The organism is Catenuloplanes japonicus, assembly GCF_000717135.1.
In the GTDB taxonomy this organism is placed as follows: domain Bacteria; phylum Actinomycetota; class Actinomycetes; order Mycobacteriales; family Micromonosporaceae; genus Catenuloplanes; species Catenuloplanes japonicus.
Genome location: NZ_JNXY01000037.1, coordinates 56956 through 113220, shown reverse-complemented (window position 1 = coordinate 113220; position 56265 = coordinate 56956). Strand labels below are relative to the sequence as shown.

At 71.2% G+C, this 56265-nt stretch carries 54 protein-coding genes and 3 pseudogenes (1 of these 57 only partly in view); 23 read left to right on the top strand and 34 right to left on the bottom strand.

The genetic code is table 11. From position 1 onward, the window contains the following. Positions 1–99 precede the first annotated feature (99 nt). On the top strand, positions 100–2847 hold the full coding sequence (locus OP04_RS40915) for a replicative DNA helicase (protein ID WP_085067169.1): 2748 nt from the start codon (positions 100–102) through the stop codon (positions 2845–2847). Between the two features lie 88 nt (positions 2848–2935). Here the strand turns inward: OP04_RS40915 and OP04_RS40910 are convergent, their stop codons facing one another. Genes OP04_RS40910 through OP04_RS40895 form a run of 4 tightly spaced genes read right to left on the bottom strand, consistent with a single transcriptional unit; the run spans position 2936 to position 6606 of the window. Continuing rightward, positions 2936–3349: a TFIIB-type zinc ribbon-containing protein gene (locus tag OP04_RS40910; protein WP_033345372.1), complete on the bottom strand. Its 414-nt coding sequence runs from the start codon at positions 3347–3349 to the stop codon at positions 2936–2938. A 37-nt stretch (positions 3350–3386) separates the two neighbouring features. Further along, complete coding sequence (locus OP04_RS40905) at positions 3387–3725, bottom strand: fluoride efflux transporter FluC (protein WP_332309708.1); 339 nt, start codon at positions 3723–3725, stop codon at positions 3387–3389. Beyond that, positions 3722–4084, bottom strand: coding sequence for a fluoride efflux transporter FluC (locus OP04_RS40900; protein WP_063746854.1), 363 nt, complete (start codon positions 4082–4084; stop codon positions 3722–3724). Before OP04_RS40900 ends, OP04_RS40905 begins: the two co-directional genes overlap by 4 nt. Further along, the gene (locus OP04_RS40895) at positions 4081–6606 is read right to left on the bottom strand and encodes a putative bifunctional diguanylate cyclase/phosphodiesterase (protein ID WP_033345370.1); all 2526 of its coding nucleotides are present in this window, start codon (positions 6604–6606) and stop codon (positions 4081–4083) included. The genes OP04_RS40900 and OP04_RS40895 overlap by 4 nt, the downstream gene beginning before the upstream one ends. Positions 6607–7101: 495 nt before the next feature. Here OP04_RS40895 and moaC point away from each other — a divergent pair, with 495 nt between their 5' ends. The 4 genes from moaC (at position 7102) to OP04_RS40875 (ending at position 10346) form a co-directional block, all read left to right on the top strand. Then, positions 7102–7593 carry a cyclic pyranopterin monophosphate synthase MoaC gene (gene moaC / locus OP04_RS40890; protein WP_063746851.1) on the top strand — a complete coding sequence of 164 codons (492 nt, stop codon included), beginning with the start codon at positions 7102–7104 and terminating at the stop codon, positions 7591–7593. Further along, a complete protein-coding gene (locus OP04_RS40885; RefSeq protein WP_033345368.1) occupies positions 7590–8060 on the top strand; it encodes a MogA/MoaB family molybdenum cofactor biosynthesis protein in 471 nt (156 codons plus the stop codon). Before moaC ends, OP04_RS40885 begins: the two co-directional genes overlap by 4 nt. A gap of 490 nt (positions 8061–8550) precedes the next feature. Next, the gene (locus OP04_RS48785) at positions 8551–9942 is read left to right on the top strand and encodes a molybdopterin molybdotransferase MoeA (RefSeq protein ID WP_035087123.1); all 1392 of its coding nucleotides are present in this window, start codon (positions 8551–8553) and stop codon (positions 9940–9942) included. Next, entirely contained in the window at positions 9939–10346 is a 408-nt protein-coding gene (locus tag OP04_RS40875) for a molybdenum cofactor biosynthesis protein MoaE (RefSeq protein WP_033345367.1), read from the top strand. Before OP04_RS48785 ends, OP04_RS40875 begins: the two co-directional genes overlap by 4 nt. Before the next feature lie 393 nt (positions 10347–10739). Here the strand turns inward: OP04_RS40875 and OP04_RS40870 are convergent, their stop codons facing one another. The 3 genes from OP04_RS40870 to OP04_RS40860 all read right to left on the bottom strand — a co-directional run bounded on the left by OP04_RS40870 (position 10740) and on the right by OP04_RS40860 (position 13873). Continuing rightward, complete coding sequence (locus OP04_RS40870) at positions 10740–11942, bottom strand: ATP-binding protein (RefSeq protein WP_033345366.1); 1203 nt, start codon at positions 11940–11942, stop codon at positions 10740–10742. Between the two features lie 109 nt (positions 11943–12051). After that, positions 12052–13047: an LppU/SCO3897 family protein gene (locus tag OP04_RS50665; RefSeq protein WP_051799845.1), complete on the bottom strand. Its 996-nt coding sequence runs from the start codon at positions 13045–13047 to the stop codon at positions 12052–12054. Between the two features lie 70 nt (positions 13048–13117). Next, complete coding sequence (locus tag OP04_RS40860) at positions 13118–13873, bottom strand: LppU/SCO3897 family protein (protein ID WP_157241031.1); 756 nt, start codon at positions 13871–13873, stop codon at positions 13118–13120. Positions 13874–14023: 150 nt separating this feature from the next. Between OP04_RS40860 and OP04_RS40855 the strand changes: the two genes are divergently transcribed. From OP04_RS40855 to OP04_RS40815, 9 genes are all read left to right on the top strand, one after another. Next, positions 14024–14764 (top strand): prepilin peptidase, encoded by a 741-nt coding sequence (locus OP04_RS40855; protein WP_232323926.1) that lies wholly within the window; start codon positions 14024–14026, stop codon positions 14762–14764. A gap of 365 nt (positions 14765–15129) precedes the next feature. Next, a complete protein-coding gene (locus tag OP04_RS40850; protein WP_051799842.1) occupies positions 15130–15372 on the top strand; it encodes a Flp family type IVb pilin in 243 nt (80 codons plus the stop codon). Positions 15373–15401: 29 nt separating this feature from the next. After that, complete coding sequence (locus tag OP04_RS40845) at positions 15402–15824, top strand: TadE family protein (protein WP_033345364.1); 423 nt, start codon at positions 15402–15404, stop codon at positions 15822–15824. Then, positions 15812–17002 (top strand): pilus assembly protein TadG-related protein, encoded by a 1191-nt coding sequence (locus OP04_RS55045; RefSeq protein ID WP_033345363.1) that lies wholly within the window; start codon positions 15812–15814, stop codon positions 17000–17002. The genes OP04_RS40845 and OP04_RS55045 overlap by 13 nt, the downstream gene beginning before the upstream one ends. Positions 17003–17025: 23 nt before the next feature. Then, positions 17026–17784, top strand: a complete 759-nt coding sequence (gene cpaB, locus OP04_RS40835; RefSeq protein ID WP_033345362.1) for a Flp pilus assembly protein CpaB — start codon at positions 17026–17028, stop codon at positions 17782–17784. A gap of 7 nt (positions 17785–17791) precedes the next feature. After that, positions 17792–18970, top strand: coding sequence for an AAA family ATPase (locus OP04_RS40830; RefSeq protein WP_033345361.1), 1179 nt, complete (start codon positions 17792–17794; stop codon positions 18968–18970). A gap of 83 nt (positions 18971–19053) precedes the next feature. Then, positions 19054–20553 (top strand): CpaF family protein, encoded by a 1500-nt coding sequence (locus tag OP04_RS40825; RefSeq protein ID WP_063746849.1) that lies wholly within the window; start codon positions 19054–19056, stop codon positions 20551–20553. Then, positions 20550–21536 (top strand): type II secretion system F family protein, encoded by a 987-nt coding sequence (locus OP04_RS40820; RefSeq protein WP_157241029.1) that lies wholly within the window; start codon positions 20550–20552, stop codon positions 21534–21536. Before OP04_RS40825 ends, OP04_RS40820 begins: the two co-directional genes overlap by 4 nt. A 1-nt stretch (position 21537) precedes the next feature. Next, on the top strand, positions 21538–22485 hold the full coding sequence (locus tag OP04_RS40815) for a type II secretion system F family protein (protein ID WP_033345360.1): 948 nt from the start codon (positions 21538–21540) through the stop codon (positions 22483–22485). Positions 22486–22606: 121 nt separating this feature from the next. Here the strand turns inward: OP04_RS40815 and OP04_RS40810 are convergent, their stop codons facing one another. From OP04_RS40810 to OP04_RS40790, 6 genes and pseudogenes are all read right to left on the bottom strand, one after another. Beyond that, the gene (locus OP04_RS40810) at positions 22607–23233 is read right to left on the bottom strand and encodes a response regulator transcription factor (protein ID WP_051799840.1); all 627 of its coding nucleotides are present in this window, start codon (positions 23231–23233) and stop codon (positions 22607–22609) included. Positions 23234–23319: 86 nt separating this feature from the next. Continuing rightward, positions 23320–25101: pseudogene (locus OP04_RS56895) on the bottom strand (ATP-dependent helicase); the annotation flags it as partial. 105 nt (positions 25102–25206) lie between these two features. Next, positions 25207–26622: pseudogene (locus OP04_RS56890) on the bottom strand (endonuclease Q family protein); the annotation flags it as partial. Positions 26623–26875: 253 nt separating this feature from the next. Continuing rightward, positions 26876–27124 (bottom strand): MoaD/ThiS family protein, encoded by a 249-nt coding sequence (locus OP04_RS40800; protein WP_033345358.1) that lies wholly within the window; start codon positions 27122–27124, stop codon positions 26876–26878. Between the two features lie 2 nt (positions 27125–27126). Next, positions 27127–28164, bottom strand: coding sequence for a GTP 3',8-cyclase MoaA (gene moaA / locus OP04_RS40795; protein WP_033345357.1), 1038 nt, complete (start codon positions 28162–28164; stop codon positions 27127–27129). 25 nt (positions 28165–28189) lie between these two features. Next, complete coding sequence (locus tag OP04_RS40790; protein ID WP_033345356.1) at positions 28190–29089, bottom strand: fructosamine kinase family protein; 900 nt, start codon at positions 29087–29089, stop codon at positions 28190–28192. Between the two features lie 45 nt (positions 29090–29134). Between OP04_RS40790 and OP04_RS40785 the strand changes: the two genes are divergently transcribed. Both OP04_RS40785 and OP04_RS40780 read left to right on the top strand, forming a co-directional pair. Further along, positions 29135–29644 (top strand): GNAT family N-acetyltransferase, encoded by a 510-nt coding sequence (locus OP04_RS40785; RefSeq protein ID WP_033345355.1) that lies wholly within the window; start codon positions 29135–29137, stop codon positions 29642–29644. Between the two features lie 99 nt (positions 29645–29743). Beyond that, complete coding sequence (locus OP04_RS40780; protein WP_051799839.1) at positions 29744–30733, top strand: DUF4192 domain-containing protein; 990 nt, start codon at positions 29744–29746, stop codon at positions 30731–30733. A gap of 8 nt (positions 30734–30741) precedes the next feature. On the opposite strand, the gene OP04_RS40775 is transcribed toward OP04_RS40780, so the two are convergent. The 4 genes from OP04_RS40775 to mobA form a co-directional block, all read right to left on the bottom strand. Next, positions 30742–32577, bottom strand: coding sequence for a beta-propeller domain-containing protein (locus OP04_RS40775; RefSeq protein WP_033345354.1), 1836 nt, complete (start codon positions 32575–32577; stop codon positions 30742–30744). A gap of 47 nt (positions 32578–32624) precedes the next feature. Next, positions 32625–33719 carry a T3SS (YopN, CesT) and YbjN peptide-binding chaperone 1 gene (locus OP04_RS40770; protein ID WP_033345353.1) on the bottom strand — a complete coding sequence of 365 codons (1095 nt, stop codon included), beginning with the start codon at positions 33717–33719 and terminating at the stop codon, positions 32625–32627. A gap of 123 nt (positions 33720–33842) precedes the next feature. Next, the gene (locus OP04_RS40765) at positions 33843–34088 is read right to left on the bottom strand and encodes a DUF6457 domain-containing protein (protein WP_332309707.1); all 246 of its coding nucleotides are present in this window, start codon (positions 34086–34088) and stop codon (positions 33843–33845) included. Between the two features lie 15 nt (positions 34089–34103). Next, positions 34104–34730, bottom strand: a complete 627-nt coding sequence (gene mobA, locus OP04_RS40760) for a molybdenum cofactor guanylyltransferase (protein ID WP_408606847.1) — start codon at positions 34728–34730, stop codon at positions 34104–34106. A gap of 124 nt (positions 34731–34854) precedes the next feature. On the opposite strand from mobA, the gene fdhD reads away from it, so the two are divergent. Continuing rightward, on the top strand, positions 34855–35721 hold the full coding sequence (fdhD, locus tag OP04_RS40755) for a formate dehydrogenase accessory sulfurtransferase FdhD (protein ID WP_033345352.1): 867 nt from the start codon (positions 34855–34857) through the stop codon (positions 35719–35721). A 15-nt stretch (positions 35722–35736) separates the two neighbouring features. On the opposite strand, the gene OP04_RS40750 is transcribed toward fdhD, so the two are convergent. Continuing rightward, positions 35737–36174 (bottom strand): Lrp/AsnC family transcriptional regulator, encoded by a 438-nt coding sequence (locus tag OP04_RS40750; RefSeq protein WP_033345351.1) that lies wholly within the window; start codon positions 36172–36174, stop codon positions 35737–35739. A gap of 71 nt (positions 36175–36245) precedes the next feature. Between OP04_RS40750 and ddaH the strand changes: the two genes are divergently transcribed. After that, a complete protein-coding gene (gene ddaH / locus OP04_RS40745) occupies positions 36246–37064 on the top strand; it encodes a dimethylargininase (protein WP_408606849.1) in 819 nt (272 codons plus the stop codon). A gap of 184 nt (positions 37065–37248) precedes the next feature. Here the strand turns inward: ddaH and OP04_RS40740 are convergent, their stop codons facing one another. Beyond that, positions 37249–38397: an ABC transporter substrate-binding protein gene (locus OP04_RS40740; protein WP_198154159.1), complete on the bottom strand. Its 1149-nt coding sequence runs from the start codon at positions 38395–38397 to the stop codon at positions 37249–37251. A 223-nt stretch (positions 38398–38620) separates the two neighbouring features. Here OP04_RS40740 and OP04_RS40735 point away from each other — a divergent pair, with 223 nt between their 5' ends. Further along, positions 38621–39175: a bacterial proteasome activator family protein gene (locus OP04_RS40735; RefSeq protein ID WP_033345348.1), complete on the top strand. Its 555-nt coding sequence runs from the start codon at positions 38621–38623 to the stop codon at positions 39173–39175. Between the two features lie 265 nt (positions 39176–39440). Here OP04_RS40735 and OP04_RS40730 read toward each other — a convergent pair whose 3' ends face one another. From OP04_RS40730 to OP04_RS40715, 4 genes are all read right to left on the bottom strand, one after another. Then, positions 39441–40250, bottom strand: a complete 810-nt coding sequence (locus tag OP04_RS40730) for an HAD family hydrolase (protein ID WP_033345347.1) — start codon at positions 40248–40250, stop codon at positions 39441–39443. Beyond that, entirely contained in the window at positions 40250–41104 is an 855-nt protein-coding gene (locus OP04_RS40725) for an HAD family hydrolase (RefSeq protein WP_051799837.1), read from the bottom strand. Before OP04_RS40725 ends, OP04_RS40730 begins: the two co-directional genes overlap by 1 nt. Positions 41105–41243: 139 nt before the next feature. Further along, entirely contained in the window at positions 41244–42530 is a 1287-nt protein-coding gene (gene serS, locus OP04_RS40720; protein WP_033345345.1) for a serine--tRNA ligase, read from the bottom strand. Positions 42531–42591: 61 nt separating this feature from the next. Then, complete coding sequence (locus tag OP04_RS40715) at positions 42592–43380, bottom strand: hypothetical protein (RefSeq protein ID WP_033345344.1); 789 nt, start codon at positions 43378–43380, stop codon at positions 42592–42594. Positions 43381–43517: 137 nt separating this feature from the next. Here OP04_RS40715 and OP04_RS40710 point away from each other — a divergent pair, with 137 nt between their 5' ends. The 3 genes and pseudogenes from OP04_RS40710 to OP04_RS52505 form a co-directional block, all read left to right on the top strand. Next, a complete protein-coding gene (locus OP04_RS40710; protein WP_033345343.1) occupies positions 43518–43952 on the top strand; it encodes an OsmC family protein in 435 nt (144 codons plus the stop codon). A gap of 68 nt (positions 43953–44020) precedes the next feature. Further along, entirely contained in the window at positions 44021–44368 is a 348-nt protein-coding gene (locus OP04_RS40705) for a metallopeptidase family protein (RefSeq protein ID WP_198154161.1), read from the top strand. A 50-nt stretch (positions 44369–44418) separates the two neighbouring features. Continuing rightward, positions 44419–45084 (top strand): annotated as a pseudogene (locus tag OP04_RS52505) (AIM24 family protein); the annotation flags it as partial. Between the two features lie 257 nt (positions 45085–45341). On the opposite strand, the gene pheA reads toward OP04_RS52505, so the two are convergent. Beyond that, entirely contained in the window at positions 45342–46271 is a 930-nt protein-coding gene (pheA, locus tag OP04_RS40700; RefSeq protein WP_033345342.1) for a prephenate dehydratase, read from the bottom strand. A 131-nt stretch (positions 46272–46402) separates the two neighbouring features. Here pheA and OP04_RS54065 point away from each other — a divergent pair, with 131 nt between their 5' ends. Then, positions 46403–46843: a hypothetical protein gene (locus OP04_RS54065; protein WP_033345341.1), complete on the top strand. Its 441-nt coding sequence runs from the start codon at positions 46403–46405 to the stop codon at positions 46841–46843. Positions 46844–47023: 180 nt separating this feature from the next. Here the strand turns inward: OP04_RS54065 and OP04_RS40690 are convergent, their stop codons facing one another. From OP04_RS40690 to OP04_RS40645, 10 genes are all read right to left on the bottom strand, one after another. Further along, complete coding sequence (locus OP04_RS40690) at positions 47024–47476, bottom strand: transcriptional regulator (protein ID WP_033345413.1); 453 nt, start codon at positions 47474–47476, stop codon at positions 47024–47026. Between the two features lie 263 nt (positions 47477–47739). Beyond that, complete coding sequence (locus tag OP04_RS40685) at positions 47740–48483, bottom strand: NERD domain-containing protein (protein WP_033345340.1); 744 nt, start codon at positions 48481–48483, stop codon at positions 47740–47742. 170 nt (positions 48484–48653) lie between these two features. Further along, on the bottom strand, positions 48654–49538 hold the full coding sequence (locus OP04_RS40680) for a DUF5926 family protein (RefSeq protein WP_033345339.1): 885 nt from the start codon (positions 49536–49538) through the stop codon (positions 48654–48656). A 216-nt stretch (positions 49539–49754) separates the two neighbouring features. After that, positions 49755–50210 carry an ATP-binding protein gene (locus tag OP04_RS40675; RefSeq protein WP_051799836.1) on the bottom strand — a complete coding sequence of 152 codons (456 nt, stop codon included), beginning with the start codon at positions 50208–50210 and terminating at the stop codon, positions 49755–49757. Between the two features lie 52 nt (positions 50211–50262). After that, a complete protein-coding gene (locus OP04_RS40670; RefSeq protein ID WP_033345338.1) occupies positions 50263–51720 on the bottom strand; it encodes a sensor histidine kinase in 1458 nt (485 codons plus the stop codon). 85 nt (positions 51721–51805) lie between these two features. After that, entirely contained in the window at positions 51806–52141 is a 336-nt protein-coding gene (locus OP04_RS40665; protein ID WP_033345337.1) for a rhodanese-like domain-containing protein, read from the bottom strand. Positions 52142–52161: 20 nt separating this feature from the next. Next, entirely contained in the window at positions 52162–53421 is a 1260-nt protein-coding gene (locus tag OP04_RS40660; RefSeq protein WP_085067167.1) for an LCP family protein, read from the bottom strand. Between the two features lie 66 nt (positions 53422–53487). Continuing rightward, on the bottom strand, positions 53488–54555 hold the full coding sequence (locus OP04_RS40655; protein ID WP_198154158.1) for an LCP family protein: 1068 nt from the start codon (positions 54553–54555) through the stop codon (positions 53488–53490). A gap of 187 nt (positions 54556–54742) precedes the next feature. Continuing rightward, entirely contained in the window at positions 54743–55999 is a 1257-nt protein-coding gene (locus OP04_RS40650) for an LCP family protein (protein ID WP_033345336.1), read from the bottom strand. A gap of 57 nt (positions 56000–56056) precedes the next feature. Beyond that, positions 56057–56265, bottom strand: partial view of a UDP-glucuronic acid decarboxylase family protein gene (locus OP04_RS40645; protein WP_033345335.1) — the 3' portion only. Its footprint extends 769 nt past the window's final position; 209 of the gene's 978 nt are visible here — the last part of the coding sequence; its start codon lies beyond the right edge, outside the window; it ends in the stop codon at positions 56057–56059.

The following is a 56265-nucleotide window of genomic DNA, read 5'->3' as shown; positions in this document are numbered from 1 at the left end:
TAGTGTGATCGCTCTACCCGCGGGCGAGTGTGCCGATGTGGTTGTCGGCCGCCTGCCTGATGCGGGATAGTACGTATGTTCGACTGAGAGGGGGGCTCGATGTCGATTACCGACGACGTGCGGCCCGGCTCGTTCTCCCCCGATGAGTCAGGGGACGACCGTCCGCGCCGGAAGAAGGACCGCAAGTTCGACGGCCCGCCGCGCGACGGTGGTGGTGGCGAGGGCGGCGGTGGCGGTGGCGGCTACGACCGCACCCCGCCGCAGGACATGGCCGCTGAGCAGTGCGTTCTCGGTGGCATGCTGCTCTCCAAGGACGCCATCGCGGACGTCGTGGAGATCCTCAAGACCCCCGACTTCTACCGGCCGATCCACGCCACCGTCTTCAACGCCATCACCGACCTCTACGGCCGCGGCGAGCCCGCCGACGCCATCACGGTCGCGGCGCTGCTCAACGACGCCGGTGACCTGGCCCGCATCGGCGGTGCGCCGTACCTGCACACGCTGATCGCCAGCGTCCCCACCGCCGCCAACGCGTCGTACTACGCCCGCATCGTGGCCGAGCGCGCCGTCCTGCGCCGCCTGGTCGAGGCCGGCACCCGCATCGTCCAGCTCGGTTACGGCGCCGCGGCCGGCGGCGGACGTGACGTGGACGACATCGTCGACCTCGCGCAGCAGGCCGTCTACGAGATCACCGAGAAGCGTGTCAACGAGGACTTCGCCAGCCTCGGCGAGATGCTCCAGCCCACGCTGGACGAGATCGAGGCCATCGGCGCCCACGGCGGCCAGATGACCGGCGTCCCCACCGGCTTCGCCGACCTCGACCGCCTCCTCAACGGCCTGCACGCCGGCCAGCTCATCATCGTGGCCGGACGGCCCGGGTTGGGCAAATCGACCGCAAGCATGGACTTCGCCAGAAATGCCGCGATTCGGGCAAACCAGGCGGCGGCGATCTTCTCGCTGGAGATGAGCAAGGTCGAGATCGTCATGCGTGTGCTCTCGGCCGAGGCCCGGGTGCCGCTGCACGTGCTGCGATCCGGCCAGCTCTCCGACGACGACTGGACGAAGCTGGCCCGGTCCATGGGTGAGATCAGCGAGGCGCCGCTCTTCGTCGACGACACGCCGAACATGAACCTGATGGAGATCCGGGCCAAGGCGCGCCGGCTCAAGCAGCGGCACGACCTCAAGCTGATCGTGGTCGACTATCTGCAGCTGATGTCCTCGCCGGCCCGCACCGAGAGCCGTCAGCAGGAGGTCGCGGAACTCTCCCGTGGCCTGAAGCTGCTGGCCAAGGAGGTCGAGGCCCCGGTCATCGCGGTCTCCCAGCTGAACCGTGGTCCCGAGCAGCGCACGGACAAGCGTCCGCAGCTGTCCGACCTGCGAGAGTCCGGCTGCCTGCCTGCCAGTACCAAGCTGATCAGGTCCGATACGAACGAGCAGGTCACCATCGGTGAGCTGATGGCCTCCGGCGCGACCGACGTGCCGGTGTGGGCGCTGAACGACCGCTTGCAGTACGTGTCGGCGACCATGACCCACGCGTTCCCCAGCGGGCACCGCGAGGTTTTCCGGATGCGGCTCGCGTCCGGCCGCCAGGTGGAGGCGACCGCGAACCACCCGTTCCTCACCGTGGACGGCTGGCGGCCGCTTGGCGAGCTGGCGGCGGGTTCACGCATTGCGGTTCCGCGGCACCTACCGCCACCGGCGGAGATCGCGCCATGGCCGGAAGCCGAGGTGGTGATGCTCGCCCACCTGCTGGGAGACGGTTCCTTCGTGCGACGCCAGCCGATTCGGTACGCGAGCATCGACGAGGCCAACCTGAGCGCCGTCACCGAGGCCGCGGCGCATTTCGGCATCACCCCCGTGCGGGATGAGCACCCGGCGGCCCGCGTGGTGTCGCTGCGTCTGCCCGCGCCGTTCCGGCTCGCTCGCGGGCGGCGGAACCCGATCGCGGCCTGGCTGGACAGGCTCGGCCTCTTCGGCCTGCGTTCGCACGAGAAATTCATCCCCGAGGGCGTCGCCTCGCTGCCGAAAACGCAGGTAAAGCTGTTCCTTCGGCACCTCTGGGCGACGGACGGCTCGGTCACGGTGACCAGGCACGGCCGCGGCGGCCGCATCTACTTCGCGTCGACCAGCCGGCGGATGATCGACGAGGTGTCTCTCCTGCTGCTGCGGTTCGGTATTTCCGGGCGGGTCCGTGAGGTGACGTCGGACCGCTACCGGCCGCAATACACGCTGGACATCTCAGGCCGAGACGACCAGCTCAGATTCCTGCGGGAGATCGGCGTGCACGGCCTGCGGGGCGTTGCCTGTGCCGAGCTGCTGACCGTGCTGGAGGGCGGCCGCATCAATCCGAACGTCGACACCGTGCCGGCCGAGGTCTGGACCCGGGTCCGGGCGATCCTCGCCGAGAAGAAGATGTCGCACCGCCAGTTCGCCGCCGCGATGGATACCCAGTTCAGCGGCAGTGGGCTCTGGAAGAAAGCGGTCAGTCGTGAGCGGCTGGCCAGGGTTGCCGAGGTGCTGGAGGACGCGGATCTCGAACTACTGGCGACCAACGACGTCCTGTGGGACAGCGTCGTGTCGATCACCGCGGTCGGGCAGATGGACGTCTTCGACGCCACCGTGCCGGGGCTGCACAACTTCATCGCGGACGGCGTCGCGGTCCATAACTCGATCGAGCAGGATGCTGACGTTGTGATCCTTTTGCACCGAGATGACTACTACGACAAGGAGTCGCCGCGGGCGGGGGAAGCGGACTTCATCGTGGCGAAGCACCGTAACGGGCCGACCGACACGATTACGGTGGCGGCGCAGCTGCACCTGTCGCGCTTCGTCGATATGGCGATGTAAGCAGAGCGTCGACATGGCGATGTAAGCAGGAGGACAGGGCCGCCCACAGCAGCGAGGCGGCCCTATCCCGGGCCCTGAAGGAACGGGCCTAGTCGAACAGCTCGCCGAGGAAACCCCGGTGCTTCTTGTGGCGGTAGTGGCCGTGGTGGCGGTAGTGGCCGTGATATCCGCCGTGACCGTAGGCCGGGGCCGGGTGCCCGTAGGCCGGGGTCGCGGCCGGGTAACCGTGCTGCACCGGCGGCGGGGGCGGCGGGGGCGCGTAGCCACCACCGTGCACCGGGGCAGCCGGCGGGTAACCGGCCGGCGGCGGAGGCGGCGGGGCAGCCGCGGGGCGGGCGCCCTGCGGGTTGCTCCGGTTCCAGTTCTGCTCGGCCTCGAAGAGCTTCTCCAGCTCGCCCCGGTCGAGGAAGATCCCCCGGCACTCGCCGCACTGGTCGATGGTGACGCCGCTGCGTTCGTACTGCCGCATCTGGCCGTGGCACTTTGGACAGGTCATCTGCATGCCCCGACGGTACCCTGGCCGGTCACGCAGTGTGGGTCTACGGGGCCAGCCACCAGCCCAGCCCGGCGGCCGAAAAGCCAAGGACCAGATTCAGGGCCAGATTGAGTACGCCGAGCGCGCGCGGAAGCCGCACGGTGTCCGCCGCCAGCGTCGACCAGGTGGTGAGCCCGCCGCAGAAACCGGTCCCGAGCAGCGCGATCAGCCACGTCGGCGCGGTGCCGTGCAGCAGCCCGAGCAGCAGTGAGCCGAGCACGTTCGCCGCGAGGATGCCCCACGGCAGCCGCTTTCCGAGCCGGGCGGCCACGGCCGTGTCGAGCAGGAACCGCAGCACCGCCCCGGCCGCACCGCCGACGAGCACCAACCCAAGTGTGATCATGACCGCTGCCCGATGATCAGGCCGAGCCACACCGCGCCGAGGGCCCCGGTGACCGTGGCGGCCACGTAGGCCAGCGCGGCCACCCCGCCCAGCTCCAGCGTCTGCACCGCGAACGTGGAGAACGTGGTGAACCCGCCGCACACCCCGGTCGCCAGGAACGGTCGCAGCAGCGGATGGGCGTCGGGCCGCCGGGAGAGCCACCCCAGGATCACGCCGATCAGCAGGCACCCGGCGATGTTGACCGCGACCGTGGCCCACACGTCCGGCCAGGCGGTGACCACGCCGTACCGCGCGCCGGCGCCGAGCGCACCCCCGGCAGCCACCACGCAGATGACGTGCCGTCGAGGCGGATTGATCACGCGGGCAAGTGTGGCAGACGGCTCCCGGCGCGCCCGGTCCCGCGCCGGGTGGCGGACAGCCGCACCACCGCGCCCGTGTCGTGCAGTGACGGCGCGAGGTGGCCGGGCCGTTCGCCGGAGCCGCGTCGCAGCGCCGTGACCAGCGCGTCGACCGGCATGGACCGGGCGAACAGGTGGCCCTGGCCGGCCCCGCAGCCGAGCTCCCAGAGCCGTTTGCGCTGGGCCGCGTTCTCCACGCCCTCGGCCACGACCAGCAGGTCGAGGCTGCGCCCGAGCTCGACGGTGGCGCGGACGACCGCGGCCGCCTCCGGCGACTCCTCCATCTCGGCCACGAACCGGCGATCGATCTTGATCTCCTGCACGGGGATCCGCGGCACCGCGGACAGCGAGCTGTAGCCGGTGCCGAAATCGTCGAGCGCGAGGCGTACCCCCGAATCTCTGAGCTCGTGGAGCACCCGGTCGACGACGGCGAGCTGGCTGAGCGCGAGGGTCTCGGTCAGCTCGAGCACGAGCCGGTCCGCCGGGACGTCGTGGGTGGCGAGGCGCGCCGCGACCAGTGCGGGGAAGCCGGGGTCCAGCAGGCTGCGCGGCGAGACGTTGATCGCGACCGGCAGGTCGAAGCCGGCCCGGCGCAGCGTGGTGACCGCGCCGAGCGACTTCTCCAGGACGGTGTCGGTGAACACGGGCAGCAGCCCGGACCGCTCGACCGTCTCCAGGAAGCGCAGCGGGTCGAGGTGGCCGCGGACCGGGTGGTGCCAGCGGGACAGCGCCTCGGCCGCGACGACCTCGCCGGTGCCGAGGTCGAGGATCGGCTGGAGGTTGACGACGAATTCTTCCTCCTCGACCGCGCGCGTGAGGTCGCCGCCGAGCGCGAGCCGGGCGATGTCCGCGGTGTCGCGGCCCCGGCTGTAGGTCTCGATCCGTTCGCCGCCGCGTTTTGCCTGGTACATGGCGACGTCCGCGCGTCGGAGCAGCTCGGTCATGCCGCCGCGGCCGGGTGCTATCGCGATGCCGCCGCTGGCCTCGACGCGCAGCTGCATGCCCTCGGCCGTGAACGGGTGGTGCAGCGTGTCGAGCAGCGCCTCGGCCCGGTGCCCGGCGACCGCGGGCGCGGAGAGCCCGCACAGCAGCACCGCGAACTCGTCGCCGCCGAGCCGGGCCACGATGTCGCCGGGGTGGGCGGCCGCGTCGAGCCGGCGGGCGACTTCGGTGAGCACCTCGTCGCCGGCGGTGTGCCCGAGCGTGTCGTTGACCTCCTTGAAGTGGTTCAGGTCGACGAGCAGCATGGCGGTCAGCCCGTCGTGCCGGGGCGCCTGGAGGTGGCGGGCGCCGCGGTCGAGCAGCGCGCGCCGGTTGAGCAGGCCGGTGAGCTGGTCGTGGGTGGCCTCCTGGGCGTGCGAGGCGGCGACGCTCATCAGCTCCTGGTACGCCGTGGCGTTCCGCACCGCGGTGGCGAGCGCGGACGCGAACGTGCGCAACGTGTACTGCTCACGCTCGGAGAGCCGCACCTCGGAGTGGAACCGCAGCCTGAGCACGCCGATCTCGCCGCCCGGCCCGGTCCCGCGCAGCGGCACCGCGAACAGTTGCCGCTCCGCGCCGGGCGCGTCGGCCGGGTCGCCGTCGAAGACCACGGTCTCGCCGCGCCCGCGGACCAGCCGCCCGCCGCCGGCGTCCAGCTCGACCTCGATCTCGTCCGCGGAGAACAGCGGCTCGGCGCGCAGCACCGCGGTGTGCAGCACGCGGGTGAGATCGGTCTCGTTGAGCGTCTCGGTGACGGTGGCGAGCCGCTGCCAGGCCCGTCGTTCCTCGCGCGTGCGCATGCGGTTGTGGTAGATCAGCTGGACTATCACCGCGACCGCGCCGACGATGACCGTCCACGGCGGATCGATGCGCCAGGTGACGGCCGCGGCCAGTGCGACGCCGACCTTGACGACCAGCGTGAACAGCCGGATCGGCCAGTCGCCGAAGACCATCTGGCGCAGCGTGCCGCGGGTGGCGAGCGCGAGGACCGGCATCGCCATGAGGTCGTCCGTGACCAGCAGGACCGCGGCCGCGAGGACGAGCGCGCCGAGCTGCCGCCCGATCGTCAGCTGGTCGCCGTGCAGCGGCCCGAACACGATCGTCGTGAGGAGCAGCGCGCTGCCGGCGGTGAGCACCGCCTTCGCGGTGTTGAACGCGAGTTTGTCCGGTCGGATCCGTCGCCGAATCTTGGGTAGCGCGGTGCCGACGGCCAGACAGAGGAGCGCCCATTGTGGCGGCAGGAAAGCGATCGTCAAAAGAATCCCGGTCTCGGACCAGGTGTACGAGATGACGGCGCTGCGGATGCGGATCGTCACACCGACGTCGCTCGTAAAAACGATCATCACAGTGACCAGGATCGGCAGCCACCATTCGGAAAGATCCGATTCCTGGAAGATCGCGAATGCGGCCCAGATCAATATCGCGGCCGCTGCCAGCGCGAAAAGGCTGACCAGCTGCTTGAGCAGCTGGTCAGCCCGGTGTCTGGTAGTCGCCTCGACCATGTGACGCCTCGTTCCGGGGGACCTGACGGTCAGCCTACTGGGAACGTGTCTGCCGGCCTAGTTCCAGTTTGGAATGAGTCTCAGAGCCAATCGGTGCCACGCATTGTGCTCTCCCCCTTTGCGTTGTTGTCTCGTGCTATTTAAAAAGTCTTGGAGGTCTTCGCCGAACCCCGCTTGGTGTGTTGCTGGAACCGACCATATATTCGGCGCGAAAGCAGCGAAAGATTGAAATGTCTCTCGTTTCGGGAAATGCTAAAGCAGGCGCTATTGATTACTTAGAGAAACCGTATGACAACAGAATGCATTGTTTTTGGATCCGTCTGGCCTGAGCCATGATTTCCCTGATCAGGGTAGGTGCGCACACCAATTGACGGCAGATCACGTACGAGTGACAGTGTCGCAAATTCGAGTCGCATGAACGCGTCCGGGCGCGTGAAATGGCGGTCGCCGCGAACATCCCGGCGGCGCTACCAGCCGTACTCATAAACTGCCCTTGTGACCGATCCCCGAAACCTGACGCATGTCGATTCCGCCGGCGCCGCCCGGATGGTCGACGTGTCCGCGAAGTCGGTAACCACACGTACCGCAGTGGCCGCCGGAGTGCTCCGCACGACCCCCGAGGTCGTCACGCTCCTGCGCCGCGACGGGCTGCCGAAGGGCGACGCGCTGGCGACCGCGCGCATCGCCGGCATCATGGGCGCCAAGCGCACCCCCGACCTGATCCCGCTCTGCCACCCGATCGCGCTCACCGGCGTGGTCCTGGACCTCACGCCCGGCGAGTCCACCGTGGAGATCACCGCCACGGTCCGCACGAACGACCGCACCGGCGTCGAGATGGAGGCACTCACCGCGGTCACGGTCGCCGGCCTCACGCTGGTCGACATGGTCAAGGCCGTCGACCCGGCCGCCGTGATCTCCGACGTCCGCGTACTCACCAAGACCGGCGGCAAGACCGGCGACTGGCAGCGCCCCGAGGACCGCCCGTGATCACCGCACGAGTCATCGTCGCCTCCAACCGCGCCGCCGCCGGCGTCTACACCGACACCAGCGGCCCGATCCTGGTCAACGGCCTGCGTGACCTCGGCTGCGACGTCGCCGACCCGATCGTGGTCCCGGACGGCGACCCGGTCGGCGCAGCCCTGCGCGCCGCCGTCGCGGACGGCATCAACCTGGTGCTGACCAGCGGCGGCACCGGCATCACCCCGACCGACCGCACGCCCGACGTGACGCGCGCGCTCCTCGACTACGAGATCCCCGGCATCGCCGAGGCCATCCGCGCCCACAGCCGCGACAAGGTCCCGGCCGCCGCGCTCTCCCGCGCCCTCGCCGGCGTCGCCGGCCGCACGCTGATCGTCAACCTCCCCGGCTCCACCGGCGGCGCCCGCGACGGCCTCGCCGTCCTCGCCCCCCTCCTCCCCCACGCCATCGACCAGCTCAAAGGCGGCGACCACTAACCCAAACCAAAGATCAACTACTCATTTTCCCGCTTCCAGCGTGGTGGCGTCCCGCGTGCTCCCGCGGGCTCACCATCCGTGGCTGGTCACCTCCAAACCCGCACGGGCCGCTGGACCCGCCGCGTCGTTCCGGCGCCCGGTGCGGGCTCGGTCTGCTCCGCGCGGATGGTCCGCTCCGCGCTGCGATCGTTTTCCGCGATGTGGTCTCCGGTGCGTCGAAGGGCTTCGTGCGCCCGAAGACTTATGCCGATATTTCGGGTGCGGAGCGCCCGCGCTGCGGTGTGCTGAGGAACGAACCCATGTGGATCACTCTTCAAGGCGAGCGGGTCATCGGCCTGCGCTGGGCCGGACCTCTTACACCCGAAATTTCGGAATATTGCCGTCTGGCGCCGCCTGGGACCAGTCTCCTCAGGCCCCCCGGTCAACATGTGTAAGCAGAGCAAAGGTGCGCGCGGAAGAGCGAGGGCTCGCCAGCGGCTAGGCTCGGTGCGTGAGTTCTGAGACCACACCCGCGACGCCGGTCGCATGGGCTGACGCGCAGCGGATCGCCTACCTGGCCGGCCGGGACGCGATGCCCGGCGCCGAGCAGGTCGCGCTGGCCGACGCGGACGGCCGCACGCTGGCCGAAGCGCTGGTCACCCTCACCGACCTGCCGCCGTTTCCCACGTCGAGCATCGACGGTTACGCGGTGCGCGGCGCACCGCCATGGCGCCTGCTCGGCCGCGTCCTGGCGGGTTCCGTCGCTCCCCCGATGCCCACCGACCCCGGCACGTCCGATCCCGGTGCGGCCAGCGCCGGCGCGTCTCACACCGGCGCATCCGGTGGCCGCGTCACCGGGGTCCACGGCGAGACGGCGGCCCACGGCGACACGGCGGCCCACGGCGACGCGGCTGGCAACAGCGCGGCGCGGGCGGCCGGGAGCGGGGTCGCGATCGAGGTCGCGACCGGGGCGATGGTGCCGGAGGGGACCGAGGCGATCCTGCGCACCGAGGACTCCCGGACCACGGCGGACGGCCGGATCGAGGGCACGCCGCGCAGCGAGCCGGAGTGGCGGGTGCCCGGTGACGAGGCGGCCCGCGGCGAAGAGCTCTTCCCGGCCGGCACCGCGGTCGACCCCGGCGTGATCGGCCTGGCCGCGCACTGCGGCTACGACGCGCTGCCGGTGCACCGCCGCCCGCGCGCCGCCGTCCTGGTCTTCGGCGACGAGCTGCTGACGGACGGACTGCCGGGCGAAGGGCTGGTCCGCGACGCGCTCGGCCCGGCGCTCCCGTCCTGGCTGCGGCGCCTCGGCGCGACCGTCGGCGCGGGCGTGGTGCACGGGCCGGTGAAGGACACGCTGGACGCGCACGTGGACGCGATCCGCACCGCGCTCGACTCGGCTGACCTGATCTGCACGACCGGCGGCACCATGCGCGGCCCGGTCGACCACCTGCACCCGGCACTGCGCGAGCTCGGCGGGGAGTACCTGATCAACACGGTGGGCGTGCGTCCGGGCTTCCCGATGCTGGTCGCGCGCGTGCCCGGCCCGGACGGCCGGGACCGGTTCCTCGCCGGCCTGCCGGGCAACCCCCAGTCCGCGATCGTGGCGCTGATGTCGCTGGTGGCACCGCTGCTGGCCGGCCTGTCCGGTCGCGCGCAGCCGCAGCTGCCCGAGGTGACGCTGGGCGCGCCGATCCGCGGCCGAGGCACGGACACCCACCTCGCACTGGTACGGGTGGACGCGGCCGGCGTGGCCTGGCCGATGGCGCACGTGGGCTCGTCGATGCTGCGCGGCCTGGCCGGTGCGTCCGGCTTCGCCGTGATCCCACCCGGAACGTCCGGCGAGGAGGGTGCGCGCACCACGCTCGTCCCCCTGCCGCTCCTGAACGGAGAACGACGGTGATCGAGGTTACCGACCAGGTTCTGGACGTCGCCGCGCACGAGGCCGCGGTCTCTGACGTGCGCGCCGGCGCCGTGGTGTCCTTCGCGGGCGTGGTGCGTGACCACGACCACGGCCGCTCCGTGGAGCTGCTGGAGTACGAGGCGCACCCCAGTGCCGAGGCCGTCCTGCGCGAGGTCGCCGCCGAGATCCTGGCCGACCCCGATGTGTACGCGGTCGCGGTCTCCCACCGCTACGGCCCGCTGAAGATCGGCGACGTCGCCCTGGTCGCGGCCGTGAGCACCGCCCACCGCGCCGCCGCCTTCACCGCCTGCGCCCGCCTGGTCGACGAGGTCAAGGCCCGCATCCCGGTCTGGAAGCGCCAGGTCTTCACCGACGGCACCGACGAGTGGGTCAACTGCGCTTGATGGCCGTCTGCGCTCCCGACGCGCTCGGTGCCGGGTAAACAACACGCTATTTCCCGAAATTTCGGGCGCGGAGCGCCCTGCGGCGTTCTCGCGCCCTGCGGCGTTCTCGCGCCCTGCGGCGTTCTCGCGCCCTGCGGCGTTCTCGCGCCCTGCGGCGTTCTCGCGCCTGAGCGCCCGGTAGCCGCCTTCGGTGCGGCTCCATGGTGCCGGAAGCGTTGAGGCGGCGGGTCGCGCCGACCGCCCAGGCGTGGTGGGTGACGGCTTGTGAACCACCGTGCGGGTTCTTCCGGACCACGGCGGGACCGGCAGGGAGGAGCGCCAGCGACGACCGGTGCCCGCGGGAGCATGCGGACCGCAACCACCCGCAGAGTGGGAAAATAAAGATCTTGATCTTTAAATGGGCTGGGTACGCAGGTAGCGGGCGAAGTGGGGCACGGTGAAAGCGACCGTGCCGCGCTCGCCGGAGTAGATCAGGCCCTTCTTGATCAGGGCGTCGCGGGCGGGCGACAGGCTGGCGGGGCGGCGGGCCAGGGACTTCGCGATCTCGGCGGTGGGGACGGCGGTGCCGGGGCCGTCGTCGTCGAGGGAGAGCGCGGCCATCGCGCGCATGTAGTCGCGTTCGGCCGGCGTGGCGCGCTCGAAGCGGGAGCCGAAGAAGCCGACGGCCAGCTCCGCCTCGGCCTCGGGCGCGGCGACCCGCACGTCCGCGACGGTGATCGGCGTCTGTGGCGCGTGGTCCCAGGTGGCCTTGCCGTAGGCCTGGACGAAGTAGGGATAGCCGCCGGACTTCTCGTAGAGCAGGTCGAGCGCCTTCGGCTCGTAGGCGACCTGTTCGCGCAGCGCGGGTGCACCGAGCGCGCGGTCGGCGGCGAGCCGGTCCAGACGGTCGATGCGCTGGTAGCGGAACAGGCGTTCGGAGTACGACTTCGCGGCGGAGAGCACGGCGGGCAGGTGCGGCAGGCCGGCGCCGACCACGATCAGCGGGCCGCCGAGCTGGGAGAGCTCGTGGCAGGCGGCGCAGAGCGCAGAGATGTCCTCGGTGCCGAGGTCCTGCATCTCGTCGATGAAGATCGCGATGCCGGTGCCGACGTCGGTGGCGATCGCGGCCGCGTCCGTGAACAGCTCGACCAGGTCGATCTCGATGTCGCCGGAGTCGGCGCGCCCGCGGACGGCCGGCACGTCGATGCCGGGCTGCCAGCGCTCGCGCAGCTTGGTGGTGCCGTCGTTGGACCGTAGCGCGAACGCCTTGAGCACGCCCAGGAAGTCGTCGATGCGCTCGGGTGCGCGGTGCCGGCCGGCCAGCTCGCGGACCGCCATGTGCAGCGCGGCCGAGACCGGGCGGCGCAGCGACGTGTCCGGCCGGGCCTCGATCTTGCCGGTGCCCCAGAGGCGGCCGATGGCCTGCGAGCGGAGGCTGTTGAGCAGCACGGTCTTGCCGACGCCGCGCAGGCCGGTGAGGACCAGGCTGCGCTCCGGGCGGCCGCGGGCGATGCGTTCCAGGACGACCTCGAACGCCTCCACCTCGCGGTCCCGGCCGGCGAGCTCGGGTGGGCGCTGGCCGGCGCCGGGGGCGTAGGGGTTCCGGATCGGATCCACGCCTTGCACCGTATCGGGCTGTCTAGGGCGGAAGCTAGACCCCGGTAGATGTCTCGATACATGACTAAGGCCGTCTAGCAGTATCGCTAGACGGCCTTAGAAAGAGCTATCAGGAGGTCTTCGGCGCCTCGGTCAGCGTCTTCAGGCAGAGCACGTAGTCACCGACGCCGCCCACGGACGACGACGTATACATGTACCAGGAGTCCGCGCCCTCGACGTCCTTGCATGCCTCTTCGCCGTCATCCGTGAACGGGATGCGGATCAGCACCTCCAGCGTGTCCTTGGCGCAGGGCACCACGCGGATCGACGCGTTCTCGTCCGTGCCGTCGTTGACGATGCAGTCGCCGACCTTGACGCTGTCGGCCGCGTCGTCGTCCTCGCTGCCGCCGGTCGGTGTCGGGAACGGGTCCTCCGTCGGCAGCGTCGGCAGCGTGGGGACCGTGGTCGGGAGGTTGTCGAGCGCGTTGTCCACCGCGTTGCCGGCCTGGTTGATGCCGTACACGACGCCACCGCAGATCAGCAGCGCGAAGACCAGCACCGCGCCGACGATGATGCCGACGACCTTTCCGGCACCGCTGCCACCACCCTGCGGCGGCGGCGCCTGCCAGCCACCGCCCTGCAGCGGCGGGCCGGGCGGGGGCAGCGGCGCGCCGTAACCCTGCACCGGCTGGTTCGGGTCGGCGTAGGGCGCGGCGTACGGAGCACCGCTGTAGGGCGCCTGCGGGTCGGTGCCGTACGGCGGCGGAGGCGGCGGTGCCGCGTCGTAACCGCCGTAACCGGGCTGCCCGGACACCGGTGCGCCGTAGTTCGGCTGCTGTCCGTAGCCGGGCTGCCCCGAGACCGGCGCGCCGTAGTTCGGCTGCCCGGAGATGGGCGCGCCGTAGCTGGGCTGCCCGGAGACGGGTGCGCCGTAGTTCGGCTGACCGTAGTTCGGCTGACCCGAGACCGGCGGCGGGGGCGGTATGTCCCCCTGCGCACCCTGCGGCGGAGTGCCGTACGCCGGCTGACCGTAGGAGGGCGGAGGCGGCGGCGGATAGGTCCCGGCGGGGTTGTTCGGGTCATACTCGGGCTGGCCGGGACCGGGGGGTGGTCCGTAGCTCGACATCGGCACTCCTAGGTTGTGTTTCTCGCGCACCGAGGAAGCCTCACCAAGGTCCCCCCGCTGCTGGGGGACCCTACCGCTGCTTCAGGCAAAGGACGAAGTCAAGGGAATCAAGCTGACTGTTGAAGAAGTAATAGTTTGTGTATCCCTCGACATCCGCGCACTTCTTTTGTGCGTCCTCCTGGCCCGCGGCGGGCGCGTCGAAGCGGTCCAGCACCTCGTACACACCCTTCTCGTCACACTCGGCGACCTTCAGTGAGGGCTTCTCGTCAGATCCCACGTTCTGGACGCACTCGCCCTTCTTCACGTTGCGGGCATCGCTGACCGTGGCCGTCGAGGAGGGGGCCGGAGTGGCGGACGGCGTCGCGGCCGCGCTGCTGGACGGCGGCGGAGTCGGGTCGCCGGTCGCCTCGTTGCCACCGTTGTCGTTGTTCAGCAGGAAGTAGGCGGCGCCACCACCGCCGGCCAGCACCAGCACGACCAGGATCGCGACGAGCGCGATGATGCCGGCACTGCTCTTGCGCGGCGGCGGTGCGACCGGCGCGGGCGCCGGGTTCCAGCCGCCGGGCGCGGCCTCGGCGGGACGCTGCGCGTAGCCGGTGCCGGTGACGTCGTAGTTTCCGGCGCCGTACCCCTGGTTGCCGCCGTAACCCTGCTGGTAGGCGCCACGGTCGTACCCACCCTGGTCGTAGCCCTGTTGTTGCTCGGGCACGGCCTCGTTGGAGTCACGGCCCCAGTCACCCCATGGGTCGGACGGCTCGGTGTAAGGCTCCTCGTGCGGGTCGCGGCCACGTCCGGGCGGCCCCCCGGGCGGTCCGTAATTCGACATGGAACTGCCTCCTACCGAGCTCCTGCGTCAGCTGCCTGCGTGGGCGGGCGGCCTCAGCCACCGTATCCGGGGCACGCCCCTCCCCCACCTCCCGGAAGTGTGCCAGTGTCGGCAACTCGTGTCGTGATCAGGCGGGCTACGATGCGGTCGGTGTCCGTCTCACTCGTTGTGGTCACGACCGTGCTGGGCGCGATCGTGGGTCTCCTGACGCCCCGGGTGACGTGGCGGTTGTCCGTCGAATACGGCGAGCCACCCCGTTCCGCCTGTGAGAACTGCAACCACAAGAGCGATTCATGGGTACGCGTCCGCGTTGCCTGCCCCGGCTGTGGCCGACGACTCGGCCCTCGCCCCTGGCTGACCACGGCGGCCGGCGCGCTGACGCTCGGCGCGCTCGGCTGGGCGTTCGGCCCGGACCCGGTGCTGCCCGGCTACCTGGCGGTCGGCGCGATCGGCGTGCTGCTCGCGTTCGTCGACCTGGCCGTGCTGCGGCTGCCGGACCCGCTGGTCGCGGCCGCGGCCGTGCTCGGCGGCGGCGTGCTGCTGCTCGTCTCGCTGCTCGACTGGTCGTTCGCGCCGCTGCTGCGCGCGCTGCTCGGCGCCGCCGTCCTCTTCGGTGTGTATCTGGTCATCGCGCTGATCCCGGGCGCGAACCTGGGCTTCGGCGACGTGAAGCTCTCCGCCGTGCTCGGCCTGATGCTGGGCTGGCTGGGCTGGCCCGCCTTGGTGTTCGGCCTGCTCGCGCCGCACCTGCTGAACGGTCCCGTGGCGCTGTTCCTGCTGTTCACGGGCAAGGCCGGGCGCGGCACCGACCTTCCACTGGGGCCGGCGCTGCTGGCCGGCGCGCTGGTCGCGGTCGTGGTCGCGCGGCACGGTCTGCCGCTCTTCGGATGATCTTCCGCCCGTAGATCCACTGCTCGGGGCGCGTGTCTGATCGGTGTGCGTCGATCGGCCGAACGGTGGGAAATCGTCGTTCGGCTATCGGTTATCTGACATCACCGGTGTGAGCGACGTGCCGTGTCGCAAAACGGAATTATCTTCCATTTATGAGTGTGGATATGCGGCATTAGCTCGGTTTGGGGTGGGCCGAACGGCCCATCCACTGTCACTCAGGGGTGTCATCCCATCGACATCCACCCCCCGCGCTGTCGATTCCCTCGGCCCGGTCGCCCGACTAGTCATGGTGGCTGTGGCGGGCAGAGTCGGTTCTCGGCCCGTACCGAGGCCGATCCGACCACCAAGGACCAAGGGGAGAAGAGATGCTCAACCTGTTCGTACGGGCGGCCGTGCTCGCCGCGGACCGGGTGGACGCCGCCCGCCGGAGCGACCGTGGCGCGACCGCGGTCGAGTACGCCCTGATCATCGCGGGCGTCGCGGCCGTGCTGGCCGTCGTGGTGTTCGCCCTGGAGGACGTGCTGAGCGGGCTCTTCAAGAAGACCTGTGAAGGCATCGTCGAAGGAACCGCGCCGACGCCCTGCACGACCGCGACCGGTCAGCCGTAAACCCACCGGGACGAGACGGAAAGGCAGTCATGCAGGTCAGGGAGGTGCGCCGGCGCGCCGATCGGGGTGCCGCGGCGGTGGAGACCGCCCTCGTCCTGCCGCTGCTGCTGATGGTGATCTTCGCGATGGTCGACTTCGGCCGGATGCTGAACGCGCAGATCCGGGTCACCGAGGCCGCCCGTGAGGGCGCCCGCGCGTTCACGCTGGTCAGCAAGGAGAAGGCCGCGACGGTCGCGACCGGCGTGCTGGGCGGCCCGCCGTCGGCCGACACGCTGCGGGACGGTCACTGGCAGGGCGTGACCGGCGGCGACTGCCTCGTGGAGCAGAACGACGCGTCGTACGAGGTCGTCTACGGCTTCGAGTTCATCACGCCGCTCGGCGTGTTCGCCGACTTCGTCAACCCCCACGTCATTCAGCTGAAGGCCAAGGCGGTCATGCCGTGCCGCGCCTGACCGAGTGGCGGCCGCGCCGGAGGGACCGCGGCGCGGTCGCCGTCCTCGTCAGCATGATGATCACCAGCGGCATGGTGTTCGGGCTCGGCGCGCTGACCGTGGACGTCGGGCTGATCTACGCGGAGCGGGCCCAGCTGCAGACCGCGGCGGACGCGGCCGCGATCGCGGTGGCCAAGGTGTGCGCGATGCGCCGGCCCGAGTGCAACGAGGACCTGATGCTGCTGGAGGGCGGCCGCTACGCCCGGCAGAACGTCAAGGACGCCGGGGTCGAGGTCAGCGCGGTCTGCGGCGTGGTGCACGTGCCCGCCTCCGAGCACAAGCCGATCCAGCCCTGCCTCCAGCCCGCGTCGAACCTGACCGCCTGTCTCGGCAGCAGATCGGGCGACTACATCGAGGTCCGCGTGCGCACCGCCCGGGACGGCGAGACGTCCGCGCTGCCCCCGGTCTTCGCCGGCGCGGTGACCGGCACGGACGGCGTGACGGTCGCGGCCTGCGCGCGTGCGTCCTGGCGCGCGATCGGCACGGTGAAGGACGCGCTGCCGGTCGTGTTCTCGGAGTGCGTGGTCGCGCACGTGGTCGGTGAACACGGCCTGCAGCCGGAGCCGTCCGGCGCCGGCCACGCGGCCGACCCGAAGGCCGAGGTCACGCTCCCGTTCCGGGAGATCGGCAGGGAGGGTGACGGCTACGGCTACTGCCGGAACCCCGGCTGGACGCGCGCGCCCGGTGAGCGGCCGAGCGACGCGACGGACGGCTTCGGCGGCGAGGTGACCGGCAGCGCCGCGCGGTGCGACGCGTCCTTCGACATCGGCACGATCCGCGAGCTGTCCGGCGCCGCCGGCGGCAACGAGGAGGAGTTCTGGGAGCACTGCTTCGCCACGCTGGTCGGCCTGCACGAGGAGCGGACGCCGGTCCCGGTCGGGGTCTACCGGCCGGCCGACGGTGACCGCGCCTACATCGACAGCGTGCGCAGGTTCGTCGTGACCGGCTGGCGCAGGAGCGGCTGGCCGCCCAAGGAGACCGGCGACGCGCTGCCCGGCGACCGGTGGAGCCAGCCGCCCCCTTCGGACGCGGACGCCGACTGCCCCGTGGGCACCGAGTCCTGCCTGTTCGGCTACTTCACCACGGATCCGGACGGCGGCGGCGCGGCCGGTCCCACCTCGATCCGCATCACCGGCTGACGATCAGAAACGGACTGTTCCCCATGTCACGTCGCATCCTCGCCGTCTTCCTGGCGATCGTCCTGGCCGTGCTCGGCACCTCCGCGGTGCTGTACTACGTGAACCGGGCCGATGACCGCGCGGTCGACGACGTCAGCGCGATCGAGGTTCTGGTCGCCCAGCAGCGGATCTCCACCGGCACCACCGGCGCGGTCATCCGGGACCGGCAGCTCGCCGTCGCCACCCGCATGCCGGCCTCCAGCCTGCCCGACGGCGCGGTCACCGCGATCACGCCCGAGCTGGAGAAACAGCTGGTCACGTCCACACTGCAACCGGGTCAGCTGCTGCTGGGCAGCATGTTCGCGAACGCGACGGAGACGTCCAGCGGCCTGGCCATCCCGAGCGACAAGGTGGCGGTGAGCTTCGAGGCGTCGATGGCGCAGCAGGTCGCGGGCTATGTCCGGCCGGGCGCGCACGTGGCGCTGTTCGCGTCGTACACCGCGACCGCGGGTGGCTCCCGCAAGACGATCGGCGGCGACGGCGTGCGCGGCACCGCGGTGCTGCTGCCCAAGATCGAGGTGATCGCGGTCGGTCAGTACGGCACCGGCGAGACGACGATCACGCCGCAGGACGGCACCGCGGACTCCGAGCCGACCACGCTGGTCACGGTCGCGGCGTCCACGGTCGAGGCCGCGAAGATCATCACCGCGGCGAACGCGGGCGCGATCTACCTCGCGCTGCTCACCGACGAGTCCGACGTGCAGGCCGGCGTCGGCGTCGACAACAACAACGTGTTCGGGTGAGCACGCGATGACCATCCTGTACGAACCGTCCCGCCAGGCCTCCCAGCACTTCGGCATGCTGGTCGGCGGCGACGTGCGTACCGCGACCAGCCTCGACGAGGTGTACGCGCTGCTCAACGAGGACCCGGACGAGCAGCTGGTGCTGATGGGCCCGAACACGCCCGCGGCCGAGGCGGTGAGCCTGGCGGCCCGGCAGCGGCTGGCCCGCCCGTCGCTCGGCGTGGTGCTGCTGCGTCACCAGCTGGAGGTGACCGTGCTGGCCGAGGCGATCCGCTCCGGCGTGCGCGAGGTCGCGGACGTCAACGACCCGACGAACATCCTGGCCGCCTGCGCGCGGTCCCAGGATCTCTCCCGGCGCATGCACGGCGGCCTGCACGCGAAGACCGCGGAGCGCGCGGACGCGGTCGACGGAAAGGTGATCACGGTCTACGCGGCCAAGGGCGGCTGTGGCAAGACGATGCTCGCGGCGAACCTGGCCGTCGCGCTCGCAGCCGGCGGGGACAAGCGCGTCTGCCTGATCGACCTGGACCTGACGCTCGGCGACGTGGCGCTGATGCTGCAGATGTCGCCGGAGCGGACCATCGCGGACGCGGTGCCGGTCGCGGACCGGATCGACGAGACCGGCCTGCGCACCATGGTCATGAACTACTGCCCGGGTGTGGACGTGCTGCTCGCACCGGTGGTCCCGACGATCGCGGAGCAGATCAGCCGCGACCTGGTCACCGAGATCCTGTACCTGACCCGCGGCATGTACGACTACGTCGTGGTGGACAGCCCGCCGGTCTTCAACGACCACGTGCTGGCCGCGCTGGACGCCTCGCACCAATATCTGCTGGTCGCCACGCCCGCGGTGACCGCGATCAAGAACCTGCGGATCCTGCTGGACACGTTCGACGTGCTCGACTATCGCAAGGAGAACCGGCTGGTCATCCTCAACCGGGCCGATGCCCGGCTGGGTGTGACGCCGGCCGACATCGAGCGCGTGCTGCGGATCCCGCTGACCGCGCAGATCCCGGCCAGCCGCGACGTCTCCATCTCGATCAACCGGGGTGTGCCCATCGTGCTCGACTCGCCGGCGCACCCGGTCAGCGAGGCGATCCGCGACCTGGCCGCGCACCGGATCGGCGCGGGCGTGTCCACCTCCAGAGGCCTGAAGTCCATGCTGTCCCGTCGTGGGAGAAGGTGAGTTGCGGTGACCGAGCGAAGCGAGGGCGCCATGAGGCTCAGTGTCCGGTCAGGGCGTCGGGGGAGCGAAGCGGAGGAGACGGCGTGACCGACCAGCAGAAGCGGCGTCGTTCGGACGAGATCCCGCGCACCGGCAGCGGGTTCTCCGCCGCTGAGGTCCTGGCGCTGCACGAGGACTCGCCGTACCCGGCCACCGCGATCCCGGTGACCGCGGTGCCGAGCACGAACTTCCCGCTCAGCGGCGCCACCACGCCCACCTCCGGCGCGACCAACGGCGCGTTCGGCCGGCGCAACGTGCGCCGTGCCTACGACCCGCTGGCCGAGGTCCGCCGCCGGGCCCACGGCGCGCTGCTGGAACAGCTCGGGCCGCAGATGTACGAGGCCGGCGCGGACGAGGAGGAGCTGGAGCGCCGCGTCCGGGAGGCACTGCCCGGCCTGCTCGCCAAGGAGGACCAGCTCACCGCCGGCGACCGTGGTGTGGCGTTCCGGCAGGTCATCGACGAGATCGTCGGCCACGGCCCGATCGAGCCGCTGCTGCGCGACCCGGACATCACGGAGATCATGGTCAACTCCTGGGACCGGATCTACGTGGAGCGCTTCGGGCGGATCCAGTCCGTGGAGACCGCGTTCCTGGACGAATGGCACCTGCGCCGCGTCATCGACAAGATCGTCTCCCGGGTGGGGCGCCGCGTCGACGAGTCCAGCCCGATGGTCGACGCCCGCCTGCCGGACGGCAGCCGCGTCAACGCGGTCATCCCGCCGGTCACGCTGGACGGTGCCGCGATGACGATCCGGAAGTTCGCGGCGAACCCGTACGGCGTCGAGGACCTGATCGCATTCGGCACGCTCAACCACTCGGTCGCCTCGCTGCTGTCCGGCTGCATCCAGGGCCGGCTCGACGTGCTGATCACCGGCGGCACCGGCACCGGCAAGACCACGCTGCTCAACGTGCTCTCCCAGATGCTGCCGCCGCACGAGCGGATCATCACCATCGAGGACGCGGCCGAGCTCAGGCTGGCCCAGGACCACGTGGTGCGCATGGAGTACCGGCCGCCGAACATCGAGGGCCGCGGCGAGGTCACCATCCGCGACCTGGTCCGCAACGCGCTCCGCATGCGCCCGGACCGGATCGTGGTCGGCGAGGTCCGCGACGGCGCCGCGCTGGACATGCTCCAGGCCATGAACACCGGCCACGACGGCTCGCTCACCACCGTGCACGCGAACTCGGCGCGCGACTCGCTCTCCCGCCTGGAGACCATGGTGCTGATGGCCGGCATGGACCTGCCGGTGCGCGCGATCCGGGAGCAGATCGCGTCCGCGGTGGACGTGATCGTGCACCTCAGCCGGCTCCGGGACGGCACGCGGCGGATCACGCACGTGACCGAGGTGGTCGGCCTGGAGGGCGACGTGATCACGACGCAGGACATCTTCACGTTCGACTTCAAGTCCGGCACCGACGCGTACGGCCGCTACCAGGGCGAGCTGCGGCCGACCGGGATCCGGCCGCAGTTCCTGGACAAGCTCGCCGACCAGGGCGTCGACCCGTCCCCGCGCAACCTGGGCCTGGAGGACGTGCTCCAGTGATAGAGACGGGCACACCCGCGTTCCGGGCCGCGATGGCGGTGCTGGTCTTCCTGGCGCTGCTCGCGATCTTCCTGCTGATCTTCTCGCCCATGTTCGGCATGGTGGAGCGCCGCCGCCGGATGGCGCAGGTGGAGGAGTTCGCGTCCGCGGTCCGCGCGGACCGGTCCGCCGTGCCCAAGCCGTCGTCCCCGTTCGCCCGGGTCGCGGTCTCCGCCGCGGAGCAGGTCGTGCGCACCCGCGGCTGGGAGGAGCGGCTGTCCCGCCAGCTCGACCGCGCCGGCCTCAAGCTACGCCCCAGCGAGTGGCTGCTGGTCCGGATCGGCGTCGCGCTCGGCTGCGCGGTCGTGGTCACGCTGCTCATCGGCCCGCTCGGGTTCGTGCTCGGCACGTTCCTCGGCGTGCTGGCCACCGCGCTGTTCCACCGGCGGCTCGCCGCCCGCCGTGAGGAGCGCTTCTCCGCCGCGCTGCCGGACGCGATCCAGATGGTGATCGGCTCGCTGCGCTCCGGTTTCTCACTGCAGCAGGCGCTGGACGCCATGGTCCGCGAGTCCGTCGACCCGCTGGGCGGCGAGTTCAGCCGCGCGCTGGCCGAGGTCCGGCTCGGCATGGAGATCGAGGAGGCGCTCGACCGGGTGGCCGCGCGCATGCACAACAAGGATCTGGCCTGGACCGTGATGGCGATCCGGGTGCAGCGCGAGGTCGGCGGCAACCTCGCCGAGGTGCTCGGCAACACGATCACCACGATCCGCGAGCGCGAGCTGTTGCGCGGCCACGTGCGCGCGCTCTCCGCCGAGGGCCGCCTCTCCGCCTGGGTGCTGCTCGCGCTGCCGGTCGTGCTGGGCCTGTTCATGTTCCTCACCCGGCGGGAGTACGTGGCGCCGCTCGTCACCGACCCGCGCGGCATCGTGATGCTCGCCGGCGGCGTGGTGATGGTCGTGCTCGGCGGCTTCTGGCTGACCCGCGTGGTCCGGGTGGAGGTCTGACGTGGACGTCATCGTGCTCGGCGCCGGCCTCACCGTCATCTTCGCCGCGCTGCTGATCCTGCTGCTGGCGGTCGTGTCCGGCGGCGGGGGCCGCCGCGGCCTGGCCCGCGCGCTCGCGGACATCGACGCGGTCTACGCGCCCGGCGCCGCTCAGGGCCGCCGCACCGCGCTGTCCGGAACGCCGCACAGCCGCGGTCCGCTCGGCCGCGCGGTCACGCTGCTCGCCAGCCGCCTCACGCCGAACTGGGCCGCCGTCTGGCTGCAGCGCACGCTCGACCACGCCGGCAACCCGCCGTCCTGGCCGCCGGCCCGGATCCTCGAAGCGCAGGGGTGGGGACTGCTCCTCGGCGTACCCACCGGTGCTCTTCTGGGTCTTCTGCTCGTCGCGGTCCGCGGTCTGCCGCCGGTCAGCACGCTGATCCTGGGCGCGCTCGCGGGCGGCGTGATCGGGCTGTGGGGCCCCTACCTGCTGGTGCTCAACGCGGCCCAGCGCCGCCAGGAGCAGTTGCTCGACACGCTGCCGGACACGCTGGACATGCTCACGCTCTGCGTGGAGGCCGGGCTGGGCTTCGACGCCGCGTTGCAGCAGGTCGCGGCCGGGATCGACGGCCCGCTAGGCCGGGAGCTGGCGCGGGCGCTGCAGGAGATGCAGATGGGCAAGCGGCGCGGCGAGGCGCTGCGCGCGCTCGCGGACCGCACCACCATCCCGGAGCTGCGCAACGCGATGATGTCGATCGTGCAGGCCACGGAGCTGGGCATCCCCGTGGCGGCCGTGCTGCGCGAACAGTCCCGGGAGATGCGGGTCAAGCGGCGGCAACGCGCGGAGGAGCGGGCCCGCAAGGTGCCGATCAAAATCCTGTTCCCGCTGGTCTTCTGCCTGTTCCCGGCGCTGTTCGTGGTCATCCTGGGCCCGGGGATCCTGCGGATCATCGACGCTTTCTCAAACTAGGAACGGATTTTCCCACTTCGCGGTGGTCCGGCAGCGTCGCTCCCGCGGGCACCGGTCGTCGCCGGCGCTCCTCCCTTCCGCTGCCGTGGGTGGTCGCGCTTCAACCGAAACCCGCCCGCGCCTAACCCTTCTCCGGGATCAGGCCACGATCCGTCGCCGCGATCACGGCCTGCTCCCGCCCGCCCACGCCGAGCTTGTCGTAGATCCGGGCCAGGTACGTCTTCACCGTCGACTCGCTCAACCCGAGCGACGCCGCTATCTGCGGCACGGTCAGCCCGTCCCGCAGCAGGTGCAGCACCTCGCGCTCGCGCGGACTGACCACCGTGGCCGAACTCCGCCGCCGGCTCAGCGCGCCCGCCAGGTCCGGCGCGGTGAACGAGGCCGGCGCCGCGGCCGCGTGCCGGACCGCGGCCAGGATCGCGCCCAGCTCCTCCGTGCGCGGCAGGAACGCGGAGATCCCCGCCTCCAGCGCGCGCAGCAGCAGGTCGTCGTCGCGCGCGGCCAGCAGCACTATCCCGAGCGCCGGATGGCTGCGGCGCAGCTCCGCGCCCCAGGCCAGGCCGTTGCCGTCGGCCAGGTCGAGATCGAGCAGCACCACGTCCGGCAACTGCTTGCCGAGCAGCGACAGAGCCTCGGCCCCGGACGCGGCGGCGCCGACCAGCTGCAGGTCCGGCTCGCCCTCGAGCGCCGCCGCGATCCCTGCCCGGGTCAGCGTGGCGCTGGCCGCGGAGACAACGGTGACGGTCATGGGCGGAGTCTGGTCGCTCCGCCGTGGATTGGCGGTCACCTAGCCGACAGCGATGCCGTTCGGTCAACCAAGATCGGCCATCCGGGCTAGATCAGACGCAGCTGGCGATCCTTGGGTTTGCGCGGCTCAGCGGCGCCGAGACGCTCGAACAACCCGGAGTCGATGTCGTTCAGGAACGGCGTCGGCACACAGTCCCGCTCCGAACCGTAACGGAAGCGTCGCGCCGCGTGGCTGACGTAGAGCCGGTCCTGCGCGCGGGTGAGGCCGACGAAGAACAGCCGCCGCTCCTCGTCGATGTCGTCCTGCGACGGCTTCTCGCCCGGGAACCGCATCGGCAGCAGCCCGTCCTCGCAGCCGACCAGGAACACGACCGGGAACTCCAGTCCCTTCGCCGCGTGCAGCGTGAGCAGCGTGACCGCCTCCGCGCGCGGGTCCAGCGTGTCCACCTCCGCGCCCAGCGCGATCTCGCCCAGGAACTGCTGCAGGTCGTCGCCGCAGCGCAGCGCCAGCGGCTTCAGGACGTCCACCGCGGACCAGACGTCGGCCGGCTCGACCGTGGCCGCCGCGTCCAGTGTCGGCGTCGCGAACCGCTCGGCCAGCACCTGGCCGGTCAGCCGGACCCGGGCCGCGACGGAACCGCCGAGCCCGTCCGCGTGCCGCAGCTCGCGCGCGATCGCGGAGACGCCGGCCCGGTCCCGCAGCCGGTTGTGCGAGCGCTTCTGCACCGGGATGCCGGCCCGGCCCAGCGCGTCCAGGATCGGGCCGGACTGCGCGTCGGTCCGATAGAGCACCGCGATGTCCGAGAACGAGATGTTCGAGGTGCGGCCGTCCGCCCGGCCCGAGTCCATCGACCGGTGCGACACGCCGCCGACCAGCTCGTCCACGGTCCGCGCCACGAACTCCGCCTCGTCGCCCGCGGAACCGGCCGCCAGCCGTCCGACCAGCGGCGCCTCCGGGTCCAGCCGGGCCGGGTCCAGCCGACGGCCGCGCACCAGCGACGCCGGGGCGATCGCCTGCACGGCCGCGGCCAGGATCGGCGCGGACGAGCGGTAGTTGCGGGTCAGTCGTACCGTGCGGGCGTCCGTGAAGTCCTGCGCGAAGCGCAGGAAGTAGCCGACGTCCGCGCCGCGGAACGAGTAGATCGCCTGGTCCGGGTCGCCGATCGCGCACAGGTTGCCGTCCGGCGGGCTGAGCAGGCGCAGCAGGTCGTACTGCACGGAGTCGACGTCCTGGTACTCGTCGACGAAGATCCACCGCCAGCGCGCGCGGTACTCCTCGACCAGCGCCTTCGACTCGGTCAGCAGCGCCACCGGCAGCGTGACCAGCTCGTCCAGGTCGACGAGGCTGTCCGCGCGCAGCAGCTTCACATAGGCGGCGTCGTCCTCGCCGGCCTCGGCCCGCGCGGCCGCACGCTGCACGTCGTCCGCGATCCGGAAGTCGTCCGGCAGCCCGGCCGCGCCCGCGTTCTCCCGCAGGATCGACAGGCCGAGCGAGTGGAACGTGGAGACCGTGATCCCGTCCGCGACCGGGCCGAGCAGCGCATCCAGCCGCTCCCGCATCTCCTCGGACGCGCGCCGGGTGAACGTGATCGCCAGGCACTGCTCCGGCAGCACGTTGAGCTCCGCGCACAGGTACGCGATCCGGTGCGTCAGCGTGCGCGTCTTGCCCGTGCCCGGACCGGCCACGATCAGCAGCGGCCCGGCCGGCGCGGACGCGGCCACCCGCTGCATCGCGTCCAGCCGGTCCAGCAGGCCGGTGCCGACCTCCTCCATGCCGGAGAGCATCGGCTCGAACGGCTCGTGCGGCGACGGCGGCGACAACGCGGGCGGCACCGAGGCCACCCCGCGCGCGGGCCGGGGCCGGGCCGAATCCACCGCGGGCGAGCTCGTCCCGATCAGCAGCGGCGACGTCGCGTCGTCGGAGGAGTTCGAGGACGACGACGCAGAAGCCACAACCGCCGCCTTCTTCTTGACCGGAGTCCTGGCCGGTGCCTTCGCCGGTGCCTTCTTGGCGGGCACCCGCTGCTGCGGCACCGGCAGATCGAACAACGCGTCCGCCTGCGCCGCCCCGCCCGTGGACTTCAGCTCCCCGGGCTCGAACAGCTTGATGATGCCGTACTCCCCGTCGTACCCCGGAGTCCTGTGCACCTGATTGCGGCGCAGCCGCGAGATCGCCTCGCCGATCAGCTCGCCGCCGGCCGCGGTGATGTCCGTCACCGGCACCGTGGTCAGGATGTCCAGCTCCGAGCCGAGCGCCGCGATCAGCGAGTTGAGCTGGCCCTCCACGGTCTTCGAGCGCGCGCCCACCGCGTTGATCTCACCGAGGATCTCGCCCAGCGGCACCAGGTGCGTGACCTTCTTGGCGTTCGGGCGGGTGTCGCCGTCGGCCCGGTCGGCCAGATCCTCGACCCGGCTCAGCACGCCGACGGTCAGGCCCTTACCGCACTCCGGGCATATGCCACCGGCCTCGCGCGTGCGGGCCGGCGCCCAGTTGATGCCGCAGTTGCGGTGCCCGTCCGAGTGGTACTTACCCTCCTCCGGGAAGAACTCGATCGTCCCGTCCAGGCCGTTCCCGGTGCGCAGCGCCTCGCGCACCGAGTAGTAGTCCAGCGCGGACGAGAGCACCGTCGCCTCGCGGGCCAGCGCCGGCGGCGAGTGCGCGTCCGAGTTCGAGACCAGCTGGTACGCGTCCAGGCTGCTCACCCGCCCGTTCATCTCCGGGTCGGAGGAGAGCCCGGTCTCCACCGCGAAGATGTGCGGCGCGAGATCGGCGTAGCAGTCCGCGATCGCGTCGAAACCGGACTTCGAGCCCAGCGCGGAGAACCACGGCGTCCAGATGTGTGCCGGGACCAGGAACCCGTCCGGGCTCGCCTCCAGCACGATCTCCAGCAGGTTCCGCGAGTCCAGCCCCAGGATCGGCCGGCCGTCCGAACCCAGGTTGCCGATCCGTCCGAGCGCGGTGTTGAATCGCGCGGCCGCGTCCAGATCCGGCATGTAGATCAGGTGGTGGACCTTGCGCGTCCGGTCGCCACGCTTGTAGATCGTCGAGATCTCCACCGACAGCATGTAGCGCATCGGGCTCGCCTCGGCGACGCTTCCCAGCCGCGGCGGCAGGCGCTTCGCGATGTCCGCCTCGACGTCCGGCGCGAGCCGGTAGAGGCCGGGCTCCGCGGGCTTCAGCGTCTCGCGGAGGTGGTCGAACCATGCGGGGTGCGTGAAATCACCCGTGCCGAGCAACGCGACGCCCTTGCGCCGGGCCCACCACGCCAGGTTCGGCATGTTGAGATCGCGGCTGCATGCGCGCGAGTACTTGGAGTGAATGTGCAGGTCCGCCACGAACGTGGGCGCGACCGTAGCGCCGTCGAAGGGTGTCGCGCTCAACGGGGGCACGCCGCATCCTGCCACGCCGCGCCGGTCGGCCGCGCGGCGCCACGCCCGCAATGTGACGTCAACTCCACCGGAGTGATCCCCGCTGTCGCCGATCCCGGCGAAGACCGCCACGTTGCCCGTCGAAAGAACCCGAAGATCACAATCATCAGAGGATACGGCCGCGGCTTCGAGACGTGCGCCGCATGCCTTCCTCGTTCGTCGTTCCCGGCCCCGCGCCGAGCCGGACATCAGCCTCCGGCGCTGGGCTGCTTTCTTAGCCTCCGGCGAAGGGCGGCAGCACGTCCACCGTCGGGTCGTCGGGGAGGGGGGCGGTGCGGTCGCGCCAGGCGGCGCCGTCGACCAGGTAGCTCGCGCGCGCGAAGACCGAGGCCAGGCCGTCGCCGTGGCGGGTGGTCAGCTCGGTCAGCAGCGCGTCCAGCGTCGTGGCGGCGGAGTCCAGCGTCTCCTCGGACGTGCCGGCGGCGACACGGGCGGCCGCGAAGTACCGCACGGTGATCTTCACGGTCAGCCGCCGATCGCGGACATCGGGCGTACCGGCTGCAGGAACGACGGATCGTCGATGCCGTGACCGGCCCGCTTGCCCCACATCGCCACGCGCCAGCGCCGGGCCAGTTCCTCGTCGTCCGCACCACCGCGCAGCGCGGCCCGCAGATCCGACTCCTCCGTGGCGAACAGGCACGCTCTGACCTGCCCGTCCGCGGTCAGCCGGGTCCGGTCGCAGTCGCCGCAGAACGGCCGCGTCACGGTGCCGATCACGCCGACCCGCGCGGGCCCGCCGCCGACCGCGGTGTGGCCGTCGACCAGCCAGGTCTCGGCCGGCGCGCCACCGCGCGCGACCGGGTCCGGCAGCAGCGTGAACGCGGCCTGCAGATCGCGCAGGATCTCCTCCGCGGTGACCATGGTCGCCCGGTCCCACCCGTGCTGCGCGTCCAGCGGCATCTGCTCGATGAACCGCAGCTGGTAGCCGTGCTCCAGCGCGAACGCGAGCAGCGCCGGCGCCTCGTCGTCATTGACGCCGCGCATCAGCACCGTATTGATCTTCACGGGCGTCAGCCCCGCGTCGGCCGCGGCGCGCAGCCCGGCCAGCACGTCCGGCAGCCGGCGGCGGCGGGTCAGCGTCGCGAACCGGTCCTCGTCCAGCGTGTCCAGCGAGACGTTGACCCGGTCCAGCCCGGCGTCGCGCAGCGCGGCCGCGGTCTTCTCCAGGCCGATGCCGTTCGTGGTCAGGCTCGTCGTCGGCCGCGGTTCCAGCAGCGCGACCTCGGTGACGATCTTGGTGAGGCCGGGCCTGATCAGCGGCTCGCCGCCGGTGAACCGCACCTCGCGCACGCCCAGCCGCTCGACCGCGATCCGGACCAGCCGGATCACCTCGTCGTCGGTGAGCACGTCCGAGTTCGGCAACCAGGGCAGGCCCTCCGCGGGCATGCAGTAGGTGCAGCGGAGATTGCATCGGTCGGTCAGTGACACCCGGAGATCGATCGCCTGGCGCCCGAAGCGGTCGATGAGACCGGGCTCGGCCGGGCGGGGTGCGTCTACGTCCACTCGTCGAACCTAGCGCGCATGACGATCACAGTCGAAGCATCCTTTCGGCGGCGGCCCGCACCGGTTCCCGGTAGGCGTGGCCGAACAGCGCGGTGTGCACCAGCAGCAGGTGCAGTTGGTGCAGCGGCACCCGTGCCTCCCAGCGCTCGTCCAGCGGCCGGCCGAGGGCGGCCGCGCGCTCGGCGTACCCCCTGATCAGATGCTCTTGATCTGGAATGCCCCCGAACAGCCGGAGCGCGGCCAGGTCGGTCTCGCGGTGGCCGCCGTGCGCGGCCGGGTCGATCAGCCGGGCGCGCCCGTCCGCGCCCCACAACACGTTGCCCGGCCAGAGGTCGCCGTGGATGCGGCTCGGCGGTTCGTCGCCGCCGAAGTCCTCGATCCGGCGCAGCACGGCCTCGACCGACGCGCGCGTGTGGTCGTCGAGCGCGCCGTTGTCGACGGAGAGCCGCAGGTAGGGCCGGAGACGGCGTTCGGCGAACCACGGCCCCCACGGGCCCGGTGCGGGCGAGTTGTCCTGCGGGAGCGATCCGATGAGCGCATCCGTGTGCCCCGGCAGCAGGCCGAAGGCGTCCGCGCCGGCCAGGTGGGTGGTGGCCAGCTCCTCGCCGAGTCGCCGGGCCGCGGCCGGCGTGGGCGTGCCCGGCTCGATCCACTCCAGTGCCAGCAGGTCCGGAAGAACCACGACGATCTCCGGCACGGGTACGCCTCCGGCCTCGCCCAGCCAGCGCAGGCCCGCGGCCTCGACCTCGAAGTTCTCCGGCGTACCGGCGGGCATGCTCTTGGCGAAGATCGACTCGCCGTCGTCCAGCGTCAGCCGGGACGCCTGCGCGATGCTCCCGCCACCCACCGGCGTCTGCCGGATCCGCTGGTGGGTGAGAAATGTCGAAAGGTGCTGCGGGTGCGCACGAAGATAGGCCAGGTCCACGCGCTGATCCCCTCAAACTGGGTGCCGGTCAGTCATTATGTCCGCATGGGTGCCGTAACCGTCCGTCCTTACCGCCCGGCGGACCACAGCGCGGGCCGGCAGCTCTGGGGCGAGCTGATCGAACGGCACCGCGAGCTCTACGACGATCCCGGCTACGGCGGGGCGGACCCTACCGCCGCGTTCGAGGAATATCTGACGCGGCTGGACCTGTCCGGCGTCTGGGTCGCGGAGCATCCGGAGCACGGAGTGATCGGCCTGGTCGGGCTGATCGTCGACGGCCGGCGCGGCGCGGTCGAGCCGGTCGTGGTCGCGGACGGTCACCGGGGCGAGGGCGTGGGCAGGGCGCTGCTCGGCTTCCTGGCGGACGAGGCCCGCCGACGTCACCTGACCGCGCTGACCATCTCGCCGGAGTCGCGCAACATCGAGGCGATCACCTGCCTGCACGCGGCCGGTTACACGGTGCTCTCCTCGGTCGAGCTGACGCTGGATCTCGGCCCCGACCCCGCGTCCCGGAGCGAGCGCCTCCAACTCCACGAGCTCGAATTCCACGTCTGACCTGGGTCTTCATGTAGAAACGGACATTTGGGGCTGTGGATAACCCGGTGTCGTCCACGGAGATCCCCCGCCGCCCGGCCGCCTCGCCACGCTGGCCGCATGAGCCTCTCCGACCTACGGGTCACCTCTCCCGCGCACCTCATCGCCGTCGTGCCGTACCTGCTCGGTTTCCATCCACGCGACAGCCTCGTGGTGGTGGGCAGACACGACAACGCACTGGTGTTCGCCGCACGGCAGGATCTGCCGCCGCCCGACCTGTCGTTCCCCGAGATCGACGAATACGCACGGCAGATCGCGACCGTGGTGGCGCGGCAGACCGTCGACTCGGTGGTCCTGATCGGCTACACCGGGGCCCACCTCAGCGGCGCCGCGCTGGTCGCCGCCGTCAACGACGCGCTGCTCGACCTGCGCATCCCGGTCCGCGAGCAGCTGCGCGTCGCGGACGGCCGCTTCTGGTGCTACCTGTGCACGGACGAGAACTGCTGCCCGTCCGCCGGGCGTGCCTACACGGACGCGGCCGACGAGATCCGCGCCGCCGCCGGCTTCGAGGTGCACACCGACCGCGCCGCGATGGTCGCCTCGCTCGCCCCGGTCACCGGCGCCGCCCGCGACGCGATGCTGGCCGCCACCGTCGAGGCCGACCGCCGGCTGGACGTGTTGTGTGCCGGCCTCGACCCCGGGCCGGGCGTGCTGCTCGGCGCGCTCCGGCGGATCGGCTCCCGCGCGGTCGGCGACGCCATGTCCCGGCACCACGACGGCGGCACGCTGGACGACGACGAGATGGCCTGGCTGACCGTGCTGCTGACCCAGGACCCGGTCAGCGAATACGCGCTGAATCATGCCCAGGGCGCGGGGTGGGAGGTGGCGCTCTGGTCCGATGTGGTCCGTCGCGCCCGGCCGGAGCTGGCCGCCGTCCCCGCGGTGCTGCTCGCGTTCACCGCGTGGCGCCTCGGCCAGGGCGCGCTCGCGTCCGTCGCGGTCGACCGCGCGCTCTCCCTCGACCCGCACCTCGTCATCGCGCGCCTGCTCGACGACGTGCTCGCGGACGGCATCCCGCCGTCCGCGCTGGACGCGCCGAGGGCCGCATGAGGTCCCGGTCAGACCGGCAGCCACGCCTGGTGCTCGAGCGTGGCGAGCGACACCGCCTGCAGCCCGCCGGGCCCGGCCGTCCAGAGTGTGCCGCCGACGACCAGCGCGCGCGTGATCGGGCCGCCGTCCGGGTGGACGATCCGGCCCGCCTCGGCCAGCGTGTCCCCGGCGAGCCGCAGGACCAGGGCGGAGGGCGCCGCGCCGGTGTGATCCGCGACCGGCACCACCAGATGCCCGGTCGCCGGCCAGAACAGGAACGCGTGCGGGTCGAATTCGGCGGCCGAGCTCGTGGCCGGGAGATGGTGCTGCGCCAGTCGCGCGGGCGACTGCGGGTCCGCCACGTCGAAGAGCGAGACCTGCATCCCGGTGACGCGGCCCGCCTCGGTGGCGTCCTGGCCCACACCGATCAGCCGGCCGGGCGCGGCCGGGTGCAGATAGGCGGAGTAACCGGGGATCTTCAGCTCGCCGGTGACCCGCGGCCGGGCCGGGTCGCTCAGATCGACCGCGTAGAGCGGATCCGTCCGGCGGAACGTGACGACATATCCGCGATCCCCCAGGAACCGCACCGAGTGGATGGTCTCACCGCGCCCCAGATCGCCGACCGAGCCGGTGACGGTGAGCGCGGCGCCCTGCCGGGTCAGCGTGGTGACGACGGAGCTCGCGTTCCCGCCGATCGTGGTCGCGGCGCGCAGGACACCGTCCCACTCCGACAGGGCGAACTGGTTGATCAGATACCCCGGGACCACGCCGGAGGCGGCATACCGCGGCGCGGACGCACCCCCGGTGTCGAACCGGTAGATCTCGGTGTTCTCCCTGCCCCGGTCCGCGACGTAGAGGCTCTCCCCCGTGCCGTAAACGGTGTCGCCCTCCGCGACCACGCCCACCGGAGCGCCGTCCGTGAGCGCGGGCGCGGCGAGGTCGAAACTGAGCATGGTCAGCGTGCGCACGCCGTCGTAGGACGCGGGCCGGGTCACCCGGTCGCACGGGACCGTGCCGATGACGACCGTGCCGTCCGGTCCGGTGACCTCGAATCGGGGCAGCCAGACGTCGTCCGTGGCGTCCCGCACGATCCGGCGGTTCCCCTCCAGGTCCGGCCGCTCCAGGGGGAAGTCGATGCGGGGCGACGAGCGCAGCACCACCCGGGCCGTGCCGCCGTTCTGCCGCGCGTCGACCAGCGATCCGTCCGCGGTGTACCGGCCGATCTGACGTGGCGGGCCGGAGAGGTCGATCAGGCGCAGCTCCAGCCGGGATCGCACCGTCGAGGGAAATCCGCGTCCGTCCTCGGCGAACCCGTTCGGCACGAAGCGTGGCGTGGCGCCGTCGGCCAGCACGAGCGCGCGATCGCCGGAGAGCAGCAGGTCGGCCGTGCCGTGGAGGCCGGTGAGCGCCAGCTCGCCGGTCTGGGTGCGGGAGGCCGCGTCGATCACGCGGAGCACCGGGGCGCCGCCGAGCGCGGAGATCGTGACGATGCGCCGGCCGTCCGTCTTGACCTGGTCGGGCTCGTCGACACCGCGCTCGTGCGTGTTGGTCCCGGAGAAGCCCGCGGCACCGGCGTCACCCGGCACGTTCGCGGACATGTCCCGCGCGACCTCGGCACCGCCGCCCAGCGAGGTCAGGATCCGCGGATCGCCCTCCAGGCCGAACTGTCCGACCTTCGCCAGCGCCGCGCGCCGCAACTCGGCGTAGAGACCGGAGCACGAGTCGTATGACACCAGCCGCAGACCACCCATCGGCGTCTCCGGTGGACTCTCGCGGACATCGCGGGCGCCGCCCGAGGACGACGCGCACACCGCCACCACGAGCAGCAGCGCGAGAACGGCCGGGCTCCGCCGGGACACAGTCATGCCCGGTTGGACGGTGGAGCGCGCCCGGCCGTTCCGTGCGACCTACCTCAGAGGTACATGCCCGTGCGGTGGTCCTCCGCGGGCTCCTTCGCGACCGGCTTGTCGCCCTCGCCGAAGAAGCGCTTCCCGCCGAATTCGCCGTGCAGCCGGTCGTCCAGCTCGTCCGCGAGGCCGGTCATCACCTGCACCGCAAGCATCAGGTGGGTCGCCTGAAAGTTCCGGCCGAAGACCGGGATCGACGCCCACACCGTGTCGTTCGCGCAGTAGAGGCGGCCGATCGGCATGCGGTTGGTCAGCTCGGAGAGCTTGCCGTACAGCTGCTCGGTCGGCTCGACCTCGGTCAGGATCGGCGAGAACACGTCCACCAGCGGCGGGTTGTCCCGCACCCGGACGAAGACCATCGCCGAGCCGGCCCGGATGCCGATGTCACCGTCCGCGTCCACCTGCAGCTGCTCGACGCTGATCTTGGTCATCGAGCTGACCACCATCTTGACCTGCTCGTCCAGCTCGAAGCCGGCCAGCGGACCGCCGTCCTTGCCGGAGATCAGCGCCTCCTCCAGCGCCAGCTCGGCCTGCTCGATGTCGCCGATCGACGGCTCGTGCCGGGCCGTGCCCAGCAGCGGCGTCTCGATCGGCTCGTCCTCGCTGTCGTGCACCAGGTAGACCACGAACGCCGGGTGCGGCGCGCCGTAGATGTCGCGCAGCGTGCGCGCCACCGTGCTCGCCAGCCGCGCCGTGCCGCCCGCATTCGTCCGCAGGCCGAACTGGCCGCCGGAGCCCTCCACCACGCCGGGCGGGGACCATCCGAGCGCCACCAGGTCGGCCACCGCGGCCCGGTCCATCCGATATCCCTCGGGCAGCTGCGTGTTGCTGACCGCGTAGGCGAAGATGTGGCCGTCCTCCTTGACCGAGATGGTCACGGAGTAGACCGCGTCACCGATGCCGGAGGCGGTCGGGTCCAGCGTCAACTCGATGTAGGCGCCCTCGGGCAGCGTGGGGAGCACGTCGGCGAGCGCGCGGGCGAACTCGTTCCACGCGTCCGTGACCTTGCTGCGCAGGTCAGCCGTGGAGGGCTCGTCGAGCAGGATGTGCTCGGTCGTCTGGTCGGCCTGCTTGGCCGGTTGATCGTTCGCCGCTGCCATGTTCTCCGCCTCCGTCCTTCGGGTTCACCCTACCGAGGGCGCGTCGCCGTGAGGGACCGCGTGCGCCTTTTGTTACTGCGGTGGATCACGCGCTGCCCGGCCTCGGGACGGGGACGGGCGGGCTCAGGACGGGGCCGGCCAGGTGAGCGCCAGCTCGGACAGGCGGGCGGCCGCGTCGGTCGGGTCCGCGCCACGGCCCACCGCGAGCCCCAGCAGGAACGCGGTCACCGGCGCACCCGGGCGCACCACGTTGTGCGCCACGTCCTTGGCCAGATCGAGCACCAGCGCGGTCGGCACGTCGGCGGGCTCCAGGCCCAGCTCCACGGCCGCGGCCACCACCCACTCGTCCAGCCCGTCCGGTCCCGCCACAGCAACCTCCACAGTTCAGGATTTCCGGGAAACCCAGGTCTCGGCCTGCCGCAGATCCTCCTCCGTGTCGCAGTCGAACCACGGCGGCGCTCCGGACCCGGTCCACGTCCTCTCCAATACCCGCAATCGGGCGAACAACGCGCGCATGGACGCGCCGGCCAGATCACCGCGCTCGGCCGCCAGCCCGGCCAGCGCCCCGGCCAGCGCGGGCACCCGCCAGACGCCGCACAGCATCTGCCGCCGGCCGTCCGCGTCCACGAAGCAGGCGCCGTCCACATCGGACGTGACGTTCGTCGCGGCGAGGAGATCCGCGATCGCGGCCGCGCTGATCAACGGCAGATCGCCGGCCAGCAGCGCCACCAGCTCCACGCCGGGCGCGGTCCGGGTCAGCGTGGCCAGTCCCGCGCCCACGCCCGCGACCGGGCCTCCGCCGGGCGGCGACTCGACGGTCCGCAGCACGCCCTCGGGCAGCGGGATCGCGTCCGGCCCGACGACCACGCGCGGCGACCGCCCGGCGGTCGCGTCCAGCACCCGGTCCAGCATGGTCCGGCCGCCCACCGCGAGCCCGGGTTTCACGACGCCGCCGAGCCTGCTCCCGCGTCCCCCGGCCAGGACCACCACCCCGCACGCTCGTTCATCCACGCCGTCGAACCTAGTCCGGGGCCTCCGGCGGTGTCGTGTGACGCGGGGCGGGGCTCGGGCGGTGTGGCGAGATACGAGCCTCGGGCAGTGCCGCGAGCGGGAGCGCGGGGATACGGTAAGGAGCGTGGGCAGAGCAACGGATCGGCGCACCGTGGTGCGGATCGACGTGGACGGCGACGGATCGGTGCGGCAGCGGCCGGACACGTTGAGTGCGGAGGAGCCGTTCGAGATCCGGGTCGGGCCGCCCGGCCCCGGCAAGCGGGCGCCGCTGGCCGTGACCATGCGCACCCCGGGAGACGACCTGGATCTGGCGCTCGGCTTCCTGTTCACCGAGGGCGTGATCAGGTCGGCGGACGACGTGCTGACCGCGCAGCTCTGCGCGGGAACGGACACGCCGAACACGTACAACGTGGTCGACGTGGTCCTCGGGCCGGACGTGCCGGCGCCCGTCACCGACCCCAGCCGGAACTTCTACACCACGTCCTCGTGCGGCGTCTGCGGCAAGGCCAGCATCGACGCGATCCGCACCCGTTCGATCTTCCCGGTCGCCGACGACCGGACACCCGTCTCGCCGCGCGTGCTGGCCTCGCTGCCGGACCGGCTTCGCGAGCGCCAGCGTGCGTTCGAGCGCACCGGCGGTCTGCACGCGGCCGGCCTCTTCGACGCGAACGGCGAGTTGCTGGTCATCCGCGAGGACGTGGGCCGGCACAACGCGGTCGACAAGGTGATCGGCTGGGCCGTGCGCGCCGGCCGGCTGCCGCTCACCGGCCACGTGCTGATGGTCTCCGGCCGGGCCAGCTTCGAGCTGACCCAGAAGGCGTGGATGGCCGGGATCCCGCTGCTCGCCGCCGTCTCCGCGCCCAGCACGCTCGCGGTCGACCTGGCCGAGGAGGCGGGCATGACGCTGGTCGGCTTCCTGCGCGGCACCAGCATGAACGTCTACGCCGGCGCCGACCGCATCACCCACCCGTCCCCGGTCCCGGCGGCCTGAACCGCACCGGCCCGGTCAGATGCTGGAGACCAGGCGGGACAGCACGATCATGCTGCGGGTCGAGGTGACGAAGGACTCGGCGCGGAGGCGTTCGAGGGCCTGTTCGAGGTGGGCCATGTCGGCGGCCCGGAGGTGCACGATCGCGTCCGCCTCGCCGGAGACGGTGTAGGCGGCCAGCACCTCGGGGTGGCGGCGGGCCGCGACCGTGATCTGCGCGGGCGTGGTGCGGCCGGTGCAGAAGAGCTCGACGAACGCCTCCGTGTGCCAGCCGACCGCGGCCGGGTCGACGACCGTGGTGAATCCCTTGATCACGCCGGCGGCGCGCAGCCGATCGACGCGGCGTTTGACCGCGGGAGCGGAGAGCGAGACCCGGGTGCCGATCTCGGAGTAGGACGAGCGGGCGTCCGCGACCAGTGACGCAATGATCTGTTGATCTACGGCGTCTATCTGCAACGAACCGCTCCTTCCAAGCATGACTTCGGGCTGTCTCCCGCGCCTGAGCGTACCTACTGTCTAGAGGCATGATGGTCGGGGAACGTAAGCCCATTTGCCGGACATATCTCATGTGTCCGCCGCGGTTCTTCCGGGTTGAGTACGTGATCAATCCCTGGATGGACACCACCGTGCCGGTCGACGCGGATCTCGCGGTCAAGCAGTGGGAACGGCTCCGCGAGACTCTGGTCGAGCTCGGCCACACCGTGCACGTCCTCGACCCCGACCCGGCGCTGCCGGACATGGTCTTCGCGGCGAACGGCGCGTTCACGGTCGACGGCGTCGCCTACGGCGCGCGCTTCCGGCACCCGCAGCGGTCCGCCGAGGCCGTGGCGCACCGCGCGTTCTACGCCGGGCACGGCTGGTCGCACACGGAGCCGGTCGAGATCAACGAGGGCGAGGGAGACTTCGCCTACCTGCCCGGCAAGGGCCTGGTCCTGGCCGGTTACGGCTTCCGGACCGCACCGCCGGCCCACGCCGAGGCCGCGGAGACGCTGTCCCGCCCGGTCGTCTCGCTGCGCCTGACCGACCCGCGCTTCTACCACCTGGACACCGCGCTGGCCGCGATCGACGATCACACGATCGCCTACTACCCGGCCGCGTTCTCCGAGCCCTCCCAGCGCGTGCTGCGCCAGCTCTTCCCGGACGCGGTGCTCGCCGACGAGACGGACGCGCTGGACTTCGGCCTGAATCTGGTCAGCGACGGCCGCCACGTGGTCCTCAACAGCGACGCCACCGGCCTGGCCGCCAAGCTGTCCGCCGCCGGCTTCACCCCGGTCCCGGTCGAGCTCTCCGAGCTGAAGAAGGGCGGCGGCAGCGTCAAGTGCTGCGTGGCGGAGCTGAGGAGCTGACCGCGGTCCGGTCGGCCGCCGGCGCCCTTGGACGTTTTTCCGGACCCCCGCCACGTACCTGACCGCGTCGTGAGCGCAGACGACCGAGGAGAGCCGGTGCGAGGCCAGGCGAAGAGCATGCCTGGCCTCGCACCGGATCCCCGCAGGCCGTGGCGGCGAGCCCGGAGGAGCGAAGCGACGACCATCAGCCCAGCGTGGAGAGCTCCGAGATCAGCACGTTGGCCAGGACGGAGCCGTCGCGGCGGACCTCGCGCAGGTACCACTTCTGCTGGGGCGCCCGCGGCTGGTTGAACTGCCACGACCCGCGCGGGCTGTCGATCGCGCCGACCCGCCCGATCGCCAGGTTGATGTCCTGCGCGCTCGGCGCCTCGCCGGTGATGCCCACGGCCCGGTCCAGCACCTGCCCGGCGTCGAACGCGGCCACCGCCGCCGCGGTCGGCACCGCGGAGAACCGCCGCCGGTACGTGTCCGCGAACCGCCGGTTGAACGTGTTGTCCAGGTCCGCCGCGTAGTTGTGCGCCGTGAAGATGCCCTCGGCCAGCGTGTCCATCTGCGCCAGGTTCGTACCCTCGGTGAAGAGGCCCGGCGCGTAGATCGGCTGGTCCAGGCCGGACGCGCGCAGCTGCTTGACGAGCGTGACCGCGGCCGGCCCGATCGCGTGGCAGAACAGCACGTCCGGGTTCAGCTGGTCGATCGCGGTGATTGCTTCGAGCAGGTCGCCGGCCGCGGGGTTGTACGCGTCCGGCATCCAGATCGGCCCGTCGGAGATCTGCGCCGCCGAGTTGCCGAACGCGTTGCGGAAGCCCTCGACCGCGTCCCGCCCGGACGCCGCCGGCGCGATCATCGCGATCTTGCGGGCGCTCACCGTGGCCTTCATATAGATTCCGAGCGCTTCGCCCGGTTCGTCGTCTACGTACGAGGTCGACCACGTATATACGGCGCTGTTAACGCTGGCCGGCCCACCACCGGTCCCGAGCAACGGCACCTTCGCATTTTCGATCTTGGCGCTGACCGCTTTCAGCAGCATGGAATTGCTGACTCCGACGACCGCGGAGACGCCGCTATTGACCAGCTTGTCCGCGGCTTCCTCGGCGGTCTTGGTGCTGTCGCCCTCGTCCGCCGTGACCAGCTCGACCGCATGTCCGCCGAGCAGGGAGGAGTTGAAGTCCAGGTAAAGCTGCAGGCCGTTGATGATCTCGTCGCCGGCCGGTTTGCGGTCCCCGCTCAGCGGCGCCAGCACGCCGATCTTGAGTACCTTGTCGGTGATCTTGCCGGTCGCGTCGGTCTCGGCGTCATTGCCGCAACCGGCGAGCACGCCGGACATTCCTGCCATTCCGATCCCTGCGCCGAGTCCACTGAAAAGGCGCAGTGCCCGTCGACGGTCCATGTGCGACACGCGTTCGCTCCCACCTGAAACAGTTTCCGATCTCCGGGTCCATCGCTGTCTACCTCAGCGAGGGGCCTTCGTCAATGCCCTGATGAAGTGGCATTGCGGCATATCGATATCGCAGAACGGCGCGTGGCAACCGCCCCGCCGGGTGAGCGAAGATGGGGTCATGAGCGAGGCATCCGGTAGCACCGAAGAGAAGGACGGCACCGTGCTCGTGGTCGGCCCGGACGGCCGCCCGCTGGGCACCGTCGCGGCCGGCGACGCCGACGGCGCGGAGGACCCGTCCCGCCTGATCGAGCAGCCGGCGAAGGTCATGCGCATCGGCAGCATGATCAAACAGCTGCTGGAGGAGGTGAGGGCCGCGCCGCTCGACGAGGCGAGCCGCGGGCGGCTGCGCGAGATCCACCAGCGCTCGATCGCGGAGCTCGAGGACGGCCTTGCCCCGGAGCTGCGCGAGGAGCTGGAGCGGCTGTCGCTGCCGTTCGAGGGCGAGACGCCGCCGAGCGAGTCCGAGCTGCGCATCGCCCAGGCCCAGCTGGTCGGCTGGCTGGAGGGGCTGTTCCACGGCATCCAGGCCGCGCTGGTCGCCCAGCAGATGGCGGCCCGTCTGCAGCTGGAGCAGATGCGCGGCGGCCGTCCCGCGCTGACCGCGGGCCCGGGTGGCCTGGTGCCCGGCATGACGCCGAGTGCCGACGCCGGTCAGACCGGACAGTATCTGTAGAGGCGAGCGGGCCTGGAGTTTCGCCGGCGCACCAGGGCGCTGCCGACCGCGGCTACCAGGCCACTATTTCCCGAAATTTCGGGAAATAGTGTGCCCCATCGATCGCGGAAGGGCTGACCTCGACGCCGAACGCCCAGTAAATCCCGAAATTTCGGGTGCGAAGCGCCGGCGCCACAGGAGCGGGGTCAGGTGCCGTGCGACCTCCCACAACAAAAAGGAACCGGGCCGGACGGCCGCCGGTCCAGGCGGCGCCGCGCCGGTTGTGTCAGAAGCCGAAGACCTTCTCGAGGTACGCCGCGACGCCGTCCTCGTCATTGGACAGGGTGGTGTCGGCGGCGATCTCGAGGACGGCCGGATGCGCGTTCGCCATCGCGACCGGCCGGCCCGCCCAGGTGAGCATCGGCAGGTCGTTGGGCATGTCGCCGAACGCGAGCACGTCCGCCGCCACCACGCCGTGCTGCCGGCAGAACCACTCCAGCCCGGCCGCCTTGGTCACGCCGACCGCGGAGATCTCCACCAGCCCGGAGTAGGACGAGTGGGTGGCCTCGGCCAGCCCGCGCAGCGCGCCGTTGACCAGCGCGGCGAACTCGTCCGCGTCCCGGCTGCCGGACCGGGCCAGCATCTTCACCGCGGGCGCGGCCGTGATCTCCTCCGGCGAGCCGACCACGCGGATCGTGGGCATGCCGGTGTCGTACCGCACCGGCCACTCCGCCTCGTGGCGCATGTGCCGGCTGTCCTCGATCTCCACCGCGAGCACCACGCCCGGGATCTCGGCGCGCAGCTTCTCCGCGATCCGGGACAGCACGTCCGGCGCCATCGGCGCGGTGTGCACCGGCGTGTCCGTGTCCGGGTCGTAGATCACCGCGCCGTTCGCGCAGACCGCCGGGATCGGCGCGCTGAGCTGCTCGTACACCTGGTTCAGCCAGCGGATCGGGCGGCCGGTCACCAGCACGACCGGCACCCCGGACCCGGTCACCCGCTCCAGCGTGGCGATCGTCCGGGGGCTGATCGTGCGGTCGCCCCGCACCAGCGTGCCATCGATGTCCGTGGCGACCAGGCGCGGGAGCGTGTTCATCAGTGCGAGAGTAGCCGATCGAGGTAGACCGCCACCCCGTCATCGTCGTTACGCAGCGTGATCTCGTCGGCGGCCGCGCGGACGCTCGGGTGGGCGTTCGTCACCGCGACCCGTCCCCACCCGGCCCAGCGGAACATCGGCAGGTCGTTGGGCATGTCGCCGAAGACCAGCACGTCCGCCGGGTCGACGCCGAGGTGCGCCGCGACCACGGCCAGGCCGCTCGCCTTGTCCACACCGGGCGGCGCGATCTCGACGTACCCGAGGCCGGCCTGGGTGACGGACGCCAGCGACGCCGGGATCACTCGCTGTGCACGGGCCAGCAACTCGTCCACGTCCAGGTGCGGTGCGCGGGCGAACGCCTTGATCACGTCGCGGTCCAGGCACTCGGGGCGGGTGCGCTGCTCTATCCGGTCGTACTTCCAGTGCGGGTCGAGATCGCCCCACAGCGGCGCGTCGTGCGCGTCCGAGGCCTCGACCATCACCAGCAGCGCGCCCTCCGCGGCCTGCTCCAGCAGCGTGAGCGCGGTGGTCAGGTCCGCGGAGGAGAGACGGGCGTCGCGCAGCACCACGGGCTCGCGCACGTCGCGCTGGTCCACCACGCGGCCGCCGCCGGCCATCACCAGGAAGTCGGCGTCGCGGATGTCGTTGCGGGTCAGCTCCGTCAGCCGCGGGCCGCGACCGGTGGCGCCGACGACGGGTATGCCCGCGGCACGCACCCGGTCCAGCACGGAGTGCGTGAAGTCGGAGACGGTTTCGTCGCTGCGGACCAGTGTGCCGTCCAGGTCGGTGGCGATCAGTTTGGGCAGACCCGTCCGGATGCCCACCCTGGAGATGACTGCAGGCTGACCCGCCATGGCTCCTCCTCGACCCTGCCCCGCACCGGGAGCGGCGGATCCGCACCCGGCGGCGGGGGAGAGCAACCATAGCTCACTGATTGCTACGCCACCACGACTTCTCTGTGACGTAGCAATCAACAGCGACGGTACGAGAGGATCACCGCTTGGCGACCGGCTCCAGCACCTCACGGCCGCCGAGGAACGGCTGGAGCATCTTCGGCACGCGCACGGAACCGTCCGCCTGCTGGTGGTTCTCCAGGATGGCGACGATCCAGCGGGTGGTGGCAAGCGTGCCGTTCAGCGTGGCCGCGGGCTGGGTCTTGCCGTCCGCGTCCCGGTACCGCACGTTGAGCCGCCGGGCCTGGAACGTGGTGCAGTTCGACGTCGAGGTCAGCTCGCGGTACGCGTTCTGCGTCGGCACCCACGCCTCGCAGTCGAACTTGCGGGCCGCGCTGGTGCCGAGGTCGCCGGCCGCGGTGTCGATCACCCGGTACGGCAGCTCGCACTTGGCCAGCATCTGCTCCTCCCAGGCCAGCAGGCGCTGGTGCTCGTCGTGCGCCTCCTCCGGCCGGCAGTAGGAGAACATCTCGACCTTGTCGAACTGGTGCACGCGGACGATGCCGCGAGTGTCCTTGCCGTAGGAGCCGGCCTCGCGCCGGAAACACGTCGACCAGCCCGCATAGCGCTTCGGGCCGTCAAGATCCAAGATCTCGTTCATGTGGTACGCCGCGAGCGGCACCTCCGACGTGCCGACCAGATAGAGATCGTCCGCCTCCAGGCGGTAGATCTCGCTGGCGTGCGCGCCGAGGAACCCGGTGCCCTCCATCGACTCCGGCTTGACCAGCACCGGCGTGATCATCGGCGTGAAGCCGTACTCCACCGACTGCGCGATCGCCATCTGCAGCAGCGCGAGCTCCAGCAGCGCGCCGACGCCGGTCATGTAGTAGAACCGGCTGCCCGAGACCTTCGCCCCGCGCTCCATGTCGATCGCGCCGAGCGACTCGCCCAGCTCCAGGTGGTCCTTGAGCGGGAAGCCCGGGTCGCGGTCCACGCCGAGACGCCCGTCCGGCGCCACCTCGCGCAGCACCACGTAGTCGTTCTCGCCGCCGGCGGGCGCGCCGTCCTCGACCAGGTTCGGAATCGCGTACTGCGCGCGCTTCAGCTCGGCCTCGGCCTCGCCGACCGCGGCCTCCGCGGCCTTGACCTCGGCGGACAGCTCCTTGGTGCGGGCCAGCAGCGCGGTCTTCTCGTCGCCGGTCGCCTTCGGGACCTGCTTGCCGAGCGTCTTCTGCTCCGCGCGCAACGCCTCGAAGCGCTGCACCGCTGACCGCCGGGACTCGTCCGCCGAGAGCAGGTCGTCGACGACGGATTCCGACTCACCCCGCAGGCGCTGGCTCGCTCGGAGCGCGTCCGGGTTGTCACGAAGCAGGCGCAGATCAATCACAGCTGTTGAGCCTACCGGCCCGCTCCCGCGCGCTCACTTCGATATAGCCCCGGGCGCCGGGTCAGCGCCAGGGCTCGCGTCGTTCGTCGTTGAAGCGGAACGGCTCGACCGGCTCCACGCTCAGGTCCAGCGGCGCGGCCGGACGCTCGTCCGCGTGCCGGGGGACCACGGGCTGCCGCCACTCGTCCGAGTCCGGATCGACCTCCGGACCGGCCGCGAGCACCGGGGGCAGCTCGCGCGGGTGCGGGACCAGGAAGACCGCGAGCGCGAGCAGCACGGTGCCGCCGACGCCGTACCACGCGCCGGGCTGTGTCGAGATCTCCATCGTGGTGCCGCCGGTGGAGTAGATCAGCCCGCCGACGCGCACGGTCTCCGAGTCGCCGGCCATCAGCACCGCGGCCGCGCAGGCCAGCGCCGCACCGGCCATGCTGAGGCCCAGCACCCGGGCCTGGGACCGGCCGGACGCGCGGCCGAAGAGCGCGAGCGCGGCACACCCGGCCAGCGCGATCACGGCACCGAGGTAGCCGAACGCGATCGCGCCGAACTGGTCGAGCTGCACCAGGATCGGCTCGAAGTCCTCGATGTCGAACTCGGGACTGTCCGCGGGCAGGTCGTAACGCTGCCACTCGGTGATCAGGGAGGCGAAGACGCCGGCCGCGCCGAGCGCCGCGAGCGCGCGCAGGCCGAACGTGTCGAGGCGCAGCCGGGCACGCCAGCGGGAAGCGCGCGCAGACCTCGTACCCCCGGCGGGTTGTGGTGTCGGTGTTGCATCGCCGCCGGAGATCAGCAGGTCGGGGACCGAGTGGCCGTTGATGGGGGCTGTCGGCTCGTGGGGCGTCTGCTCTTGCATGGGTGCGCCTCCCCTCCGAAGGATTCTGTCACGCCGGACTGGGATTTCCGCCTCCCACTGGACATGACGTCACAGTCCCGAGAGCGGTTGCGGGTTCCCCGGGTCTTTCGGCATCGGATTGGTCTAGCGTCGGTGGCATGCCAATTCGCTCCGGCTCTGCCCGCTGGCAGGGAAATCTCGCCGATGGTTCCGGGACGATCCGCACCGGCAAGGGCGGCGTCCAGGGCAACTACTCGTTCAAATCCAGATTCGAAGAGGGAGAGGGTACGAACCCGGAGGAGCTGATCGGCGCCGCGCACGCCGGCTGCTACTCGATGGCTTTCTCCAACGAACTCGCGAAGGCCGGCTTTACGCCGACGTCGGTGGAGACGACCGCCAAGGTCCACATGGGTACCACGGACGCGGGCCCGACGGTCACGAAGATCGACCTGGAGACCGTCGGCGACGTGCCCGGCATCGACGAGTCCCTGTTCCAGAAGATCGCCGAGGACGCGAAGGCGAACTGCCCGATCTCCCGCCTGCTCGCGCCCGGCGTCGACGAGATCACGCTCACCGCGACGCTGCACGCCTGATTCACGCGGCACCCGCCACCGGACCGACGGAAACGTCGGCCCGGTGGTGTCATGATTGCCGCGTGCCCGTGGAGATGGACCGCGACCGGTTCGAGGAGCTCGTCGGCGAGGCGCTCGACGAGGTGCCGGAGGAGCTGCTCCGGCTGATGGACAACGTCGTCATCCTGGTGGAGGACGACTCCCCGCCCGGCGAGCCGGAGCTGCTCGGCCTCTACGAGGGGCACGCGCTGACCGAGCGCGGCTGGGACTACGCGGGCGTGCTGCCCGATCGGATCACCATCTACCGCCACCCCATCCTGCGCATCTGCGACAGCGAGGACGATGTGGTGGACGAGGTCGCGGTGACCGTGGTCCACGAGATCGCCCACCACTTCGGCATCGACGACGCGCGTCTGCACGCGCTCGGCTGGGGTTGAAGACGCGTCCTAGGCTCAATATCGACATAGTCGTCCCGCTGGAGGAACCAATGCGCAGTGCCCTCTTCTCGGCTGAGAACCTGGAGAACAACGAGTCTCAGCAGCCCGGCATGCGTCTGCAGAACTCGAAAATGCTGAAGTACCAGCTCAACGGCGAGATGATGGCCCGGACCGGCACGATGGTGGCGTACCAGGGCCAGATGCAGTTCCAGGCGCTCGGTTCCGGCGGCCTCGGCAAGTTCATCAAGAAGCAGCTCACCGGCGAGGGTGTGCCGTTGATGAAGGTCTCCGGTCACGGCGACCTGTTCCTCGCGGACCGCGCGTCGGACATCCACCTGATCGACCTGGAGCCCGGCGACGCGCTGTCGATCAACGGCGCGAACGTGCTCGCCTTCGACCCGACGCTGAACTACGACATCAAGATGGTCCAGGGCATGGGCATGCTCTCCTCCGCGGGCCTCTTCAACTGCGTCTTCACCGGGTACGGCCGGCTCGCCATCACGTCGAACGGCTCCCCGGTCGTGCTCAGCATCGACGCGCCCACGTTCGTCGACCCGCAGTCCGCCATCTGCTGGTCGGCGAACCTGCAGACCGGTTACCACCGTGCCGACCAGCTCGGCATCGGCACGCTGCTCGGCCGCTCCACCGGCGAGGCGTTCACCATGAGCTTCGCCGGCCAGGGCTTCGTCGTGGTCCAGCCATCCGAGGAGCCGCCGGGCGGCGTGGTCGTCACGACTGGGTTTCTGGTCGTCGCTCCGCTCCTCCGAGCCCGCCACCTCTGGTCGCCTGCGTCTCACGACGTGGCCGGGTCAGCGGCGGCTCGGGGGAAACTGCAGACGAAAAGCGTGGTCGTCACGACTGGGTTTCTGGTCGTCGCTCCGCTCCTCCGAGCCCGCCACCTCTGGTCGCCTGCGTCTCACGACGTGGTCGAGTCAGCGGCGGCTCGGGGGAACCGCGGACGAAAGCGTGGTCGTCACGCGCCGCGGCGGAGGCCCTCTACCCAGGTGGCCGCGGCCGCGAAGTCGTCGTCGGACAGGCCCGCGGGTGCGGGAACCGGGTGGTCCAGCTCCGGGGTCCAGCGGTGGCGGGGGTAGGAGCCGAGGAAGCGCACGTCCGCGCAGACCCGGCGCAGGCCCTGCAACGCCTCACCGAACCGGACCTCGGCGACGTGGCCGGCGCAGTCGAGGAAGAAGACGTACCGCCCGAGCTGCTCACCGGTCGGCCGAGACTCGATGCGGGTCAGGTTGATGCCGCGCACGGACAGCTCGGTCAGCACGGTCAGCAGCGCGCCCACCTGGTCGTGCCGGATGATCAGCGCAAGCGACGTGAGATCGTCCCCGGTCGGCGCCGCCGGTGCGGCCGGGCGCGTGACCAGCGCGAACCGGGTCACGGCATGCGAGTGGTCGGCGATCTTGTCGGCCAGCACGGCCAGCTCGTAGCGGGTGGCGCCCAGCGGCGCGCAGATCGCGGCGTCGAACTCGCCCTCCGCGGCCGCGATCGCCGCCGCCGAGTTGGACAGCACGTCCGTGACCTCGGCCTGCGGCAGGTGCGCGCGCAGCCAGTTGCGGCACTGGGTGGACGCCTGCGGGTGCGCCGCCACGGTACGGATGTCGGCCAGCCTCGTCCCGGCGCGCGCGCCCAGTACGAACTCGACCGGGATCACCACCTCGCGCGTGATCATCAGGGGCGCGCCCGCGATCAGCTCGTCCAGCGTGATCGGGACCGCGCCGCCGATCGAATTCTCCAGCGGGACCAGCGCGGCGTCCGCGTCACCGGCGCGGACCGCGTCCAGCGCCTCCGGCACGCTGCGCGCGGGCACCCGGTCACCCGCGACCGCCTCCTCCACCGTGAGCAGCGCCTGCTCGGTGAACGTGGCCTCGGGACCCAGATAGACGAAGCGCATGCGCAAACTCTAGTAGCCCGCCCTCTGGTGATCGGGGCGTCCCTCATGTCGTTAGAGCAACATGGGGGACGCCCCGATCATGGTCCGGGGGCGGTCAGATCTCCAGGCGGTCGGACGGGGTGGGGGACGGGGTGCGCGGCAGCGTGGGTGCCGGGCTGGGCAGCGCCGCCTCGTCGCAGGCCACCGCGCGCACCGCGGCCGGCGCGGCACCGCGGACCCTGGGACTGCACACGTTCGTCCCCGCGGTCACCAGCTTCAGGCTCTCCGGCGCGCCGCTGGTCACCACGAACAACGGTTCCGCCTCCGGTATCGCGACCTGGCTGATCTGCCACGTACCCGCACAGAACGGACCGCTGGTCACCCGCGCGGTCCCGGTAGCCGGCACCAGCCCGCCGGTGTTCCGCATCAGCGCGATCACGCTCGCCGCGGACGGCTTCCCACCGCACGCCACCAGCACGCTCTCGGCGAACCCGGTCGTCGGCACCGCGGTCGGCGTCGGCCAGGGCGCGGGCACGGTCGGCAAACCATCCGCCGGAACCGACGCGGCCGCGGACGGCACCGCGTGGGATTGACGCTGTTCCTCCAGCTCAGGCGGCACCCCACAGGCACCGAGCACCACACAGACCCCCAGAGCCACGAGGGTACGCCGTACGCGCAGGACAACCACGAGGCTAGATATTAGGCCCGTCGCGGGTCTGAGCCGAGCATCTGGCTTTCGCCCTCGGAAGTTTTCCCCCGGCCAGGAAGGAGGCTCAGGTGATCTGCGCGAAGAACGTCAGGGAGCCGCTCACGGCGGTGTCGTGGAAGAGCGGCGTCGCGATGCCGTCGACGGTCTCGTCGGTGCCGGGCTCGGCCGCGCCGTCGACGCGCATCAGCCCTCGGGCCAGCCGCCCGGACGTGACCGCGAGCAGCGGCGGGATCTTGTCGATGTCCGAATCGGTGAGCAGGTTCCGATTCGCGGTGAAGTCGATCAGGCGCAGCACCTTGAGCAGCGGCCGGCCCACGATCTCGTTCGGGTCGCCCATGCCGAGCAGTGTGCAGCACGACGGCGAGGCCGCCACGATCGTGAGGTTCGTGTCGATCACCAGGCATTGCTCCGCCGCGGACTCCGCGACCGCCGCCCACCCGGCCATGCCGGTGAGCTGCGCCGACACCGGTGGCGCGAACTGGTGACCGGAGAGCGACAGCTCGATCTGGTGTGCCAACACACGCCTCCCAACCCTGTGTCGACGGACCATGGCGGGCCGGACCTCGACAACTTTAGCCCCGAAAGATCGCTTCAGCCCTGCCGGGATACCGACAGCAGCCACCAGCGACGCAACCCATCATCGCGCAGGTGACCGCAGAAGTCGGGACCCGGACGGGCCGCTCGGCTTTTGGTCTTATTGGTCTGAGACGCGCGCGCGAACGCCGGTGTTCTCAGCCGGACGAGAGGTCCGGATGAGAACACCGCCGTCAGCGGGCCGGTTCAGCGCGGGCGCTTGTCGGCTGCGGTACGACCGTCGGAGTACCACCGGTAGTTCTCGGCGGCACGATACGGCGCGTTCAGCCAGGTGGAGGGGTGTTCGGCGACCGCCGTGAGCTTGCTGGCGGTCTCCGCGCTGATCCGGGCGCCGCCCGCGACCAGCAGACGGTCCAGCTCGCGCTCGGTGGCGACGAGACAGTCCTTCGGCAGGCCGTAGACGCTGATCACACCGGTTCCCACGAACGTGAGCACGGGCGTGACCGGGATCGCGTGACCGACCGCGGCGGTGAGCGCCTTGGCCGCGCGCTTGGCGTCGCGCCTGGCCTCGGACACGTAGTTGGGGCGCTTCCCGTTGATCTGCACGACGTCGCCCGCGATGAGCACGCGGGCCCGGCCGTGATCGGCGACCGCGACCGCGAAGATGCCACCCGGGCCGATCGCCAGGAACCCGGCGCGCTCGTCCTGCGCGTCGAGGTCCAGCAACTGGCTGGGAGACATGTCGGCACGGGGCCAGTCGACGATGTGCCACGCCGGGCCGAGACGGTCCAGCCGCGACAGTGCACGGTGGCCGGCGGCCTCGATGCGGCGCGCGTCACGCTCGGCGCGGCGGCGACGGGCCCATTCGACGGGACCCGGTCGGACGCCGTCCAGCGGCACCGGGAGTCCGTCGTCCTGGCGGGGACGGATCTCGCCGGCGGTGAGCGCACGTTGAGTGGGGACGGTTGTACGAGCGGAAAAGACAGACATCGGTACCTCCGGCAAAAGGTCCCATTGGTTGTCGTGACACTACGGTACGTGGTTGACCCGGCACGGAAGAAGCCCCACGCCCCGGAATTCTGCGGAGTGAGACATGAATCCGTGCTATTCACCTTTTTCCCACATGGCGCACACCGCCGCGAGCCGACGGGCCGGGAAGATCAGCGAAGAGTGAGCTGACGCCCGAGAAGACCCTGCTTGGCGCGCCGGGCGGCACTGTCCAGAGTGTCCTCACTCAGCGCGTCGGCGTACCGCTTCGCGAAGTCGGCCAGTGGCGACTCCCACTCCGCGGCCTCCTGGTCGACCGGGAGGTCCCAGACCGGCACCAGCAGCCCGTGCGCCCGGAACATGCCGGCGAACTTCGTGTCCTCGCCGAGCTTCAGCTCTCCGGCGGCGCTGAGCCGGGCCAGCGCGTTCAGCGCGGCGTCCTCGTGGTCCGGCAGCACCCACCGCACGTGGGATTTCTCCGGTACGCGACACCAGTACGCCGACGGCGCCGCCGCCAGTCGCACGGTCGGGTAGACGGACGCGTTCGCCCGCTCCAGCGACGCCGCCACGTTCGGGTCGTCGGCAGCGCCCTCGTCCAGCCAGAACTCGAACCCGTCGTGCATGGTGACGTCCAGCGGGCCGTCCGCGAGCACGTCCTGCAGCCGCGGGCCGGGGCCGGGCAGCGCGGGCACGGAGACGGTGCCGCCCGGCGTGGTCTCCAATGCGGACAGCAACGCGGCGGCCAGGTCGCGGGAGACGTCCCCGGACTGGATGTGCCGCTGCAGGCCGATGAAGACGCGCCCGTCCGGGCGGGTCATCGCGGGCCAGGCCATCGGCAGCACGGTCGCGAGCGTGACGCTGCGCTCGCCGTACTTCTCCACCAGCTCCGGGGCCAGACGCAGCGGCGCGGACGCGGCCGGGACCAGCTCGCGCAGCGCGACCCACTCCGGCTCGTCGGCGAGACCCTCGAACGGCCGGTGGACGAAGATGTCCCGGACCTTCTGGCGTTTGGGTGCCGCGTCGGCGGCGGACTGAGTGTTCCTACGGCGCTTGCTCACGGCGACCCAGCCTAGGCGGTCGCCCCCGTGGCCGTCTCGTCCGGCACGGGTCCCGTCCGCGGGATTTTCGCGGAGCGCGTGCCCGGACGTGTCTCGAACCGGGTCTCGGGCCGGACCTCAGGCGGGTCTCGGGCGGGTCCCAAGCGGGCCTTGGGCGGGCCTCGACCGGGCCTCGACCGGGCCTCAAGCGGGCCTCGGGCGGGTCTCCGGCGGGCCTCAGGCCGGGTTGAACTCGGCCCAGACCGAGTGGCCGGATGCGTCCCGGTCCGTGCCCCAGCACCGTGCCAGAGCTGCCACGATGCCCAGTCCGCGGCCGTCGATCGCGCGCGGTCCGGCCTCGCGCACGCGCGGTCCGGTCGCGGCGCCGCCGTCGGTCACCCGGACCTCGAGCACGCGCGCGTTCCCGGCGGCCCGGCGCAGCCGCCAGCTCAGCCGGATCACGCCGCCCGGCAGCGGTCGCGCGTGCCGGATCGCGTTGCTGAGCAGTTCGGCGACGACCGTGACCACGTCGCACAGCAGGCCCGCGGTGATCGCGCCGGTCAGCTCCTGGGTCATCCGCCGCCGTGCGGCCCGGACGCCCTGCGCGTGGTGCGGCACCACGAGGTTCCAGGACCGGTTCTCGCCGGGCGACGTCGCGCCGCCGCTCCCGGTCTCCTGTTGCACGGCCGTCATGCGCCGCCCCCTCGCAGGTCTCAGCAAGGGCCCTCCCCCGCGGCGTGACCTGTCAGCCGCGGGGGAGGCGCACCTCTACGATCGCCCCTCCGCCCGGCCGTGGCCGGATGGAGGCCCATCCGTTCTGCCGCTCCACGATCCGGCGGACCAGGAACAGCCCGAGGCCAGCACCGGGATAGCGGCGGTGGTCGCCCGTCTCGCCCTGCCAGAAGCGGTCGAACGCGCGTTCCACGTGCTCAGGACGTACCCCGATGCCCCGGTCGCTAATCCGGAACGCCACGGTCTGCTCGTCGGCCTCGGCGATCAGCTCGATGGGGGAGTCGCCCTCCGCGTACTTCCCCGCGTTCGTCGCCAGCTCGGTGAGCACGGTGGCGACCGCGGCCCGGTCGCCGAGCGCCTTCGGCAGATCCTCCGGCAGTGCGAGCGTGATCCGGCGGCGCAGGTCGGTCGGCAGCCCGGTCACGGCCGCGCGCAGCGCCTCCACCAGGTCGAAGGGGGCCGGGGTGGCGCCGCCGACCGGGCCGAGGCCGCCGGTCGTGGCCAGCAGCCGGTCCACCAGCCGGGCCAGGTCGGTGGAGCGCTGGCCGATCGCGCGGGCGGCCTCGCGGCGGTCCGGCTCCCCCAGCTGGTCCCAGTGGCCGGTGAGCGTGTCCGCGTACCCCTTGATGACGGTCACCGGGGTGCGCAGCTCGTGGCTGGTGACGGCGAGGAACAGGTCCCAGTCGTGGTTGAGCTGGTGCTGGTCGCTGACGTCGCGGAAGGTCACCACGCGCGAGTACGACCGGCCGGGCAGGTCGCCGGCCGCGATCTTCATCCAGCGGCCGTCCGGGAGACGGTGGTCGATCACGCGGCCGGTCGGCGGCGACGGGAACGGCAGCGGGCGGTTGAGCGCCTGCGCGGCGGTCCTGCCGGTCACCCGCTCCGCGGCCGGGTTCCACAACCGGACGTAGCCCTGGGAGTCGACGATCGCCAGGCCGTCCGCGAGCGCGGCCACCACCGGGCCGTCGCCGTGCACGGGCAGGCCGGACTGGTCGCCGTAGAGGTGCGCGACCGTGACCGCGACGTAGCCGAGCAGCGCGTGCTCCTCGGTGCCGCCGGCCTCGTCGTCCGCGAAGAACGCGTGCAGCGAGCCGAGCGCGAGCCCGCCGGCCTCGACGCGCGCGCCGAGCATGCGCCGGATGCCGCGCGAGGCGAACTGCTGCGCCAGCTCGGCCGGCAGCGCGCTGACCGGCACGTCGTTCGTGGCCGGGCCGGAGAGCAGCTTGGCCACGGACGGGTCCGCATGATCGACCGCGCGGCCGAGCGCCCAGCTGGAGGCGCCGCAGGCCGCGATCACGCGGCCGCGACTCGGCCCGAATTCGGCGAAGGAGACGCCGAGCGCACCGAGCGCGTTCTGCACGACCTCCAGCAGCCGGTTCAGCGCGGTCACGCCGGACGCGCCGGAGTTGATCATGTTGACCACGGCGGTGTGCCCGGCGATGAACGCGGCATAGTCGGGACGGTCCGGCATGGGTATGAGTCTGCCTCGCCATCGTGGGTTTCGGCAGTGGCCGGTCGCACGAGGGCGCCGAGCGTCACACTTGACGCGCCGGACGTCAGATGATGCGCGCGGGAGTCCCGTCGTCGGTGACGACCTCGCGGGACGCGGCCGACCAGGACTTCATGCCGCCCTCAAGGTTGCGCACGTTGTCCCACCCGTTGTTGATCAGGTAGTTCACGACCTGGCCGCTGCGGCCGCCCATCCGGCAGATGACGACCACGTCGCCGTCGGAGGGGATCTCGTCCAATCGGGCCGGGACCTCCTGCATCGGCAGGTGGTGGGCGCCGGGCGCGTGGCCGGCATCCCACTCGTCCTGTTCCCGGACGTCGAGCAGGTAGGCGCCGTCCGGGACGTTGCCGGCGGTCACGCCGGGGAGCTGTGATCCAAACACGTCCCCCAGCGTACGACCCGTCAGCTCCGCGAAACGACCTCGGGGTTCTCGATCACGAAATCGATCAGCCGGTCCTCCCGTACCGCGGAGAACATCCGCACGCTGAGCTCGGAAAGCTGCTCGTACTCCGTACCGTCGATGGTCACGGGGTTGAATCTGCCGCCGTTGGTGTTGAGCGTCAGCAGATCGCCGGCGGCCACCCCCTTGAGCGCGAAGATGAAATCCGCGATCGGGATGCCGCCGGTGTCCAGGGTGAACGCCGCCCCGGCCGCGTGGATCAGGCTGTTGACCTGCAGCGGGTTGGTGGCGATGCCGCCGTCCGTGGCCTTCCGCACGATTGCCTTGATCATCTGCTGCTGGTGGCGCTGCCGGCCGTAGTCGCCGTCGCTGAGGCTGTAGCGCTGCCGGGAGAAGTCGAGCGCCTGGGTGCCGTTCATCTCCTGGCAGCCGGGCTCGTAGACGACCGGCTCGGCGGCCCAGCGCCGTCCGGACCGGCGCGCGTCCGTCTTGAACATCTGCTCGCCGTCGATCATGACCATGTGGTGCGAGACGGTCTCCTCGTCCACGCACATCCGCACGCCGCCGAGCGCGTCGATGACGTTCTTGAACCCGCCGAAGTCGATGATCGCGGCGCCGTCGAAGCCGATGCCGGTCGCCTCCTTCAGCGTCTCGGCCATCAGCTGCGCGCCGCCGGCCCAGTCGCCGCCGTTCTGCGCGCCGTAGTAGAACGCGTCGTTGACCTTCGCGGTGGCGCCGGGGAAGCCGTTCTTCTCGAACGCCGGGATCTCGGCCAGCATGTCCCGCGGCACGGAGATCAGGAACGCCTGATCATGGGTGGCCGGCACGTGCAGGATGACGATCGTGTCGGCGCGGGTGTTGTTCTCCTCCCAGCTCTGCCGCACGTCCACGCCGAGCAGCAGCATGTCGATCGCGCCCTCCACGCTGTCGCCGCCCTCGGCCGCGCTCTTGCTGCCGTCGCCGAGCAGGTTGTCCTGGGTGATGTTCTTCGTCGCCTCGCCGATCAGCACGTGTGCCCCGGCCAGCGCGCCGACGCTGAGCATCAGCACCACCGTGCCGAACGTCACGGCCAGGCGGGCCCAGAGCGGGCTGCGGCGACGGCGGTGACGATCACGGCGCCGCCGCCCGGTGACCGGTGCCGGCTCCGGAGCGGGCACCGGCGGCAGCGCGGCCTCGACGATCGGCCGGACGATGGTCTGCACGCGGGTCGGCGCGTTCCACCGGGGCTGGGCCGGGGCGTCAGGGCGGTACCGGACGTGCATGCCGAACTCTCCCAGGTGGTGACGATACGGACATCACCTGGTGTAACGAGCCTGCGGAAGATCGGGTCAGCCGGACTTCGCGATGAACTGCGGGTGCTCGATCAGGAACGTGCCGAGCGTGCCGGTCTTCGCCGCGGCCAGCATGTCGAGCGACTCGTCGTCGAGCGTCTCGTAGGAGACGCCGTCGATCAGCTCGGAGCGCAGATTGCCGGAGTTGGTCTTGATGAGCATCAGGTCGTTCGCCGCGACGCCCTTGAGCGTGAAGACGTAGTCCGCGACCGCGATGCCCTGCGTGTCCAGGATGAACGCGTCGCCGGCGGCCTTGGTCAGGTTGTTGAGTTTGCCGAGGTCGGTCAGCACGCCGCTGGACGTGGCCTTCTTGGCGATCGCCTTGATCAGCTGCTGCTGGTGCCGCTGACGGCCGTAGTCACCGTCGCTGAGGCTCTTGCGGATGCGGGCGTAGTCGAGCGCCTCGGTCGCGTTCATCGTGCGGCAGCCGGTCTTGTGGACCAGCGGCTTCACCCCGTCCGGCAGCTGGATGCCGTTGGTCTCCGAATACCACCCCTGGACGAGCTTGCCGTCGGCGTCCACGCCGAGGTGGGCCGACTCGGCCTCCTCGTCGACGCACATGTCCACGCCGCCGAGCGCGTGGATCACGCTGGCGAAGCCGTTGAAGTCGATCAGCGCGGCGCCGTTGAACGTGATGCCGGTGATCTTGTTAAGCGTCTTGGCCAGCAGCTCCATGCCGCGGCTGCGCTTCTCGATCTCCGTGCCGTCGCCCTGGTAGCCGTACGAGAAAGCGGCGTTGATCTTCTCGGTCGAGCCCTCGAAGCCGGTCTTGGTGAACGCGGGGATCTCCACGCGCCAATCGCGGGGTATCGAGATGAGGTACGCCTGGTCGTGCGTCTCCGGGATGTGCAGGATGATGATCGTGTCGGAGAGCACGGACGTGACGGAGGAGCCCTCCTCGCGGGCGTCGATGCCGACCAGCAACAGGTTCACCGCGCCGTCGATGTTGTTGCCGCCCTCCTGGGCGGCCGCGCCGGCGTCGTCCTGCAACAAATTGGTCTGGGTGATCGCGCTGGTCGCCTGATTGATCAGCGTTTGCGCGGCGACCAGAGTGCCTCCACTCACGACGATCAGAACAGCGCCGAAAATGAGGATGAGTCGCGCCCACAGCGGGTCCTTACGACGCTTGGCCGCCACTCGTGAAATCCCCTCGCCTCTTGACCGTATGGCCGCCAAGTTAGGTTCGGATGTCAAACTTCCGGCGTCCCAGAGGTTGCCGTACGGTTAACAACCCCTGGGAAACCGCTTGGTGTCACGGGGTGGTCTTGGCCGGTGGCTCTGCGTTCGCCTTCGTCCAGTCGCCCATCCGGTCATTCGCGATCGCGTCGAAGAGCGCGAGTGCGGGCTCCCGATCGGAAAGCACCACGGATTGACCGTCCCGCACATCACTGCCCTTGTTCGGACTGGTGATGAACGTCAAATCGTCACTGCGCAGACTGCGGAATTCCAGCGCCATGTCGACGAGCGAGAACTGCTCGTCCACGGTCACCGCGTTCGTGGTCGCCTTGAGGAACGCGTCCATCCGGCCCGCGTCGGTCAGCGTGCCGGAGCTCGCGGCCTTGTCCAGCAACGCCTTCAGGAACTCCTGCTGGTGGCGCATGCGCGCGAAGTCGCCCTCCGGGAACTGCTTGCGCTGCCGGATCCAGTCCAGCGCCTCCTCGCCGTTCATGTGGTTCACACCCTGCTCGAAGGTGCGGAACGGCTTGTGGATCGACGTGGTCTTCTGCTCGACGGTCAGGTCCACGCCGTCCAGCGCGTCGGTGACCTGCACGAAGCCGGCGAAGTCGATCGCGGCCACGTTGTCGATCCGCACGTCCGTGAAGCACTCCACGGTCTTCACCGCCAGCGGCAGGCCGCCGAACGCGAACGCGGCATTGATCTTGTTCGGCGCGCTGTCGGAGCAGTCGGCGCCGGCGCTGGTCGGGATCTGCACGTACAGGTCTCGCGGTATCGAGACGAGGTAGGCCTTCTGGTGGTCGGCCGGGATGTGCATCAGGATGATCGTGTCGCTGCGCCACTCACTGGCCTGGCCGCTCTGCGCGTCCGGGTCACGGGAGTCGCTGCCGACCAGCAGTATGTTCATCGTGCCCTCGACCGGCTTCTCCGGCCGGCCGTCGCGCAGGTCCGCGAACGCGTCGGTGCGCTTCAGATCGCCGTTCAGATTCGCCGCGTACGCCCAGAGGCCGCCGCCGAGCGCGAGCAGCAGGACCAGCACCGCGATGCCGCCGACCAGCGCGATCCGACCCCACTTCGGGCGCAGGGGAGGCCGGCCGCCGCTGTAGGTGCCCCGCCCGCGCGGCGGCTCACCACCGCGGCCGCCGCCACCGGACCTGACCGGCGCGCGCGTGGCCGCGGGCCGGGCGGTGCCCCGCCCCGGGCGCACCGAGGCGCCGCCGCGCACCGTGGTGCCGCTGCTGCCGCCCGGCGCGGACGCCCGGCTCCGGGGACCCGCCGCATCACGCCGGTACTCTCCGGCGCCGAATGATCCAGGTTGTGCCGTGGGTGACATGTATCCCAGAGTACGTAGCTATCGCACATTCGCTCGGCGACGCACAGTAAATACAGGTCAGCTCACTCTGGACCGGAAGTACTCGATCGTCCGGCTCAGGCCCTCGTCGGGGCCGACGGACGGCTCGTAGCCGAGCAGCGTGCGGGCCAGCGTCAGGTCGGGGCGGCGCTTCTCCGGATCGTCGGACGTGCGCTCGATGAACGCGACCTCGGACGCGCTGCCGGCCAGCTCGGTGATCTTCTCGGCCAGCTGGCGCATCGTGAACT

Bases quoted from the DNA above. Each gene is read 5' to 3' on its own strand.
- OP04_RS40915 (WP_085067169.1), top strand. From the start codon at position 100: ATGTCGATTACCGACGACGTGCGGCCCGGCTCGTTCTCCCCCGATGAG.
- OP04_RS40910 (WP_033345372.1), bottom strand. From the start codon at position 3,349: ATGCAGATGACCTGTCCAAAGTGCCACGGCCAGATGCGGCAGTACGAA.
- OP04_RS40905 (WP_332309708.1), bottom strand. From the start codon at position 3,725: ATGATCACACTTGGGTTGGTGCTCGTCGGCGGTGCGGCCGGGGCGGTG.
- OP04_RS40895 (WP_033345370.1), bottom strand. From the start codon at position 6,606: ATGGTCGAGGCGACTACCAGACACCGGGCTGACCAGCTGCTCAAGCAG.
- OP04_RS50665 (WP_051799845.1), bottom strand. From the start codon at position 13,047: ATGTCGAGCTACGGACCACCCCCCGGTCCCGGCCAGCCCGAGTATGAC.
- OP04_RS40860 (WP_157241031.1), bottom strand. From the start codon at position 13,873: ATGTCGAATTACGGACCGCCCGGGGGGCCGCCCGGACGTGGCCGCGAC.
- OP04_RS40850 (WP_051799842.1), top strand. From the start codon at position 15,130: ATGCTCAACCTGTTCGTACGGGCGGCCGTGCTCGCCGCGGACCGGGTG.
- OP04_RS40845 (WP_033345364.1), top strand. From the start codon at position 15,402: ATGCAGGTCAGGGAGGTGCGCCGGCGCGCCGATCGGGGTGCCGCGGCG.
- cpaB (WP_033345362.1), top strand. From the start codon at position 17,026: ATGTCACGTCGCATCCTCGCCGTCTTCCTGGCGATCGTCCTGGCCGTG.
- OP04_RS40830 (WP_033345361.1), top strand. From the start codon at position 17,792: ATGACCATCCTGTACGAACCGTCCCGCCAGGCCTCCCAGCACTTCGGC.
- OP04_RS40810 (WP_051799840.1), bottom strand. From the start codon at position 23,233: ATGACCGTCACCGTTGTCTCCGCGGCCAGCGCCACGCTGACCCGGGCA.
- OP04_RS40785 (WP_033345355.1), top strand. From the start codon at position 29,135: ATGGGTGCCGTAACCGTCCGTCCTTACCGCCCGGCGGACCACAGCGCG.
- OP04_RS40780 (WP_051799839.1), top strand. From the start codon at position 29,744: ATGAGCCTCTCCGACCTACGGGTCACCTCTCCCGCGCACCTCATCGCC.
- OP04_RS40775 (WP_033345354.1), bottom strand. From the start codon at position 32,577: ATGACTGTGTCCCGGCGGAGCCCGGCCGTTCTCGCGCTGCTGCTCGTG.
- OP04_RS40770 (WP_033345353.1), bottom strand. From the start codon at position 33,719: ATGGCAGCGGCGAACGATCAACCGGCCAAGCAGGCCGACCAGACGACC.
- ddaH (WP_408606849.1), top strand. From the start codon at position 36,246: ATGGTCGGGGAACGTAAGCCCATTTGCCGGACATATCTCATGTGTCCG.
- OP04_RS40740 (WP_198154159.1), bottom strand. From the start codon at position 38,397: ATGGCAGGAATGTCCGGCGTGCTCGCCGGTTGCGGCAATGACGCCGAG.
- OP04_RS40735 (WP_033345348.1), top strand. From the start codon at position 38,621: ATGAGCGAGGCATCCGGTAGCACCGAAGAGAAGGACGGCACCGTGCTC.
- OP04_RS40730 (WP_033345347.1), bottom strand. From the start codon at position 40,250: ATGAACACGCTCCCGCGCCTGGTCGCCACGGACATCGATGGCACGCTG.
- OP04_RS40725 (WP_051799837.1), bottom strand. From the start codon at position 41,104: ATGGCGGGTCAGCCTGCAGTCATCTCCAGGGTGGGCATCCGGACGGGT.
- OP04_RS40715 (WP_033345344.1), bottom strand. From the start codon at position 43,380: ATGCAAGAGCAGACGCCCCACGAGCCGACAGCCCCCATCAACGGCCAC.
- OP04_RS40710 (WP_033345343.1), top strand. From the start codon at position 43,518: ATGCCAATTCGCTCCGGCTCTGCCCGCTGGCAGGGAAATCTCGCCGAT.
- pheA (WP_033345342.1), bottom strand. From the start codon at position 46,271: ATGCGCTTCGTCTATCTGGGTCCCGAGGCCACGTTCACCGAGCAGGCG.
- OP04_RS40685 (WP_033345340.1), bottom strand. From the start codon at position 48,483: ATGTCTGTCTTTTCCGCTCGTACAACCGTCCCCACTCAACGTGCGCTC.
- OP04_RS40675 (WP_051799836.1), bottom strand. From the start codon at position 50,210: ATGACGGCCGTGCAACAGGAGACCGGGAGCGGCGGCGCGACGTCGCCC.
- OP04_RS40670 (WP_033345338.1), bottom strand. From the start codon at position 51,720: ATGCCGGACCGTCCCGACTATGCCGCGTTCATCGCCGGGCACACCGCC.
- OP04_RS40660 (WP_085067167.1), bottom strand. From the start codon at position 53,421: ATGCACGTCCGGTACCGCCCTGACGCCCCGGCCCAGCCCCGGTGGAAC.
- OP04_RS40650 (WP_033345336.1), bottom strand. From the start codon at position 55,999: ATGTCACCCACGGCACAACCTGGATCATTCGGCGCCGGAGAGTACCGG.